Annotated in this window: 45 protein-coding genes (2 of these 45 running past the window's edge); 12 read left to right on the top strand and 33 right to left on the bottom strand. The window is 44.7% G+C overall.

The annotated features are described in order from the left end of the window. The 9 genes in view from gatA to hisD are tightly spaced (at most 48 nt apart) and all read right to left on the bottom strand, a layout consistent with a single transcriptional unit that may run on beyond the window. A protein-coding gene (gene gatA / locus LEP1GSC058_RS05155; protein WP_016548584.1) for an Asp-tRNA(Asn)/Glu-tRNA(Gln) amidotransferase subunit GatA crosses the window boundary here: on the bottom strand, positions 1-22 show its 5' end (the start). It extends 1442 nt beyond the left edge of the window; 22 of the gene's 1464 nt are visible here — the first part of the coding sequence; its start codon is at positions 20-22; its stop codon lies beyond the left edge, outside the window. After that, on the bottom strand, positions 19-309 hold the full coding sequence (gene gatC, locus LEP1GSC058_RS05150) for an Asp-tRNA(Asn)/Glu-tRNA(Gln) amidotransferase subunit GatC (protein WP_016548450.1): 291 nt from the start codon (positions 307-309) through the stop codon (positions 19-21). Before gatC ends, gatA begins: the two co-directional genes overlap by 4 nt. 25 nt (positions 310-334) lie before the next feature. Continuing rightward, positions 335-1750: an undecaprenyl-phosphate glucose phosphotransferase gene (locus tag LEP1GSC058_RS05145; RefSeq protein WP_016548517.1), complete on the bottom strand. Its 1416-nt coding sequence runs from the start codon at positions 1748-1750 to the stop codon at positions 335-337. Between the two features lie 3 nt (positions 1751-1753). Further along, a complete protein-coding gene (locus LEP1GSC058_RS05140; RefSeq protein ID WP_039948094.1) occupies positions 1754-4696 on the bottom strand; it encodes an LPS-assembly protein LptD in 2943 nt (980 codons plus the stop codon). Between the two features lie 34 nt (positions 4697-4730). After that, on the bottom strand, positions 4731-5567 hold the full coding sequence (locus tag LEP1GSC058_RS05135) for an undecaprenyl-diphosphate phosphatase (protein WP_016548731.1): 837 nt from the start codon (positions 5565-5567) through the stop codon (positions 4731-4733). 35 nt (positions 5568-5602) lie between these two features. Next, positions 5603-6298: a lipoprotein LipL31 gene (locus LEP1GSC058_RS05130; RefSeq protein ID WP_016548588.1), complete on the bottom strand. Its 696-nt coding sequence runs from the start codon at positions 6296-6298 to the stop codon at positions 5603-5605. A 48-nt stretch (positions 6299-6346) separates the two neighbouring features. After that, entirely contained in the window at positions 6347-9787 is a 3441-nt protein-coding gene (gene mfd, locus LEP1GSC058_RS05125; RefSeq protein WP_016548322.1) for a transcription-repair coupling factor, read from the bottom strand. A gap of 10 nt (positions 9788-9797) precedes the next feature. After that, entirely contained in the window at positions 9798-10649 is an 852-nt protein-coding gene (panC, locus tag LEP1GSC058_RS05120; protein ID WP_016548448.1) for a pantoate--beta-alanine ligase, read from the bottom strand. Positions 10650-10658: 9 nt separating this feature from the next. Further along, complete coding sequence (gene hisD / locus LEP1GSC058_RS05115; protein WP_039948093.1) at positions 10659-11939, bottom strand: histidinol dehydrogenase; 1281 nt, start codon at positions 11937-11939, stop codon at positions 10659-10661. A gap of 67 nt (positions 11940-12006) precedes the next feature. On the opposite strand from hisD, the gene LEP1GSC058_RS05110 reads away from it, so the two are divergent. Then, positions 12007-12771, top strand: a complete 765-nt coding sequence (locus tag LEP1GSC058_RS05110; RefSeq protein ID WP_016548640.1) for an exodeoxyribonuclease III — start codon at positions 12007-12009, stop codon at positions 12769-12771. A gap of 42 nt (positions 12772-12813) precedes the next feature. Here the strand turns inward: LEP1GSC058_RS05110 and LEP1GSC058_RS05105 are convergent, their stop codons facing one another. The 3 genes from LEP1GSC058_RS05105 to LEP1GSC058_RS05090 form a co-directional block, all read right to left on the bottom strand. After that, a complete protein-coding gene (locus tag LEP1GSC058_RS05105) occupies positions 12814-13194 on the bottom strand; it encodes a hypothetical protein (protein WP_016548734.1) in 381 nt (126 codons plus the stop codon). A 295-nt stretch (positions 13195-13489) separates the two neighbouring features. After that, positions 13490-13900, bottom strand: coding sequence for a hypothetical protein (locus LEP1GSC058_RS19890; protein WP_016548509.1), 411 nt, complete (start codon positions 13898-13900; stop codon positions 13490-13492). Positions 13901-14092: 192 nt separating this feature from the next. Beyond that, positions 14093-15016, bottom strand: coding sequence for a lipase family alpha/beta hydrolase (locus LEP1GSC058_RS05090; RefSeq protein WP_039948034.1), 924 nt, complete (start codon positions 15014-15016; stop codon positions 14093-14095). A gap of 431 nt (positions 15017-15447) precedes the next feature. Here LEP1GSC058_RS05090 and LEP1GSC058_RS05085 point away from each other — a divergent pair, with 431 nt between their 5' ends. Continuing rightward, positions 15448-16686 (top strand): glycerate kinase type-2 family protein, encoded by a 1239-nt coding sequence (locus LEP1GSC058_RS05085; RefSeq protein ID WP_156860651.1) that lies wholly within the window; start codon positions 15448-15450, stop codon positions 16684-16686. 20 nt (positions 16687-16706) lie between these two features. Here LEP1GSC058_RS05085 and LEP1GSC058_RS05080 read toward each other — a convergent pair whose 3' ends face one another. Further along, on the bottom strand, positions 16707-17711 hold the full coding sequence (locus LEP1GSC058_RS05080; protein WP_039948091.1) for a diguanylate cyclase: 1005 nt from the start codon (positions 17709-17711) through the stop codon (positions 16707-16709). A 172-nt stretch (positions 17712-17883) separates the two neighbouring features. On the opposite strand from LEP1GSC058_RS05080, the gene LEP1GSC058_RS05075 reads away from it, so the two are divergent. Continuing rightward, positions 17884-18363 carry a four-helix bundle copper-binding protein gene (locus LEP1GSC058_RS05075; RefSeq protein ID WP_039948090.1) on the top strand — a complete coding sequence of 160 codons (480 nt, stop codon included), beginning with the start codon at positions 17884-17886 and terminating at the stop codon, positions 18361-18363. Between the two features lie 65 nt (positions 18364-18428). Here LEP1GSC058_RS05075 and LEP1GSC058_RS05070 read toward each other — a convergent pair whose 3' ends face one another. The 4 genes from LEP1GSC058_RS05070 to LEP1GSC058_RS05055 all read right to left on the bottom strand — a co-directional run bounded on the left by LEP1GSC058_RS05070 (position 18429) and on the right by LEP1GSC058_RS05055 (position 23154). Further along, positions 18429-19856, bottom strand: coding sequence for a sensor histidine kinase (locus LEP1GSC058_RS05070; protein WP_039948089.1), 1428 nt, complete (start codon positions 19854-19856; stop codon positions 18429-18431). A gap of 8 nt (positions 19857-19864) precedes the next feature. Beyond that, the gene (locus LEP1GSC058_RS05065) at positions 19865-20308 is read right to left on the bottom strand and encodes a response regulator (RefSeq protein ID WP_016548611.1); all 444 of its coding nucleotides are present in this window, start codon (positions 20306-20308) and stop codon (positions 19865-19867) included. Next, complete coding sequence (locus tag LEP1GSC058_RS05060) at positions 20308-22557, bottom strand: PAS domain S-box protein (RefSeq protein WP_016548555.1); 2250 nt, start codon at positions 22555-22557, stop codon at positions 20308-20310. The genes LEP1GSC058_RS05065 and LEP1GSC058_RS05060 overlap by 1 nt, the downstream gene beginning before the upstream one ends. Before the next feature lie 135 nt (positions 22558-22692). After that, positions 22693-23154: a peptidylprolyl isomerase gene (locus tag LEP1GSC058_RS05055; RefSeq protein WP_016548422.1), complete on the bottom strand. Its 462-nt coding sequence runs from the start codon at positions 23152-23154 to the stop codon at positions 22693-22695. A 227-nt stretch (positions 23155-23381) separates the two neighbouring features. Here LEP1GSC058_RS05055 and LEP1GSC058_RS05050 point away from each other — a divergent pair, with 227 nt between their 5' ends. Genes LEP1GSC058_RS05050 through LEP1GSC058_RS20130 form a run of 4 tightly spaced genes read left to right on the top strand, consistent with a single transcriptional unit; the run spans position 23382 to position 31842 of the window. Beyond that, positions 23382-26111: an adenylate/guanylate cyclase domain-containing protein gene (locus LEP1GSC058_RS05050; RefSeq protein ID WP_016548647.1), complete on the top strand. Its 2730-nt coding sequence runs from the start codon at positions 23382-23384 to the stop codon at positions 26109-26111. After that, entirely contained in the window at positions 26095-28215 is a 2121-nt protein-coding gene (locus tag LEP1GSC058_RS05045; protein ID WP_016548671.1) for a FecR domain-containing protein, read from the top strand. Before LEP1GSC058_RS05050 ends, LEP1GSC058_RS05045 begins: the two co-directional genes overlap by 17 nt. Next, positions 28205-29389, top strand: coding sequence for an LIC11435 family protein (locus LEP1GSC058_RS05040; RefSeq protein WP_016548570.1), 1185 nt, complete (start codon positions 28205-28207; stop codon positions 29387-29389). Before LEP1GSC058_RS05045 ends, LEP1GSC058_RS05040 begins: the two co-directional genes overlap by 11 nt. Continuing rightward, entirely contained in the window at positions 29383-31842 is a 2460-nt protein-coding gene (locus LEP1GSC058_RS20130; RefSeq protein WP_016548426.1) for a hypothetical protein, read from the top strand. The genes LEP1GSC058_RS05040 and LEP1GSC058_RS20130 overlap by 7 nt, the downstream gene beginning before the upstream one ends. Here the strand turns inward: LEP1GSC058_RS20130 and LEP1GSC058_RS05030 are convergent. Then, the gene (locus tag LEP1GSC058_RS05030; RefSeq protein WP_016548641.1) at positions 31839-33716 is read right to left on the bottom strand and encodes an ABC-F family ATP-binding cassette domain-containing protein; all 1878 of its coding nucleotides are present in this window, start codon (positions 33714-33716) and stop codon (positions 31839-31841) included. The two genes, LEP1GSC058_RS20130 and LEP1GSC058_RS05030, sit on opposite strands and share 4 nt — an antisense overlap. A gap of 50 nt (positions 33717-33766) precedes the next feature. Beyond that, positions 33767-36037 (bottom strand): PAS domain S-box protein, encoded by a 2271-nt coding sequence (locus LEP1GSC058_RS05025; protein WP_232224623.1) that lies wholly within the window; start codon positions 36035-36037, stop codon positions 33767-33769. A 219-nt stretch (positions 36038-36256) separates the two neighbouring features. On the opposite strand from LEP1GSC058_RS05025, the gene LEP1GSC058_RS05020 reads away from it, so the two are divergent. Then, positions 36257-36679: a response regulator gene (locus LEP1GSC058_RS05020; RefSeq protein ID WP_039948033.1), complete on the top strand. Its 423-nt coding sequence runs from the start codon at positions 36257-36259 to the stop codon at positions 36677-36679. On the opposite strand, the gene LEP1GSC058_RS05015 is transcribed toward LEP1GSC058_RS05020, so the two are convergent. The 3 genes from LEP1GSC058_RS05015 to LEP1GSC058_RS05005 all read right to left on the bottom strand — a co-directional run bounded on the left by LEP1GSC058_RS05015 (position 36655) and on the right by LEP1GSC058_RS05005 (position 39874). Continuing rightward, positions 36655-37569, bottom strand: a complete 915-nt coding sequence (locus tag LEP1GSC058_RS05015) for an alpha/beta fold hydrolase (RefSeq protein WP_016548689.1) — start codon at positions 37567-37569, stop codon at positions 36655-36657. The genes LEP1GSC058_RS05020 and LEP1GSC058_RS05015 overlap by 25 nt on opposite strands. Positions 37570-37591: 22 nt before the next feature. Then, complete coding sequence (locus LEP1GSC058_RS05010) at positions 37592-38065, bottom strand: cyclic nucleotide-binding domain-containing protein (protein ID WP_016548516.1); 474 nt, start codon at positions 38063-38065, stop codon at positions 37592-37594. A gap of 186 nt (positions 38066-38251) precedes the next feature. Next, on the bottom strand, positions 38252-39874 hold the full coding sequence (locus LEP1GSC058_RS05005) for a sensor histidine kinase (protein ID WP_039948032.1): 1623 nt from the start codon (positions 39872-39874) through the stop codon (positions 38252-38254). A 198-nt stretch (positions 39875-40072) separates the two neighbouring features. Between LEP1GSC058_RS05005 and LEP1GSC058_RS04995 the strand changes: the two genes are divergently transcribed. From LEP1GSC058_RS04995 to LEP1GSC058_RS04985, 3 genes are read left to right on the top strand one after another with little or no spacing between them, the layout of a single operon-like run. Further along, positions 40073-41308, top strand: a complete 1236-nt coding sequence (locus LEP1GSC058_RS04995) for a DUF445 domain-containing protein (protein WP_016548475.1) — start codon at positions 40073-40075, stop codon at positions 41306-41308. Positions 41309-41312: 4 nt separating this feature from the next. Continuing rightward, positions 41313-41612: a hypothetical protein gene (locus LEP1GSC058_RS04990; RefSeq protein WP_016548544.1), complete on the top strand. Its 300-nt coding sequence runs from the start codon at positions 41313-41315 to the stop codon at positions 41610-41612. 9 nt (positions 41613-41621) lie between these two features. Continuing rightward, on the top strand, positions 41622-42605 hold the full coding sequence (locus LEP1GSC058_RS04985) for an alpha/beta fold hydrolase (protein WP_016548495.1): 984 nt from the start codon (positions 41622-41624) through the stop codon (positions 42603-42605). On the opposite strand, the gene pgsW is transcribed toward LEP1GSC058_RS04985, so the two are convergent. The 7 genes from pgsW to LEP1GSC058_RS04950 form a co-directional block, all read right to left on the bottom strand. Then, a complete protein-coding gene (gene pgsW, locus LEP1GSC058_RS04980) occupies positions 42602-43720 on the bottom strand; it encodes a poly-gamma-glutamate system protein (protein ID WP_016548674.1) in 1119 nt (372 codons plus the stop codon). The two genes, LEP1GSC058_RS04985 and pgsW, sit on opposite strands and share 4 nt — an antisense overlap. After that, the gene (gene pgsC / locus LEP1GSC058_RS04975; protein ID WP_016548558.1) at positions 43717-44196 is read right to left on the bottom strand and encodes a poly-gamma-glutamate biosynthesis protein PgsC; all 480 of its coding nucleotides are present in this window, start codon (positions 44194-44196) and stop codon (positions 43717-43719) included. Before pgsC ends, pgsW begins: the two co-directional genes overlap by 4 nt. Then, positions 44196-45398, bottom strand: a complete 1203-nt coding sequence (gene pgsB, locus LEP1GSC058_RS04970) for a poly-gamma-glutamate synthase PgsB (RefSeq protein ID WP_016548659.1) — start codon at positions 45396-45398, stop codon at positions 44196-44198. Before pgsB ends, pgsC begins: the two co-directional genes overlap by 1 nt. A 44-nt stretch (positions 45399-45442) precedes the next feature. Beyond that, a complete protein-coding gene (locus LEP1GSC058_RS04965) occupies positions 45443-47053 on the bottom strand; it encodes a SpoIIE family protein phosphatase (RefSeq protein WP_016548302.1) in 1611 nt (536 codons plus the stop codon). 38 nt (positions 47054-47091) lie between these two features. Beyond that, a complete protein-coding gene (locus LEP1GSC058_RS04960; RefSeq protein WP_016548328.1) occupies positions 47092-48615 on the bottom strand; it encodes a PAS domain-containing sensor histidine kinase in 1524 nt (507 codons plus the stop codon). 143 nt (positions 48616-48758) lie between these two features. Then, positions 48759-49124: an FKBP-type peptidyl-prolyl cis-trans isomerase gene (locus LEP1GSC058_RS04955; RefSeq protein WP_039948087.1), complete on the bottom strand. Its 366-nt coding sequence runs from the start codon at positions 49122-49124 to the stop codon at positions 48759-48761. Positions 49125-49171: 47 nt separating this feature from the next. Next, positions 49172-49534, bottom strand: coding sequence for an RNA recognition motif domain-containing protein (locus LEP1GSC058_RS04950; protein WP_010570024.1), 363 nt, complete (start codon positions 49532-49534; stop codon positions 49172-49174). 301 nt (positions 49535-49835) lie between these two features. Between LEP1GSC058_RS04950 and LEP1GSC058_RS04945 the strand changes: the two genes are divergently transcribed. Continuing rightward, positions 49836-52178 carry an inorganic phosphate transporter gene (locus LEP1GSC058_RS04945; protein WP_016548613.1) on the top strand — a complete coding sequence of 781 codons (2343 nt, stop codon included), beginning with the start codon at positions 49836-49838 and terminating at the stop codon, positions 52176-52178. Between the two features lie 120 nt (positions 52179-52298). On the opposite strand, the gene LEP1GSC058_RS04940 is transcribed toward LEP1GSC058_RS04945, so the two are convergent. From LEP1GSC058_RS04940 to LEP1GSC058_RS04925, 4 genes are all read right to left on the bottom strand, one after another. Continuing rightward, entirely contained in the window at positions 52299-54263 is a 1965-nt protein-coding gene (locus tag LEP1GSC058_RS04940) for a TRAP transporter large permease subunit (RefSeq protein WP_016548635.1), read from the bottom strand. Between the two features lie 103 nt (positions 54264-54366). Next, entirely contained in the window at positions 54367-55383 is a 1017-nt protein-coding gene (locus LEP1GSC058_RS04935) for a putative solute-binding protein (protein WP_016548304.1), read from the bottom strand. 47 nt (positions 55384-55430) lie between these two features. After that, positions 55431-56456 carry a hypothetical protein gene (locus LEP1GSC058_RS04930; RefSeq protein WP_232224620.1) on the bottom strand — a complete coding sequence of 342 codons (1026 nt, stop codon included), beginning with the start codon at positions 56454-56456 and terminating at the stop codon, positions 55431-55433. A gap of 149 nt (positions 56457-56605) precedes the next feature. Further along, positions 56606-57671: the 3' portion of a BTAD domain-containing putative transcriptional regulator gene (locus LEP1GSC058_RS04925; RefSeq protein WP_016548412.1), read on the bottom strand. Its footprint extends 536 nt past the window's final position; only the last 1066 of its 1602 coding nucleotides appear in the window; the start codon falls outside the window, past its right edge; it ends in the stop codon at positions 56606-56608.

The following is a 57671-nucleotide window of genomic DNA, read 5'->3' as shown; positions in this document are numbered from 1 at the left end:
TTAATTTCCAAAGAGAATTCATGTTTCAATCACCTGAGGAACGACAAAATATCCGTTTTGAAAGCTCGGTGCGAACGACTCGATTTCTTGTCGAGTCAATCCTTCCTCGACCTTATCCTTGCGAACCGAATTCCCGAAGTTCGGATACAATTCGTCCTCAGTGACGGAACTCACATCGAGTTCTTTTATCGTATCTACATAATTGAGTATTTTATTAAAATCTTGGAGAAACGGTGCGACTTCTTCAGAACGTATTTTCAGTCTAGCCAAGTCGGCGATTTTTTTTAAGGATTCTTCGTTCAAATTCACGAGTACGGGTTCTCCTTTATCCTAATTAGTAGGCGTTTTTGTCCATTACCCCTTTGAACGGAGTAAGTAGAATGATCTTTATGTCCAACCATACGGACCAATTTTCTATGTAGTAGATATCGGCTGCGATTCTTTCGTCTATCGAAGTATCGCCCCTTAGGCCTTTCACCTGTGCCAATCCGGTAATTCCTGCTTTTACGGCGTGCCTGCGCATATAATGCCGATGATCGCTTTTGAATTTCTCCACGAAATGAGGTCTTTCCGGGCGAGGCCCGACGACGGACATATCCCCTAAGAGCACGTTAAAAAACTGAGGGGTTTCGTCAAGGGAGGTCTTTCTCATAATTCGGCCGATTTTCGTGACTCTCGGATCGTTCTGAACGGTCCAAGTAGTTTCCGACTGCCCCCTTTCCTGAACGATCATACTTCGAAACTTAATCATTTTGAAGCTCTTATTGTCCAAACCCACTCTATCTTGGAAATAAAACACGGGACCCTTCGAAGTCAGTTTGATTAGGACTGCCAACAAAAGGTAAAACGGAGAAAATAAAACGATAAACGTCAAGGAGAAAAGGATATCGAAGCTTCGCTTAATAAATCTATTATAACCCAATCGAATCGGAATATTACGAATCGAGATAACCGGCAAACCGTCCATCTCGTCGACTCTACCTTTCGCTTTTATGAATTCTTGAAACCCGGGAATTACTTTTAAATCGATACCTTCAGTATCGCAGGCATCCAGAACGTCGTGCAAAAACTCTCCCTCGTCGTTATTCAAAGCGTAAACGACTAAGTCGGGCTTAACTTCAAGAAGGACTTTTTCTATTTTCTCCGCCTTCCCCAATACCTTCATTTCCTTACGAATCGGTTTAATATTCTTGGACGAGACGTACCCGATAATTTGATATCCGTATATCTGATGACGAAAAACCGAATCCGCAAATCTTGCCGCCGTCTCACGAACCCCGATAACCAGCACCCTTCTAAGATTATAACCTTTACGACGCAGATATCGTAGCAGTTGCCTCGTAATGAAGTGTAGAAAGCTAGTCGAAAAAATATTCGTTACGGCAAATGCCAAAACGAAATATCGGGAAAACCGCTCGCTTCCCAAATCCCCCCTGAAAAAGAAAAGAAGCGAAAGAACCAAAAGCAGATTCAGAAACACTCCGCCGAAGATCGTCAGGAACTCGTCCGCGAACGAAAGGCCCCTGCGAGGATGGTATAAATCGATGGAAAGATAGACCAAGACTTGCGACAGAGAAAGAAGTAGCGAAAGTATAACATAACTTTCCGTTTCGACGTACGCGCGATCCGACCCTGTAGGATCTAGAAAATAAAATCGAAGAACAAATGCGAAAAGGCAGCTCCCGAGCGAGAAAATAACATCCAAAAAGACGAATAATAATTTGAAGGTTTGGCTTCTTTCTTTCAACATACTTTACTCTGAATCGACCCCGTCCAAATAGCCGGCTCTTAAAGGTCGTTTTCTGAACCTGTAAATTCGCATTCTTGTCAACTGAGACGTATCTTCCGTGCCGATCGTCAGGTCCGTCAAGGAAATGGAAAAGAAGATGGATTGGTCGTAAAAAGTGACCTGGCTGGCGGCGTTAGTTCCTCCCGGAACCGAACGCAAATCGCTGCTTACCCCGAGTTTGAAATTCATCGTATGCAAATTATATTTCAAGACTCCCATTACTCGATTTATATTCAGAGCCGTATTTCTTTGAGCCTGTGTCCCATTGATTCCTGTTCCGTTCACTAGGTCTTGACCGATACTCGTTGAATTCATATTCATTGATGTAAACGGGGCCGTCGGATCCTGACTGACTATATATCGTTGGTAATAGTAGTTATCTGTTTGATTCGTATATCTCCAAGGTTCCGTTACCCGAGAATCCAATTCGGCTTCGAATCCCAATTCTCTGGTAATGTCTATATTAGCCTTTATGAAAAATCTATAACTGTCGATCATCTCCGCATAATATACGTGATACCAAGTGCCGCCTGCCTCAAATTCCCGGATATAGCGCAAAAACGGAAGACGAAATCCGCCTAATTTATAGGAAACGGTAAGGTTATTCGAAAGAGGTCGGTGTAACGGTGTATGATAAACGAAGTCGTTATTAAAGAAAAGCCCCGTATAAAAACTCCGTTTTCTCTCGAGCAAACTCCGTTTCCTGCGGCTGACCCCTTCCAGAAAATCGAAATATCCGGCGAATCTGAACACGGTATAATACCATCTTTCCTGGCTCGTAGGTTGCGGTTGGTATCCGGAGGAAAAATTACGAAGATCCCGTACGGTTTTAAGAGAAATTTCAAAATTCTCCAGAGCATAGCTTTCCAAGGAAAGTTCGAGTTCGTGCTGGCGATTCCTCATTAATACCGGGTCCTGTAAATCCGGCTTTTCCGCTTCCAATTTGCGATAGGTCGTGTTGAAAAAGAATACCGGAGCGCCTATACGTAAATTGGTGTTCGTACGAATGTACTGGTAACTATCTCGGGCTAAGCTTCTCTCTAAAGCCGTAAACGTCGTTTGCGAAGTCTGGTTATTGGACGGCAATGCCGCGGATTGCTTTTTAGCTCCGTAGTACACGTTCGGCGCCAAAGAAACGTAACTCCCGAAATTCATGGATGTTCGAAAGCCGGTTTCTCCCTGAATGAATGTTTGGGTCCTTAATAGATTCTCCTTATAGTCTCCGTTAGGATCCTGAAAATTTCCATCGGGAGTCGGAATCTTTAAATTTTGCCGGACCGGAGCGCCGTAAAAGCGAAGTAAGGTGCTTGTTAAATATGTATCCCAATAAACCGGCGTCTCGAAATAAGGAAGTCTTCCTATCTCGGAATTATTCTTGATCGTAACCGAAGGTAAAACGTCAACGGTGGGAAAATAACCGGATTTCGTTTGAGGAGCGAGATTATAGAAGAGCATATTCCTCTTCATATTTACGTTAACGGATAAATCCCCGCGATTTTCGGTATAATCGGCTTTCCATTCTAAGTTGTTGCGAACATATCCGAATCGAACGTCGCGATACGTATATAACGATTGTAAACTATTGCTCGGCTGATAACGGTTTCCGTATTCGTACTCGAATAAGCGATTTGTAAAATTCTCATATTGAATGGAGAAATTTCTAGTTACGTCCTTCTCCGTATTATTCATCTTCGAATTCAGAAAAACTCTACCCTTCAACCAAGGTTCGCTTTTCTTTCCTACGTCAGGATATCCTGCCCAATTCGTTCCCCGATCCACCTCGTTCGTAACGGCGGTCGTACTTATATTAAAGCGATCCTGGAACCCTGAAGTGATCTGATATTCTTTGTGATTCGCATAACCGAGGTCTATTAAATAGTTTAGCGCTCCGCTCTGCTTCCACATTTCCAGCTGAACCGCTTGACCGGTCTTTTCGTAAAAATCAGCGCGAAGTTTATAACCCATCGGCGCCAAAACCCAGGTCGGAATCGTGGACCACTGATAGGAATTCTGCATGAACAGACCCTGGGTATTATTCTTTCCCATTTGAGTCATCCAGCCGTTGCCAAGATTATTCGTGTAGAAAGCCGGAAGCCAAAAAACGGTCGTACCGCCTATCTTAAGTTTGACGTTTGTCGAAAAAGCGGTTCTATCTTCGTAGATAACGACTTTGTTAACCTCGAAAGAATAGTGAGGTTTTTCCGCATTACAGGCGGTGAAATACCCCATCTCGAGCATGTATCGTTTGTCGTCTAATTTCTTGAATTTTTCCCCGAAGAAGTATGCGGGCGCGAGAGTTCCTTTCGTTCGATAAACGACTCCCTTATCCAGTTTATAATCGTAGATAAACTTATCGCCTTCGACTTTCGCCCTGCCGTCATCGTATCGGATTCCGCCTTCCGCATATATCTCCTGCCGATCCGAGTCGACCGAAATAGTCTCCGCCTCGAGATGACCGCTACGAAGTTTGATCCGAACTCTTCCCCGCAGAACTAGAACTCCGTTCTTCGTTTTATCGACTCGTAATAATTCACCTTCGGCCGCATTCTCGATAACCATCGGAGGCTCTTTTTTAGGGCCTTGAGGAATCTGCAGGTTCTCCGGGGCGTTCATATCCTTCTCTTCCAGAGAAGCTTTGAGTCTCTGTCTTTTCGTATAGATAGAACCTTCTCGGGACAACCCTAGATTCTCCAATTGTTCATCGACTTCCCGTTCGGTCAGGGATTCGATCGATTTAGATAAAAGCTTATTGCGGGTCTTAATTACTGATTTTGAGGAATCATCTTCGCCGGATGCAGTGGAATCTGACGTTTGAGGAAGGCGCGACGTGTCCACTCCCTGGGCCCAGGAAACCATGGGTAGAAAAAGCAGCAGAACAAAGGTGCGGATCCAGAGACGCATTCCAATCAAGGCCACAATCTACGGTCCGGCCAGGCCTGCATCAATTTAATTTATAGAATATGAGAACTGCCAAACCCAGAATAACCCGGTAAATCCCGAAGGCATCGAAGGAATGGGATTGTAAATATTTTAAAAACCACCGAATAACCAATATACAAAGTAGAAACGAAGCTAAAAATCCGAAAGCAAGAATAGGCAATGTATCTCCGTTCAGAATATGGCGATATTTGTACAGCTTATATGCGCCCGCGCTCAATAGAACCGGGACGGCCAAAAAGAACGAGAATTCGGCGGAATGTCGAGCGTCTTTCTTCAAAAACCTAGCGGTAACAATCGTTGCCGCCGAGCGGGAAACTCCGGGTATCAAAGCAACACATTGAAAGATGCCGATCAGAATGGCGTCTTTTAGACGAATAGGTTCAGCGTCCCTAATTTGGGAACTTCGACGGAACCAAATCTCGGAAAGCAAAATCAAGACGCCTCCTGAAACCCAGGCCGATCCGAGGATAAGCAGAAGATCCGATCTCGCTTTAATTACGTCCAATTTGCCCTTGAACAGAAATCCGGCGATTAAGATGGGAACACAACCTATAAGGATTTGACTTACAAAGAGAATTCCTTCCGGATTCTTCTCTTTACCGAGCAGATAGTTAACGCTCAATTGCCCGTGTCGCAGAAAGCGATCATGATAGAGCACGATTACGGATAAGATGGCTCCGCTCTGAATAAAGATATCAAATAGGTCGTCAAATTCCCCGCCTTCCGAAAACGGAAAGAAGGAGGAAAAAAGGAATAGGTGTCCCGTAGAGGACACCGGCAGGAATTCCGTAACGGCTTCGATTACGCTACGGATTAATGCGTTGAGGAAAGATTCCAAATTTTACCGCGTGTCTAAATAACACCCCGGAAAATTTACTTAGCTTCGGAGGACTCTTTATTCTCCGTTTTCGCTGTTTCCGGGAATACGATATTTTTGCTTAGGTAGTTTTCCAAATCAAACTTTTCGTTATGTTTGATCGTAACACCTTCTTTCACTCTTTCCAAAACTTTAGGATATACTTCCATGGATCGGCGGCTCTTAATTTGCGCTCTCGCTAAAAGTAGACAGCGATCGATCGGAAGACTGTTCACTTCGGCGTTACGCTTACGCAACTCGGCGCATTCGGTTTGAGCTTCTTCTTCGGATATTTTTATCTTAGATTCGACCTGTTCCGCGATGTATAAATTGGAGATCAATTGCATCTCTTGGAATTTTAAAATTTCCTTAATATCCGCACGCTTAGTAAAACCGCTTTTATCCGCCACGAGCTTGATCATAAGCATCTGACGATAGCGTTCAAAAAACGTTTTCTTCTGGAACTCGTCGCGCAAAGGACGCATTTGTTCCGGAACTTCGGCAGCGTCTTTCGTAATAAAGTCGATAATATTCTTTTTTTCTATGTTCTGCGTGCGACTGAGAGTATCGATGGCAGTTTCATACGCGCTTTCAAAGCCGCCGACAGTGATCTTAGTCCCGTCTATGGACTCGATCACTTGGGTTCCGTCCCCGCATCCGGGAATCAAGGTTAAAATAAAGAGTAAGCTAAGGGAAGATAGTGTCCGTTTCATCGATGGAATTTCCTAAGCAAAAATTAGTGATCAGCATCTGCCCGTCTATTACTTTTTACCTGGCTGCATTTCCGTAAGGAGATAGACTAGATTAGAGAGCTTCTCCTTTTGATTAGCCTTACCGGGGCGAAAAAGTAAAACGTTCGGTTCTCTCGGGTTCATCGTTAAACCCATCTTCGCAGAAATTAAAGTTACAATCTTCTCGTAGCTACCGCGGAAATGCGCCCCGGATTTCATTCGAATTTCTTCACCAACTTCCGCAACGGTTTCGAAACCGATAGCGGATGCAAGAGTCCGAATCTTTTCCAAAAGGAGGAAAGTCTTAGCTTCTTCGGGAGGTTCTCCGAAACGATCCACCATTTCGCTAGTAATTTCTTCGATCTCATCAAGGTCCCGAGCTCCTTCGAACCTCTTATAAAATTCGATTTTCTGCCGGGTATCGGGAATATATGTTTCAGGAATGTAAAAATCGGTTTCTAAATTGATCGCAGTTCTAACTTCGATAGGAATTTCCTCTCCCTTAATCCTTGCGATCGCCTCTTCCAACATACGAACATACAGATCGAATCCGACTTCCATGATGTCGCCCGATTGTTCTTTACCGAGAAGATTTCCCGCGCCACGAATTTCCAAATCCCTCATCGCTACTTTAAAACCGGAACCGAGTTCCTGATATTCGTAAATCGTATTTAACCTCTTTTCTGCATCTTCGGTTACGACGCGATCTCTAGGGAGCAGCAGGTACGCGTAGGCTTTCCGATCGCTTCTTCCGACTCTTCCGCGAATCTGATATAGCTGAGAAAGGCCGAATAAATCCGCCCTCTTGACGATCAGAGTATTTACGTTCGGAATATCGATCCCTGATTCGATGATCGTCGTGGTAACAAGAATGTCATACTTCTTGGCGTAAAAATCCACCAAAGTTTCTTCGATTTCGTCTTCGGTCATTTGGCCGTGCAAAACCCCGATGGAAGCTTCCGGAACAATCTCGTTCAAATGTTTCGTTTCCCGTTCGATCGACTCTACGCGGTTATATAGATAGAAAACCTGGCCGCCCCTCGCCAACTCCTTGCGAATCGCTTCTCTTAGCAAATCCTCGTCCTCTTCCAGAACGTAAGTTTCCACGCTTTGTCGGTTTTTCGGCGGGGTCGCAATGATGGAAAGTTCTCGAATTCCCGTCAAAGCCATATGCAAAGTTCTCGGGATCGGAGTCGCGGTTAAAGTAAGGACGTCCACCAAGTTCTTCAATTTCTTAATGGATTCCTTATGATTTACTCCGAATCTTTGTTCTTCGTCGATAATTAAAAGTCCCAAATTTTTCGGATGAACTGAATTTGCGAGAATTGCATGCGTCCCGACGATCATATCGACTTTTCCCGTGGAAAATCTCTTTAGTACGTCGCGAGTTTCGGCTGCGGTCCGTAATCTGGAGATCAATTCGATCGTAATAGGATAATTTTCAAACCGCTTCTTAATCGTATTATAATGTTGTAAAGCAAGAATAGTGGTAGGTGCAAGCATCAAAATTTGCTTCCCTGCCATAGCAACCTTAAACGCCGCCCGGATAGCGACCTCGGTTTTTCCGTAGCCTACGTCCCCGCATACGAGTCTATCCATAGGCCGAGGAGATTCTAGATCCTTTTTAACCGCCTCGATCGCATCGATTTGATCCGGAGTTTCCTCGTATTCGAACTCGGCCTCGAATTCTTCCTGATATACCGTGTCGGGAGGAAACGCATAACCTTGCAACTTGATCCGATTCGAGTACATTCTAACCAAATCTTCTGCAAGACCTTCGACAGCTTTTTGAACGCGATCCTTGGTCTTCTTCCAAGTGCTTTTACCTAAACTATCGAGCCTCGGTTTTTCGGTGCCGCCTACGAACCGTTGCACCAGAGAAATCTGATCCAATGGCACAAAGAGAGTATCGCCTCCTTGGTATTCCAGCTTTAAGAAATCCCTTTCTTTCCCGCCCGCATTCACCCTTTCGATTTTTAGGAAGCGCCCGACACCGTGATTAACGTGAACGATAAAGTCTCCTTCCTTCAAATCTAGGAAGCTTTGAATCGCTTTACTGTTTTGTTTTTTAAACCTCGTTTTCCGCTTATATTCTCTTCCAAATACGTCGTTCTCGGATAACAGAAGAATTTTCTCTTCCTCCCAAACGAATCCATTTCTAAGTTCCGAAACTACTAGAAATATGTCGGTTTCACCGTTCTTCGCAAAAAGAATTTCCTGCGGTTCGGTCGACTCGGAATTTAAAAGTTTGATTCCTTCCGATTCGAATAAACCTTGCAGACGCTTTGTTTGTGCCTCGAAAGAAGAGGTAAGCACAATCTTCCAGCCGCCCTCTTCGCGAAGTTGAACGATTTTCTCGCGGACTTCCCGAATCTTTCCTTTAAAGGCCGGAGCCTCCTTTAGCGGACAAATCAGATCGTTAGGTTTGGACGGTGGAAGTTGGGAAAAGGAAATACCGGAAACTTTCTCCACTGCCTCTTGTTCTTGTCCGATAGCAAGCAATGCGGACGGAGGTGCGCAGAGTACTTCGTGACTTCGCTTTTCATAGAGCGATTCAAACTCCCTCTTCAGCTGGGCTAATCGTTCTTTTGAATCGTTAGCGGCCGGAAAAATCAAAATCGGGGATTTGGAAAAGTAGGAAAGAAATCCAACGTTTTCGCGCACGAGCGGGACTAGCTCTTCGAAATACGTCCCACCTGAATCGTCCGGGATTTCCGGTAGATGTAACGAAGAATCGGCTTCGGATATTAATCTGCGATATGCGACCTTTTGCTCCTCCGATAAAATATATTCATCGGCAGGCGGTATATAGGCTTCTTTCAATGAAACTAGAGAACGCTGGGTTTCAGGATCGAAAGTGCGAATGGATTCCAATTCGTCTCCGAAAAAATCGATTCGAATCGGTTCCCTAGAAAAGGAAGAAAAAACGTCCAGAATCCCGCCCTTCAGACTGAACTCCCCGAACGCTTCGCAAACGTCTTTTCGACTGTAACCCAATTGCGATAATTCTCGCAAAAGAGAATTCAATTCCAACTCCTGCCCGACTTCCAGGCGAATCGTTCTGCCTTTAAGAGCGGAAGGAGCCGGAAGAGTCTTTAGGAATCCGGCAACGGATGTAAAAATCAGAACTTTCTCCCCGGAAAGAATTTGCGCCAGAGCCTTGATCCGTTCCCGCTTCATTTCCTGAGGATAACGCATGTATTCGTAAGGAAGAACTTCCTGACCGGGAAAATAATAGGATCTCCCTTCTTTTATGAAACTTAACGATTCTCTATGAAGAAATTCGGCCTCAGTATTCGTAGCAACAATCACTACTATCGAATCCTTGCTAAGATCCGCAATGATACTCGATAAAAGGGAGTGCAAAGAGGAAGGAACCGAGCTTATTTTTGAAAGACCCTTCCAAGATTTCTGGATCAGTTGTGCAAGCGGTTGTTTCCAATCCGTTAGTGATGTTTCGATTTTAGGCATAAGTAAGATTTTACGAAACCTGAACCGTGATATTATCGATCAAACGTACCGGACCAAGGAAAGCCGCGATGGCAAGCAAGACTTCTCCTTTCAGCAACGGGATCTCCGCCAAAGTATTCGCGTCCAAAACTTCCAAATAATCCGTGCGAATACTAGCCGAAGAATCCAGAACGTCTTGCATCACGGTTCTAATTTCTGCCGGATCTTTTTCACCTTTTAAAATCAAACTCTCCGCCAGTCTCAGAGCTCTAGAAATAAGGAGAGCTTCCTCTTTATCGGAATCCGATAACCGGGCATTACGGGAGCTAAGCGCGAGTCCTTTAGGACTCCGAATCGTATCAACTCCTATAATTTCCATCGGGAATCCGAGCATCTTTGCGAATTCCTTCACAATCAGATATTGTTGATAATCCTTCTTACCGAAATAGGACCGGTCCGCTTCGACCGCGTGGAAAAAACGGGATAATACCAATAAGACGCCGTCGAAATGGCCAGGACGAGTCGCCGCATCCAGATTCTTCATCAATCCCGGCACCCGTAATTCTATATCGGGAACTCCTCCCGGGTAAACAGTATCCGAATCCGGTAAATATACCAAATCGACACTCGATCTTTTGCATAATTCCAAATCGAGATCGGTGCTAACCGGATATTTTGCAAAGTCTTCCGGATCGTTAAACTGTGCGGGATTCACGAAGATGGACACGATCGTTCTATCGTTCTCGGAGGCCGAGCGTTCGAATAATGCGGCGTGCCCTTCGTGCAGGAACCCCATCGTCGGAACAAAGCCCGCACTCAGACCGTCCGATTTCCAATCTCTAACCGTTTTCCTGACTTCATTCGGATTTTTTAATACGATCATGTTTAGCTCTTATTCCGACAGTCTGATTTTGACCGAATTTCCGTGTTCTTCGTCCAATCCCTCGAATTCGGATAGGACTTTCACATAGGGATAAAGTTCCTTTAACGAAGATCGGCTGATCTCTTGGTATGTGATCCTCTTCAGGAAAGTCATTACTCCGAGAGAGGAAAAAATTCGACTGCCGCCGGCCGTCGGCAAAATATGATTCGTTCCGCTGATATAATCCCCCATCGCCACCGGAGAATACGGCCCTAAAAATACCGAGCCTGCATGACGAACTCCTTCGAATAATTCCCGATAATTTCTAGTTTGAATTTCCAAGTGTTCGGGAGCATACTCGTTCGAAAAATCGACGCAAGATTTCAAATTCGGAAAGACTAATATCCAGCTTTCATTTTGGATCGATGCCGTTTTCATTTCTCTTCGTTTCGGTCTTTCTAATAGAGCTTTATCTATTTCCGCGGAAACTTTCTTAGCAAATTCCATCGAATCCGTACAAAGTATCGCAGCGGAATCTTCACCGTGTTCCGCCTGGGACAAAAGATCCGCGGCAACCCAATTCGGATTTGCGGCATCATCTGCAATGATTAGTACTTCGCTCGGTCCCGCCGGACTATCGATCCCGATTCTACCCTGCCCGCTAAGGATGATCTTTGCTGCCGTAACGAATTTATTACCGGGCCCGACGACGAATTCCGAACGAGGAATACTTTTTGTTCCGTAAGACACAGCGGCGATTCCTTGAGCGCCGCCGGCTGTGATGATCGCATCCGCCCCTGCAATCTTTGCCGCCGCATACAGGCCGTCGGGAATACCACCCTCTTGAGGCGGGGTCACGATTTGAATATGCGGAACTCCCGCAATTTTAGCAGGTAAAACTCCCATCAAAATAGTGGAAGGATAAAGAGCTTTTCCACCCGGCGCGTAAACGGATACCGACTCGATCGGAGTATAACGAATTCCTAATGTATTTCCCGAAACCGTCGTATCCAAGGCGATGGGCAATTGGGCTCTGTGAAAGGTCTCTATGTTCTGCTTCGCCTTTTCTAAAGCTGCTTGTAGGTCGGAGGGAATCGAGGCTCTCCATTCCGAGACGGGATGGTAGAAACTATCTATGTCTATTTTATCGAATTTACGAGTTAACTCACGCAAAGCCTCGTCGCCGTTATCGCGAATGGCTTCCAGAATCGGAGTGACCAAAGGTATAGTTTCACCCAGGTCTTGTTTCGCACGCTCTAATATAGACTTTAAGGAGAAGCTTCCGTCAACTTCTCGGATTCGGATGCCCATACCGACCAGTTTTTTTCTTTGCCTCGAGTTCGCATCCCGAAAATCCTGGGCTACCCGAGCAACAAACATGAAACTTATCTGCTTAAACTGTAACGGTATTCGCTCCGCCTGGACCAAAGGGTTAGGAGATCTATTAAGTTCGGAACGTCCCGACTTCGTTTGCTTTCAGGAAACGAAAGCGCAATCCGACCAGCTTTCTGCGGAAATATGGGAAAAACTAGGATACAAAGCCTATTTTCACTCTGCGGAAAAGAAAGGATATTCTGGTGTAAGCCTTTGGGCCAAAAAAGAACCTAAAAAGATCACCTACGGAATCGGAGTGGAAGAATTCGATCGAGAAGGCAGAAGCGTTTTAGCGGATTACGGCGATTTTGCAATATGGACCGTCTATTTCCCTTCCGGAACCACGGGGGATATTAGGCAAGCCGCAAAAATGCGTTTTCTGGATGAATTTCTAAAACTTTCCAAAAAACTTAAGAAGAAGCACCCGAATCTTATTCTTTGCGGCGACGTGAACATTGCACATACCGAGAAGGATATCCATGATCCGAAGGGAAACGCAAAGAATAGCGGGTTTCTTCCCGAAGAAAGAGCTTGGGTGACTGAATTCCTAAAAACCGGGTGGATCGATAGTTTTCGGGAATTATATCCCGAAAAACAGGAATACTCTTGGTGGACCTTCCGGGCCGGCGCTCGCGGTAATAATAAGGGATGGAGAATCGATTATTTCTTCGTTCCGGAAGAATTAAAGAAGAAGCTAAAACGACTAGAGATACGCAAAGATCCGATTCTTTCCGACCATGCCGCTTTGATTCTCGAGATTTCCCTCTAACAGGGAAAGGGATCTAACAAAAACGGTCCCCGATATAAGGGCTTATTTTTGTTTTGGCTTCAGATCGAATTTAGGAAGATTTTTTTTAAGAAATTCGGTTAGCTCCGATTCGAAGATCAATACCGTATCGGTAATCCTTTCCGGAGATTTAGAGCGGACAACGCGTTTCTGTAATAGCTTTCCGGAGAACAGAACCGGTTCTTTCCAAAACGGAACCCGTAACTCTATCGTTGCGGTTTGGCCATCCGGCTCGGGATGGAAACGATCAAGTGTAAGGCTAAGCGAAGTGCCTTCTATACCTTCCCAAGTTGCCGGAAAATTTCCGGACTCGGAATGTACTTCCACTGGCACTTTAACCGTTTGGAAGAACCTGTCTTTGAATTCTTGTACAATTTTGTCAAACACGGGAATTTCCACGAGCATTACGTCCCTTACCTTTTACTAACAAATAAGACTTGGTGCGGCGCAAACAAATTTCATTTTCTTTGGAAAAAAACCTAGTTTTCCTGCAATTTTAGCCGGAAAATTGCTTTTTTTCCTTCTTAGCCTCGTTTACCGAAGTCGAACAAGCCTTCGACTGCCAACTCTTGCCCTAACTCCCCAAACTAGTCATCCTTTCGATCATTCCAAAAGGAATTCACTAGAGTGAATACTTGATCGGGCGCCTCCGAAGGCAGAAAATGGCCTGCTCCTTCGATCGTCGAAAATTCAAAGGGAGCTAAGAATGCAGAATCCAACCCGGAAAAGGAAGATGGATGAATGCAACGATCCCCGTGGCCGGATAGCAGGATGGTCGGCACTTGAATTTTACGAAATAGTAATCTTCTACTTCGATTCCAGTCGGGAATGGATCCGGTGTGATTAGCCCTCTATAATAACCCAACGCGGTCTTTAAACGAGTCGGCTCGCTCAATGTTTGCAATATTTCTTGAAATCTATTTTCCGGAAAATTCCATCCCGGACTCCAATCCTTCCAAAGTTTTCGCAGCAATCCTCCGTTCGGTTTCGGAATTGCTCGCTCCGGAATTCCGAATCGAAGCTGAAAGAATAGAATATACCAACTTCGTAATAATTGAGTCGGATGAACTAGTAAATTTCGAAGAAAAATCGACAAAGGAGGAACGGACAATGCGGCTAAAACGGAGACTGAAACAGTTTGTCAAAGAAAAACCGAAACGCGAATTGAAAGAGGATATGGATAGAAGATGTCGAAGTTCCTACAGACTGGCGAAAGCCTCACGGTCACCGAATGACCCCTTAAACAAAAAGCCCCCGAGAAATTCTCGAGGGCGCATCTTTCGATCAGCCTGACCTACAGATTTTATTGATTACTTTTTGCGTTAGACGCCATTGTTAAGAAATAACCGTTGGTATCATACCAAGTTTCCCCGGTATAGAGAGCGTTCGTGGCTTCCAAATGATCCACTCCGCTTGTCAGGATTCCGTAGGAAGGACCACCCATCCAAGTTCCCCAGACCTGAGAAGAAGAAGGTACGACCCCATCGTTCGCGATGCTCATTCCGTAAAAAGGAGCGCCAATCGCACAGATAGGAAAAGTCAATCCCATGGCAGGATGTTGGATCAGGTCCGGAATGGTAATGATCGAACCGTAAGAGAAATATTTTACCCCGGAAGCGTTCGGAGTGACGCTATTGAATGCGGCTAAACCGTCCGTGGTCAATAATTGCAAACCTGCAATCGCGTTCTGATTAGATTCTCCGTAAACGACTCCCACTATCGCGTTCAAAACCGTAGCAACATAAGGGAGCGCCCAACTAGGAATTACGTTTGCGACTACGTTTGCAACCGGACTTCCATAATGAGGAGTATTTAAGGTCGTCAAGCTGGCAACTCTACCAGACATCCCTAAATTTGAGACCATATATCGAGAGTCCAATCCGCCTTGCGAATGCCCGATAATGTTTATTTTTCCTGAATAATTAATTGCCGCCATTGCAGTGAGAATCGCAGTTTTCAAAAGAGCGGCACGATTGGCAGAAGAATCCATCGCCGTGACTGTAGGAGTTACGACCGTTGCCCCTTGAGATTGAAGGTAGGCTGCGTTTCCTCCCCAATAATCGATAATTCCGGAATTTTGTCCCCATCCGAAAATACCATGAGCCAAAATAATCGGATAAGATCCGCTTAGAGGCTTGCTAGAAGATCCTCCTCCGGATGCCAACAACGCACCAGAACCAAAAAAGACTAGTAACGTTAAAACCCAAATCCTCGCTGCACGAACCATTTTAAACCTCTTCTTATTAACTATTCTCTAAAAAGATCTCCCCCCTCAGGCTCTGTATATCTGGTGAGCCGTCTTAGAGGTAGAAACCCTATCTCTCTTCAAAGCAAATTCGCGAATTACCCAAAAATAAAATTCAGAACGTTCGGTATAAAAAATATTCCGTATTTCAAAGTTCGAGTTATATAATCCGGTCGAGTTAGCCAGGAAGGAGATATATATAAATTGGACAATTTGTCAACATATTATCTATAATAAAGATTCGAAGTTAACTGAATTTTATTTTTATATACCGATCGTTTGTTTTAAATTATAGGATCCCGAGAATGGAAATGAATGTTTTAAAAGTTTTCCGGTATTGTAGGACTAGCTTGAGTGCGAACAAATTCCCATAGAAAACTGCCACAACGGTAAGTTTACTCTCGTTACGAAAAATGATGAATTTTGGACACCCAAGAGAACTCGCTGAGAGAATCGCGAAGGAAGCAATTGAATCGGCTATGCCGAGACAGAAGGTTCGCGAAGCGCTTTCCACAATAAATCGCCCGGATTCCTGTATCGTGATTTCCGTCGGTAAGGCGGCCCTAGAAATGGCGGAAGGTGCGAGAGATGTTTGGGGGATAGCGATTAAAACTTCGATAGTTCTTACGAATTATCTCCCGACGGACCTCCCTCAATCTCACGAAATTTTTATCGGGAATCATCCGATTCCGGGACCGGAAAGTTTTCAAGCCAGTCGACTCGTTTGGGATAGAACTTCTTCCCTGTCCGAGAAGGATACTGTTCTCTTCTTATTGTCGGGCGGAGGTTCGTCCTTATTCGAATTTCCTCGCTCTGAAATAAGCCAAAGTCTCTTAGCAGATTGGTATAAGAGATTTCTTTCCTCCGGAGCTTCCATCCGGGAAGTCAACTCGTTACGCCCTCTTCTATCGGGAGTAAAAGCAGGTCGATTTCGAAAGCATTGCGAACCATCTGGGATGATTCAATTAATCCTGTCCGATGTGTTGGAGCCGGATCCATTTTGGGTCTCTTCCGGCCCCGCATTACCGTACCCGGTTCACTGGCCCGAGATAGAACGGATACTCGGTCGATACGGCTGGATTTCAGATTCTGAATTATTTTTAAAAGGAATCCCACCGGTTGTAAAACCGGATCCGAGAGATCAGGTAATTGTGATCGGCAGCCTCGAACAGGCTCTCCAAGCAGCCGAATCTTTCGCAATTAGAATGGGCTTCCGTACGGAGAGAATAAAAGAACCGATCATCGGCCAGGCAAAAGACGCAGGTAAAACTTTAGCGAAACTAGGGAAACGAAAGAACAGCGAAGGACCTTTGATCGTAATAGGCGGTGGAGAAACTACCGTTACACTGAAAGGTAAAGGACGCGGTGGCAGAAATCAAGAACTTGCATTATCTTTCGCTAAGGAAATCAGAGGTGAATCTAATTTATTTTTGCTCTCCTTTGGAACCGATGGAATAGACGGGAATTCGAGAAACGCCGGCGGATTCGCTGACGGTTCAACTTGGGACGATATTCTGTCTTTAGGAATCGATCCTGAATTTGAATTGGAGACAAACGATTCAGCCACGGCGTTAGAAGCAATCGGAAATACCTTCATCACCGGCCCGACGGGAACGAACGTAAATGACGTTCAAATTCTTGTTATTATATAAATATGGGTCGAATCAAAGAACTACTCGGAATAGATCGTTGATCGATTTCGCCCCGACTCCTTAGATCTATACAAAGCTTGATCCGCTTTTTGAACGAGTTCTTCCTTAGTTCCATTCGTTTTCGTGGATCTTTGAGTCGCTACCCCGATGCTGATCGAAACAGCAGAAGATGCCGAAGAACTCTGGTGAGGTATATTCAAGGCAATGACTTTGGACCGGATATTTTCCGCAACGATAAGTGCATTGGCAGAATCAGTTTCCGGAAGGATGACCGCAAATTCTTCGCCTCCGTATCTTGCCGGAAAGTCTCCCGCGCGTCTGGCGTTTTCCTTTAATACTACGGCAACTTTTCGAATACATTCATCCCCGGCTTGATGACCGTACGTATCGTTGAACTTCTTAAAAAAATCTATGTCGATTAACAATAATGAAATCGGTTTACCCGAACGGCTGGCTCGTTTCCATTCCACATCCAAAATCTCATCGAAGAATCGTCTATTCCAAATGCCTGATAAGCCGTCCGTTCTTGACACTCGAAGTAAGGTTTGGTATGCTTCCGAGAGTTTGTCCGTTATTTCTTCCAGATCCTTTTCTCTTTGGCGACGCTGGACCATCTCGTGTCTCAGACGTAATGCTGAGCGAACACGGGCGCGTAATTCGGTTGCATCGAAAGGCTTAGTAACATAGTCGACTGCGCCGGCTTCAAAAGCCGATTCTAAAGTATGAGTATCATGGATGGCGGTGATAATAATAACCGGAAGATCCGCGAGTTCTTCCCTTCCGGAAAACTGTCGTAATAGATCTAAACCGTTTTGACCGCCCGGCAGTAGAATATCCAATAGTAATAAAGAAATTTTTTTTCTGTTTTTAGGATCGCCTTGGAGGCCTAACCATTCGAGTGCAGTTTCGGGAGTTTGAGTAGCTACTACGTCCCCGTATCCGGCCTTTCTTAAAATTCGTTCGACTAAAAGGCAATTTTCGGGGGCATCGTCTAAAATTAAAATTCGATCCGTCTCTCCTGCCATTGAGTTCACGATATTCTTTCCATCGCTTGCCGGAAAATTCTGCATGAATGTAGCTATTTGACGATCAATTCCTTTTTTCAACTCTAGTTTCGATCGAATTTTCGATCGCTCTGCGGAAAAGTTCTTGGCTATAACTTTTAGCGATTATCTTATTATTCGCAAGGTAAAAAGCATGAATTCCAAACTAACTAGGACCGAATTTTTTGGTGCTGCAGGCGCCACCCTCCTAACACTGGGAAGCCTCTCAGAGGTATTCTCGCAAGAGCACGATCATTCCTCAAAAAAAGGACAGGCAAAGAGGAAAATGGAAGGAAAATCGACTACATTTACTCCAGCAATCTTGAAAGCCGGAGAATGTGTCGTACGGGGGGAACTCTGCATAGCAATGTGCATCAATGCTCTATCCTCAGGAAACTCGGAAATGTCCGACTGCTTAAAAAGCGTAGAGGAAACTGTGGCGTTGTGTAACGCTTTCATAAAAATCGCAAGTTTAAATTCGGCCTCTTCGACGAAGATCGCTGCGATTTGCCTTAATGTTTGCGACTCGTGTGCCAAGCAATGCGATAAACATGCCGATCACCATGAAGAATGTAAAGCGTGTGCCGATGCTTGCAAAGCCTGCATAGTCGAGTTTAAGAAATTAGCGGCATAGCCGCGACGCAAATAAGATTCGTCTCTTTTCCATTTTTGGAAACGATACGAATCTCTAAATCAAGCTCAACTAGTCGGAAAAATAACGACAAAAAGGGTTCCATTCGAATCCGTTGTTACGGACAAGGTCCCCTTTAATTGTTTAGATAAAATTCGGACAAGTTGCAGCCCTAACGTTTCCTTTTTTTCAATCTCATCCAAATTCGGAATTCCTCTTCCGTTATCTCCGATTTCCATTCGAATCGTTTTTTCATTTTGGACGGCCGCGACGAAGAACTTACCGAATGTTCGATTCGGAAACGCGTATTTTAATGAATTCGTCGCAATCTCGTTCAGAATCATGCCGAGTGGAATCGCAGTGTCTACTTCCAAGCTTAATTCACCCACATCGATCTGCCTGTCGATTTCAGCCCCTACTCCGTATACGTTCCAAAGATTATCCAAAAGTTTGTCTATATAAGATCGTAATTTAACATCCGCAAGATTTTTAGAATTATAAAGTTCGTTATGAACCAAAGACATCGAGTAAATTCTACTTTCGGTATCTTTTAACTCTCGGATTACCTCTTTGTTCTTAGCGTAATTCGCCTGCAGATTCAGCAGACTGGCCATTATCTGAAGATTGTTTTTAACTCTATGATGTATTTCCTGAAGCAGGATCTCCTTATCTCGGAGCGATTCTCTCAGCGATTCCTCTGCCTGCTTCCATTTGGTAATATCGACGACGATCGCCAAAACTATCTCTCGTCCACGCAATTTGAATCTATAGGAAGTTACTTCGACTAGGATAATTTCTCCATTACGTCTTTTATGCACGGTGTTAACGGGCGGATTCTTCCCGGTTTTCAAGGCAACGTGTTCGGACATAGCTTTCTTCGCATCGGAAACAAGTCTAACATCAGAAATTGCTAATCTTTGAATTTCTTCCCAACTATATCCGTATAATCTTTCCACTTCCTGATTAGCGTCGATTACCTCCAAAGTTTCATAATCGTATACCCAAACGGCAAGAGGATTATTTTCAAAAAGTAAACGATATCTCTCCTCGCTTTCACGAATAATGGAAGCCTGTTCGTTCAATTTAGAAAGTAAATCGTTCCGCTCTATCGCGTACAAAATGGACCGATTCAACAAGTGCGAGTCAAACTTACCTTTGATTAGATAATCTTGTGCGCCTGCCTTTAACGCCTCGCTAGCCAATCTTTCGTCTTCCGAGCCTGAGCATATTACGATCGGTATTCTGGAAAACTCCAAACGTATCGCATCGAAGCCGTCTAAACCGAAACTATCCGGCAAGGAAAGATCCAGAACGATGCATTCGATCTCTCCTCTGCGGGATCGAAGGATCGCTAGCCCCTCGCTAGCCGTATCGGCATAGTGAGTACGGAGGGAATGCCCGCCTGCTTCCTCTAAATAAAGCCCGATCAATCTCGAATCGGCCGGGTTATCTTCGATAACGAGAACTTGCTTTGCTTTGATCAGCGTTGAAATCATTTTCGTATTCATTTCGGCGGCAACCGACTAGTACGAAACCAGTAGACTCGTAACGATCTCATGGCTTCTATAAAGCTATCGAATTCAACAGGTTTTTGTATATAAGAGTTTGCATGCAAATTATAAGTTTGTAAAATATCTCGGTCCGAGCCGGAAGTCGTCAGAACCACGACCGGAATCCTACGAAGTTCGGGATCCTCCTTTAATTCTTTCAATACGTCAAAACCGTTCTTCTTCGGAAGATTGAGGTCCAATAGAATCAAATCCGGTCTGGAATTTCCCGAATACGAGCCTTCGCCTTTAACGTAGTCCAAAGCTTCCTCACCGTCATTTACGACTATTAAATTCTTCGACTTAGGCACCTCGCCCAAAGCCTCCAAAGTCAATCGAACGTCGGCAGGATTGTCTTCCACGAGTAGAATGTCGAACGTAGCTTTTATGGTAGGGTTCATCAATTTCTCCGAATCGGTATAGTGAAGAAAAATTCGGATCCGACTCCGATGGTGGATTCGACCCAGATTTTTCCTCCGTGAGTTTCGACGATTTTTTTGCATATGGAAAGGCCTATTCCTGTTCCGGGGAATTCCGCTTTAGGATGCAGTTTTTGGAATATAATAAATATCTTCTCGAAGTATCGAGAGTCCATTCCGATTCCGTTATCCTTAACCGTAAATTTCCACTCGGATGGTGTCTTTGTAGCCGAAATCACGATTTTCGGCGCCCGCTCTTTACTGCGGAATTTTACGGAATTTGTTATTAAATTTTGGAATAATTGTCTAATTTGATCGGATATACCTAGAATAATCGGCATCTCCCCTTCGAACCAGATATGAACATTCGCTTCATTCAATACCGAATCTAAATCTTCCTTGATACCGTCCAGTAGCGTTCTAATGTTTACTTTTTCCCATCCGTCTTCTTTTACGCCTAATCGGGAATAACGAAGTAAGGACTCGATTAGTCCTTGTTGCCTTTTGGCGGCTTCGATCGTAATTTGGATAAATTCTTTAGCTTCGGACGGTAGTTCCGGAGAAAACTTTCTTTCTAAAAGTTGTAAATAATTGGCGATAGTTCTTAACGGCTCTTGCAAATCGTGAGACGCAACGTAGGCGAATTGCTCCAATTCACGATTCGTCATCTCCAAATCTGATACCGCTTTTTTGAGAAATTCCCTTACGAATACCTTCTCCTCGATATCCCGGTTTACCATGACCATACCGGCATCGTTTCCGTCTGGATCGAAAATTTTCTTGAAACTCGTTTCGATATGAATCGTTTTTCCCGATTTTAACGTATGAATTATCTCGGCATTTGCCAGCCCCTTACGTTCGTAATCTTCCATAGTTTGTCGACGGTTTTCATCCGAAATCCAATCCTCTTGAAAAAATTCGCTATAATGCTTTCCGATCAAATTACGGTCGGAAAGCTCGTACATCTGCTCCGCCGGAAGATTATAATATGTGATTCTGAATTCGGAATCCAAGGCAATCACCGCATCACTAATTTGCGATAATAACTGTAAATTGAATCTACTCGCTGCTTCCGTTTTCACTCGCTGAGTCACGTCCGAACCGGATACCAAAACACAATCCCGACCGGAAAAGCGAAAATGAGTTAGCGCGATGTCTAAGTAAAAACGCTCCCCGTTTTTCTTCCTATGACTTACTTCCGAAAAGAAATTAGGTCCGAGCGCTAAGTTTCGGATTTTTTCCGTAACCCAAGATTGGTCGTCGGCGGGATGGATATCCTGAACGGTCTTTTCCAGAAATTCCGACTCGGAGTAACCGCACACAAGCTGAGCAGTCGAGTTCGACTCCAGGATCCGGAGCGATTCCTGGTCGAAAATGTACATAATTTGAGGATTATTTTTAAATAAATTACGATAATATAATTCATTTTCCTTCAACTTTCTATCTAGATATTCCCGATCGGTAACATCGTAACCGATGCCTAAAATTTCGGTCGTCCTACCTAATTCGTCGAATCTAGGATACAACCAATTTTCAAAAACTTTATCTCTGACGCGAGATTGATAAAACGAATTGACTCCCCCGATCGCTTTCCAAATTGCACGATTTCTTTCGGTTCGGTCCGGTTGCGAATCGAAAAAATTTCTGCCGATCACTTCCTGCGCGGTTAAACCGAGTCGTTCGAATCCATTTCCTTCCGCAAAAAGAATGACTCCATCCAAATCGAAGGAAAAAACGATGATCGGAAGAACTTGAAGAGCCGTTGTAAAATCGCTGACTTTCCTCTGAAAAGACGCCTCCCTTGTTTTTGAATCGGTGACATCAACACTTACGCCGACGAGTCCTTCAACTTCGCCGTGAGTTCCGAAAACGGGTGAGAAACGGCTGGAAAACATTTTTCCTGCAAAGCTTGTTTCCGCTTCGATCGTTCTTCCTTCGAAGACAGAATTAAAAATCGCCTCGCGAGTCACGGCTTGAAACTCTCCTTTCGAGTCTCTAACCGCACCCGCCCAATCTAATTCGAAAAAGGATGCGCCAACTATCGACTCCGGCTCGATTCCAATTTCGAATATTCCGCGACCTGCCGCATATGTAAATGTCCCATTTCTATCCGTAGAAAATAGAACGAGAGTCACATTAGATAGAATGTATTCCAATCGATCTTTATATAATTGGCCCTCGTTTAACACGAAGTCGGCGCTGGATGGAATCGATTCGTTCGGAGTTCCCATAGTCAGGACCCTCTTCCGGTGCGAAAATGAGCTACACCAGGAAGAGGACCTAAAATATGGCGAAAATGAGGATTTTACAAGTCTTTTTCCCTATTTTCTGACTATAATTTGCCTAATCAGGCAAATTATAGTTAATTATGTCTCTAATATTTCCAGGGTCTCAATGACGACCGGTTGGACAGGACGATCACCTGGGCCTGTCTCCGTTTCGGAGATTGCGAGGACAATATCTTCCCCTTCTGTCACATGACCAAAGACCGCATGTCGGTTATCCAGATAGAGATTATCCCGAACGTTTATAAAAAACTGGGAACCTCCCGTATTTGGTCCAGCGTTTGCCATGGAAATGGTAAATTTTTTATTTTTCAAATCCGGGTGGAATTCATCCTTTATTTTATACCCCGGCCCGCCAGTCCCCGTTCCGCTCGGGCATCCGCCCTGAATCATGAAATTTGGGATAATCCTATGAAAAATGAGTCCATTATAGAAACCCTTCTTGGCTAGTTCGATGAAGTTTCCAGCCGTAACTGGAGCCTTCTCAATATCCAATAAAACAGAAAAAGTTCCTCGATTGGTCACGAATTTTGCGAATGGCATTTGCTTACTCCTGAAGGTCCAGAATTTCTTCCTTTCCCGTGTTAGCAACCGTTTCCGACTTTTGCTCAACTGGAACAAATTCCATTTCCTGTCAATTTGAACGCCCCCAATTCCGATAATTTAACAGAGGCTTTTCGGAATATTCTTTCCGTTGGGAATAGGAAATTTTTTTCTTTATTTTAGGGGATTAACGGATCTGGAAGACCCTTCTTTCGATCGGACAAACGATGAATTCTTCGGCTAAATACATTCCCTTCGGGACAAACGGTTCCGTGGCTTTCTGGGAACCCACTTCCTCGCATGCACATGTGAACGGGGGACAGATTTCAGAATGGTCCGAACGCGGGATCAGGACCGTTGTCTGTGTTTTCTCCGAAAGGGGTTCCTCGATAATTACGGATCTGGAAGAGTCGCTTCACGGAGAAGATTGGAAACTCTATGCTTTGGAAATTCCGCTAGGTCCGGAAACTAACGAATCCGTTTTCTTTTCCGCGTGGAAGCTTCTTCAATCAATCGGAAAATCTAATATTTTATTTCTTGTGCCGGAAGAATTGGACGAAAGATGGGAAGTCCTGCTCTCTAAAATGGTCTTGTCCTCCTACCCTCACTTAGCGCCTGGAGAATTGGGAGCTTGGTTTCCTTCCTTATCCGGTGATTCTGAACCGACATTATTAAACGACTTTAAAAGTTTCATTTCTAGAAGAAAGCCTCCTAGGGAAATTCCGGAAGGTAGCAGAGGAGAATTCTCCGTATTCTTGAGGGAGTTACCTCTCTCATTTCGGGAAATTAGCTTGGGCGGATCCCAATCTGAAAATGGAACGAGTAACGGAATAAGAAACGGGAAAAGCGGCAAGCAGGATGAAAAACCGCAAGTTAAGATTCATATTAAAGAATCGGAATCTCCAAAGCCCCCCGAATCCAACGGTCACGCGGTTCTCGAAGATTCCGGAGCATTAGCAAAACCGGAAGATTTCGATCTTCCCGTGCCTTCCATCGAATCCGTGCCGGAGTCAAGCGAACCTTCTGCAAGCGTCCAATCGGTTGCAGCACCCCTGAAAGAAACTAAAAAAGAAATTCCCGCTCCGGCAATCGCAACGATGTCGCCGGCAGACCAGACTAAAGCCAAATTTCCGCTTCAGTTGAAGCTAATGGGGGTCATCTCCCTATTAATGACCGTTACTGTTTCCACGGTAATCCTTTATGCATCGAGCGAATTCAAAAAAAATTACGAAGTTCGGGTTTTAGAAACGAACTTCTCCTTGGTTAACATATTAGGCATTAAAGTTAAATCCGACCTAAAGGATATTCGAGACAAAGGGAAATCGCTTACCGACAAATTAATCGATCCAAAAGGACCGGGCGCTTACGCGGATTTATTTTTTCGAAATGAACCGGACTTCCTATTAGTCGGAATTTACAAAGTCCAAGGTCAGTCCTTAAAAAAGGATGTGGTGCTTTATAACGATTCGTATCTGGAGGGGATATCTTCGAATCGCGAAGAATTGGATTCCGCTATCAAAGGCAAAGAATCGACTTTCTTAAAGACTCTCAATTCGGACGGTCGAATCGACAATTTGACTCCGGACTTCAAGGAACCTGCGTTTTCCATTTCGGTAGCCGATTCCTCCAAAAGCAGAATTTTGATTTATATCCTTCGGTCTGAAAGACTTTTAAGTGCATTCCAAAAGCAAGATATCAACGTCCCATTTTTAATCAACGGAGACGGAGATCTCATCGCTCATTACGATCCGCAACTTCTCGCATCTCAAACGAACTGGGCCGATCTACCCATCTTCGAAAGCATGCTCGCAGCCGTCCGCGAAGACAGTCAACAAACACGATATCAAGATTCCACCGGAACGAGATATTACGGATCGTTTCAAAAAGTGGGTTTCGGCGGAGCCGGAGTTATAGTCACCGTTCCCGAAGAGAAAGTCTTCGAGATGGTTTACAGAATTCAGACAAAAAACCTTCTGATCATGGCAATCGCACTGTGCATGGCTTTGATAATCGTATTTTTCCTAGCAAGGAATATTACAATTCCATTATTAGCTCTCCTGAACGCAACCATCGAAATTGCGAAGGGAAATTTCCGGATCGGAATTAAATCCACTACGAAGGACGAAGTCGGTCTTTTGACCGATTACTTCGTAACGATGGGTAAAGGTCTCGAAGAACGGGAAAAAGTGAAGGACGCTCTAGGTCGGTTCGTTAACAAGGAAATCGCCGAAATGGTCCTGAATCAAGAGCTGACTTTAGGCGGGGAAAGAAAGATGTGCGCGATCTTTTTTTCCGACATCCGATCTTTCACCGCAATCTCCGAAAAATTACAACCGGAAGAGGTCGTCGAATTTCTAAACGAATATATGACCGAGATGGTTCATTGCGTGAATCAGACCCACGGTATTGTGGATAAATTCATAGGCGATGCGATCATGGCGACTTGGGGGGCTTTAAAATCTTCCGGAAATCAGGATGCCGAAAACGCAGTGAACGGTGCATTATTAATGCGTAAAGCTCTCCAGAAATTCAACGAGGGCCGAGGCGGCGATAAAAGACCGCTGATTCGGATCGGTTGCGGGCTAAACTATGGACCGGTGATTGCGGGACAAATCGGATCGGAAGAGCGACTTGAATACACAGTCATAGGGGATGCTGTAAACTTGGCCTCCAGAGTCGAAGCCTTAAATAAACCGTTCGGAACGGATGTGCTTATCACACAGGATTTATACGATCACGTTCGGGACATCTTTGTTGTCGAAAAAATGCAATCGATCAAAGTGAAAGGGAAAGCGGAACCTCAGGTGATCTATGCCGTCTTAGGTAGAAAAGACGACCCCGCAACCCCGGCCTCGGTGGCAGATCTACGAAAACTCATCGGGATCGAGTTCGATGCAAAGAAGCCAAAGCCTGACGGCGATCCTGAAGAGGAAGTGAAGTATGAGATACTTGACTGACGCGAAATTCGTAGTCACCGGTCTCGTACTACTGATTCTCCTCTTCTCCTCCTTGCTCTATTTATACGCTAACGCAGGACCGAAAACGGGAAACAATAAGATCGTAGGCGAACTCAAATCCAAGCAGCTTAAGATACTTAGAAAGTTAGATTCGGAAGTCGTTTGGGAAGAGCTGGATCCTAGCGATCCGATTCGCTTTAGGGATACGATCCGCACCGAGGAAGGCTCTGTAGCCGTTCTTCTATTCAAAGACGGAAATAACTCTACCGAAATTCAGATGGGTGAACGAAGTATGATTCTTATCGAAGACACGGATAAGATCAGTTTCGTTTCCGGTTCTCTATCGGCGACGAACAGCGGAGATGCGAGCAAGTTGCAGATTAGCTCCGGAGATACAAAGATATCTTTGGCAAACTCGAACGTAAAACTATCTAAAGACGAAGGAAAGGCGTTAAATTTGGAAGTGAAGGAAGGACAGGCTAAGGTTATCTCCTCATCCGGCGAAAGCGTGCTAAGCGGCAATCAAGCCGCGGAACTTAAAGGAAATACGTTAGAAGTTCGAACGTTAAAATTAGAACAAATCGCTCCCGCGGACGGGTCGACAGTGCCTGTAAAGGGCGAAACTTCGTCCTTGCGTTTTGCCTGGAAACCGGAACCCGGAGTAAAAAACTACTACATAGAGATCGCGAAGGATCCTTCTTTCCGGATCGGGCTTAAACGAATTCCTGCAACCGGCTCGGAAATTTCGATTAATGTTTCCGTCGGAAATTACTTTTGGAAAGTCGTCGGAAGAAATCCGAAAACCGGTAAGGATGAATCCAGCCTAGCGAGAAATTTAAGGGTCCTTTCTTGGAACAGTCCTAAGTTGCTCTCCCCTGCCGCAAAAGAGACGTTTACTTTTACCGCTAATTTTCCCGTGATTCGTTTTCAATGGTCGGTCATGGATCCTACCGCTAAATACACGTTGGAGATTGCGGAAGATTCAAGCTTTAAGCAAATCGCATCGAGATCCGAATCCAAATCGGGCTTTGCAAAATGGGAATCGAAATCCGAAGGCAATTTTTTCGCGCGAGTCAGAATGTATTCGGATAGAGAAGGATTTACCGAAGAAGTCTCTGCGGCTATACCGTTTTCGATCAGAAAATTAGCCGAAGCGGAACCTCCCCGTTTACATCGACCTCTACCCGACGAGGAAATCGGACTAAGGATTTTCAAAACCGGAAATTCGTTTTTCAGCTGGTCGGCCAATAAGGAATTTCAATCTTACACTTTAGAAATTTCTAATGAGTCCGAATTTAAAAACATTCTCTTGTCTCGTACTGTATCCGCCAATTTTCTTAAACCCGAATTCGATTGGAAAGAAGGCGTCTATTTCTGGAAAGTAAGAGGCAATTTGAGAGACGGTGGAAAAAGGGATTCCTTACCTCAAAAATTCGTTCTAAAACATATCGATTTCGTAAAACTATCCTATCCGAAAGACGGCACGGAATCCGGACATCCTTCCGATGGAAAAATAGTTCTCCGTTGGGACCGACCCGATCCAAACGGGCTCTATCGAGTCGAATTAGCGAAAGACGCGTCTTTCGAAACCAAGCTCTCGGATTCGAAAGTGAAGTCAGGCGCTCTTGCGGTTACTTTACCGTCGCCGGGTTCCTTCTACTGGAGAGTTAGTTTAGTGGCTCCTAACGGAGAAACTCTCGTTTCGAGTTCGGTGGCAAATTTCCGGACCTCGGATTCGGCTCCGTTCGTAACCCCGGTATATCCGAGAGACCGGGATAAAATCGACTTAGACGAAAAAGAAAGTCTTTCTTTCTATTGGGAAACGCAAGGAAATCCGGAAATTTACGTTTTAGAATTACTCGAATCCCAAGGAAAAAATTGGAAACCGATCCTAAAACGGGAAATTCGAGGAGAAACATTCGAATTTCGGGAGTTGTATAAACTAAGGGAAGGAAAATATCAGTGGAGATTAAGCGCTAAATATAAGGATGAAACGGGCAAAGTTAGGGCTACGATTCCTTTATCGCGGGAATTCAACGTTCTTCTATCCGCAACCTTAAAGGCGCCGGAAATTCTGACTCCGAAGGAAATTTATGTCGAATAGTCGCTTTACCCATCCTCAAGTAATCCGCCTATTCATTCTAGCGGGCTGCATTCTTTGTTCGTTTTCAACCTTTGCCAAAGATAAAGAAGACGGAGTGAAATTGGAATGGAAAGCAATTCCGGATTCGGGCGGATACTTGGTCGAGATCAAAGACTCGAACGGAAGAATCACTCGCGAAAAGACCTCTGCAACACAAATCACCGTAGATTTGAAACCGGGAACTTACGAACATCGGATCGGAGTTTTGAACCGATACGGTCGAGTCTCCATTTTTTCATCTTGGATTCCGTTTGACGTCATCCTTTCTCGACCGCCCGTCTTAACTTCCTCGACGAAAAATTCGTATTTGAGTCAAGACCTTCCGGAAACTTTCGAACTGAAAGGTAAATATCTAACCGATGCCACGAAAGTATCTTTGCGAGATTCTAGTGGTGAAGAAATCCAGGTTAAATCCGTAGAATATAGGGATCCCGATACGATCTTAGTTTCCTTCGATAAGAAGAAAATTCCGGAAGGAATTCTTTCTCTGCGATTGGAAAACCCTCGAAACAAAATTACCGAAACCGAAGCTTTCTTACTCGTCGCCGATACTCCGGAGCGACTCGCAGCGTTACAGAAACGATTCACTCCGAAAGAACCGTTCCGTTTCGATTACGGTGCGATCGCAAGATCGGCAGTGCTTCCTGGATGGGGGCAGATATATCAGGAAAAGTCCAAAATTAGATCGTATACCTTTCCGCTTCTAATAGCCGCCGCCGGAGCCTATACGTATTATAAAGGCGAGTCGTACCTTCATTCCGTAAAAGATTACGATGCCGCGCGTAGAACGAACGCGTTGCTGGGTTATAGCGTGGCTCAGACGGGGAATGTCGCCGTATATCCGTTGGCGGTGATTAATTATTTACAAATCCCGAACAAATATAGCGTAGCTTCCTCTTCCTATCATCAAGTCGAACTTTCCATCGGAATATTAGCATTCCTTTATGCTCTTAATCTTGCGGACGCCGCTTTCTTCCCTGGATCGAGACAAGTAAAAATTGAAGGAACGGAAAAGACGGCAACCTGGTCGCCCGTTATCAGAAACGAAAGAGACGGAGGAGGCCTCTATTTCGCCGCTTCCAATCAGCAATATCTACGCCAAAGAGTCGAGGTCGGGGTGCAATTTTCATGGTAGAAAATTATCTACTACATTTACGGCATAAGATCCGTAGATGTTATAGCTTTTCCCGATCGGTCGCCTTTCGATCCGTCATAATCGCATTATTTTCCATGTTCTTTACGGGCTGTTATAAAAAACCGGTCCAAGGTTCCGTAATGGATTTTCTCACGTTTAGTTCCGCATCGGCCGTGTCGACAACTCCCGTACCCGTAAACGTCCAGGTTACCGGCTTAGGAGGAAATACTTTAGTCGTAGGTAATAGTTTAAATGAATCGTTGACTTTCAGTTCCGACGGGATATTGACATTTCCTACGCAGGTTTCTGCAATAAGTTCGTATAACGTGCAGATCCTTTCGGGACCGCCAGCAGCCAGCAATTTGACGTGCAGGATCAATAATCCGAATGGACCGATCACTTATCCATCCACGTTAATCGTAATACAATGCGCCCAGGCATTCAATAATCTGAACGTTACCGTCGTAGGAATTGCCTCGAGTAATACCTCCACCCTATTGATTCAGAATTCTACCGATACGCTCGCCTTTACCGGAAATGGGACCCAAACTTTCACTAATCAAGTAGGAGCCGGTAACGCGTATAATGTTCAAATTTTATCCGCTCCTGCCGGTCATAATTGTGCCGTCACTACCGTACCGAACCCTGGAACGATGCCTAATAGCGCATTTACAATTAACGTAAATTGTCTTAGCGCGATTGCGTTTTCTCCTAATTCCATGCTGGTTCCCCAATCCAACTCGGCTTTCATTAAATTTTCCGCTCACGGTATTAATTCCTGCGTGATCAACGGAGCAGCAGTTATAGCCGGGAGAACAAATATCGGGTCGGGAAACGTCAGTATCACCACCTTAGCGGCGCCTAACGACGATACGATCCAGCTAACTCCAGGTCCTCCGGCTTACTGGGGAATTAGTGCGGGGCAAGTCTTCGTGAACTTGACCGGTTGCAAGGACGGGGCGGGAAATTCCGTAGTGAACCCGACAGGGGTTTGGTACAGCTTTAACGTCACTTCAAACGTTATGTACGTTTCTTTTACAGGCGGAAACGATTTAAATAACTGTAATTCAATTTCGACCGAATGTAAAACGATTCAGAAGGGCGTATCCGCCTGCAACGCAACCGGTGCGGTTTGCTATGTCCTTGTGCAAGGTGGATCGACCTACCCGATCAACGTAACCCTCACCGACCAGATCGTATTGAATGCGAAAACTTCCGTTTTAGGCAGCTATGATTCGACGTTCACCGTTCAGGATTTAAAGAACAATCCATCAATCATTTCTGATAATCAGCCTTGCGCGGGAGCCTATCCCGGAAGTATTTGCACCCCTGTTCTTATAACTACTACCGCACTGACTTCGGCTTCCGACTTCATTCAATTTAGCGGTTTTGTTGTGAAAGCATTACCGAACGCGGACGCTTCCGCGGCAATACTCATCGGAGGAACTGCAGGTCCCGGGCAGATACGAATCGCGGAGAATATTCTGGATGGCGGTCAATCGGGCGCGAGTGCGGCCCTCGGCGGAAAAGTCGGAATTTATATTACGGCTAACGCGAACGTGGCAGTTGCTTATAATTATATCTACGGAGGCTCCGGAAGAAACGTATCCGCCGGCGCGGTAATCGATAGCTCCTCCGTAGTTTTAGCTTATAATCGAATTAACGGAATGCAATCCGCACCGACCGGTTATAGCTCGGGAGTGATCGTCCAAAACTTCAGCGCCGCGAATATGGCTGCAATCGCTAATAATGAAATTAACGGAATTCAATATTTGAATCAAGCGGCGATTCTTCCAGTTATCTCATTCGGAATTCAGGCGACTAGTTCCGCGGATCCGACGAATCTATTCATCTTCAATAATAGCATCTATCTCGGTAATGCGACGTCGGGCGCGTTGGGTAATGCCACAGGAATCGTAGCCCAAAGTCTTGCAGGACTTCCGTACAGTATTTACAATAATCAGATATTCGGAAAATCGGGATCTATTCCAGGTAACGGAGTGGGATTAGCGATCGGAAATTTGCCGGCCGCCGGATCGATAGTACGAGGCAATAATCTATATACGAACATCCAGGCGATCATCGGAGGCACACAATATTCGGTTTGCGGTAATTTTACGCTTTCGTCGACTATCTGTTCGGCGCCGACACTTCCACCCGTCGGTAATTTTGCCAATTCGTATAATGCTAACCCGAATTTTATAGCTGCCACATCGGAAGATTTCGTTTTCTTCCCGAAAACTCCCGGAGCATTAGGAACGCCTTCCTCAACGACTATGCCTTGTACTTCCATGTACGGGGGAGTAACGCCTGCAATTCCGGCGGCTTACCTACCTTTATTCAACTTAGATCTGACTTCCACCGTCAGATCAACAACAGCTTATCCGTTGCAGCCGTTGGGATCAAACGCTATATCCGTCGGAGCCTTTGAACTAAATTCGAACTGTCTCTAGACTTCCTTGGAAGCTAGGTCTTCCCACTCTCCGACTTTCCGAAGGAGCTCTTCCTGGATTTTCGTTAATCTCTCTCCGGAGATCTTCGCTTTCTCGGGAGACGCGGTTCCGGATTGTAAGGTTTCGACAAGAATCCGTTCTTCCGACTCCAACTCCGCGATCTCCTTTTCCAGCGTTTCCAACTTACGCTTGTCTTGATAACCGAGTCCTTTCTTTTTTACGGACGGCGAATCTTTAGAAACGGCGGAGATCTTTTGTTCTTCTCCGTCCGGATTTCTTTCTCGGTAAGACTTGTATTCGAGATATTCGGAATAATTTCCCGGGAACCTCTCGATATCTCCCTTTCCATCCATTATAAATATATAATCAACTACCCTGTCCATAAAATAGCGATCGTGCGATACCACTAAGACGACGCCCGGAAAATCCTGCAGAAAATCCTCCAAGACGGAAAGAGTGGGAATATCCAGGTCGTTCGTAGGTTCGTCAAGGACAAGGAAATTCGGGTTCTTCATCAGTAGAACGACGAGATACAATCTTCTTTTTTCCCCGCCGGAAAGTCTTTCGATCTTCGTCATCTGCAGTTGCGGCGGAAACAGGAACCTTTCCAAGAATTGGGACGCCGACCATAAGGATCCGTCTGCCATTTTTACTGTGGGAGCTACTTCTTCCTTTAGATAATCCAAGACTCTTTTTTCACCGGGTAAATCGCGAGTCAGCTGATCAAAATAGCCGAACGTAGTATTCACTCCCAAAGATACGTCCCCTGAATCAGGCTTTTCCCGACCGGTGACGATATTCAGAAGAGTAGTTTTCCCCGCACCGTTCGGTCCAACGACTCCGATGCGCTCCCGGCTTTTAAAGATATAGGAAAAACCTCCGATAAGAGAAGAAGAATAGGATTTCTTAATATTTTTAAGTTCTAATATTTTTCCTCCCAGCCTTCTTCCGGACACTGAAATATCCAGGACGATATCTTTCCCGCTGTTCTTACGATCCAACACTTCCAATACTCTGTCGGTTCTCGCTTTTTGTTTTGTGCCCCTCGCCTTCGGTTGTCGTTTCAGCCATTCCAATTCCGTTCGTAAAAAAGATTTACGTTTGACTTCCTCTTTTTCCTCCACGATCTGCATCTCCACTTTTTTTTCCAGATACAGATCGTAGTTGCCCGGAAAAACTCGAAACGTCCCTCTCTCGATTTCTAGAATTCTTCCGGCCACTTCCTCCAGGAAATAACGATCGTGAGTTACCAATAAAACCGCTTTTTTGGTCTCTTTCAAATAGTCCTGTAACCACAGAATGGCATCTATGTCTAAATGATTGGTCGGCTCGTCCAAGACCAGAAGATTGGATTCCTCCGTTAACGCCTGGGCTAGCGCGACTTTTTTTACCATTCCGCCGGATAGTTCGCCCATTCTTCTCGAAAAATCAGGAATATTCAATTCTCTTAATAGATTCTTTAAATCCGATTCAAGCCCCCATGCTTGCTTCGAATCCATCTCCGCCATCGCTTCCTGGTATTCTTTTTCAGCTTCGATCCCGCCTTTTTCGAGCAGGCTACAAGCGTCTTCATATCGACGAATGGTTCCCATTAATGGACCGATTCCGGAAAGCACATGCTCTAAAATCGTATAGTTGGAATTGTAGGAAGGAAATTGCGGCAGGTAAGAAATTTTCAGAGTCCGGTTTCTAACGACTTTTCCCTGATCCGGATCCTCCGTGCCTAAAAGAATGCGAAGGAGTGTCGACTTCCCCGAACCGTTAATTCCGAGAAGACCGGTCTTCTCCCCCTCGTCGATGCCGAAACTGACGTCACGAAACAGATTTTTTTCACCGATGGTTTTGGAGATGCGATCGACAGAAAGTAAGTTCACTAACTCTACAAGCTTTCTATAGATACTGAGCGAGCAACCTTTTTCCCGACTTACGTAAGATTGGAGAACCCTATTCGATAATGCACGCCGGTCTCGGACGGGACCAAATTCCAATCCGCCTTCAGTTTCCCGAGCAACATTCCTACCAATTGGAGACCGAGACTTTCCGATTCTTTGATATTGAACCCGGTGGGCAAACCGATTCCGTCATCTCGGACTTCGATAATTAAAGTCCTTTCATTTCGGGTAATTCCTATATTGATATTTCCGGTTCTTTCTCCTGGGAAAGCGTATTTCAGACTATTTGAAACAAGTTCGTTCAGCACCAGAGCTAATGGAATTGCAAAATCTAAATTCAATTTCAACTCGTCCGATTCCACGGTATAATTGACTTTACGACTCGCCCCGAACGATTGAACGAGCGCGACTAAAAGATTATTTAGGTACTCTTGAAAATCAGCATCCGCAATGGATTCGTTTTGGTATAGCTCTTTGTGTATGAGCGCCATTGACTGAATACGTCGTTCGCACTCCTTGATGATCGAAACTAGTTTTGGATCGTCGGTAAATTCTGTCTGAAGACTTAATAGACTAGAAACGACTTGCAGATTATTTTTAACCCTATGATGGATTTCCTTCAGCATCACCTCTTTATCGGTAAGTGAGATCCGCAAAGTTTCTTCGTATTGGTATCGCTCGGTTACGTCCCTGATAACCTGCGCGGCTCCTATCAAATTATGACTGAAATCCCTGATAGAACTATAGTTTATTTCAAGTACGGTATTTTCGTTAACGAGACCCGAAATTCTTCTTTCGACCCGAAAAACCTCTCCTCGCAAAGCTCGGCTCCAATTTTCTATGATCGTGTTTCGTTCCTCAGGATCGGTCAAAAAAATTTCAGGAATACGATCTCCTTCGCTGATTCTCTTTCCGTATAACTTCCAGACCAAAAGCTCGAACGAACTATTACAGGCCATCACCCGCATATCCATGTCGACGGCGCAAATGGAGTCTTTGACTCCTTCGATAATCGCCCGAAGTCTATCGTTCGCTAACATGATTTTTTTGCGTAAATCGTGCAGTTCTTGCTGAGACTTTTTTCTTTCGGAAATATCCCGAAAGATGACCTGCATGAACTTACCGCCCCTTTGTTGGAATGCGCTCCCGGTCACTTCGACTTGAACCTCGCCTCCGTCTTTTGTGAGAAATTTCTCCTCTATCGGAGGCAACGGCATTTCAAATTTAAGAGCGCGTAGCATTCTATCCGAAACTACCTTCTGCGAATCCGGATGAACAAAATCAAAAACCGATCTGCCTTCGATTTCCTCCAAGGAAGAATATCCTAATATTCTTAAGCCGGCTTCATTCAGATAAAGTAATTTTCCTTCGGAATGAAGTCCGATTCCGTCGGGACACACTTCCACCAATTTCCGATATTTTTCTTCGCTCGCTAATAACGCCGTTTCCCAGACTGTTCGTAAAGTTACGTCTTTTAGGAAAATGACTGCTTCTTTTATCGAACCTTCCTTCTTTAGCGGCGCGAACGAAACTTCCAACTCGGAGTTCATTTCAGTAGGGAACAGTCGACTAAAATGCCATTTTCCTTTCTCTCCCGCAAAGGCTTTCTCGAGCTGCGAATTGAATATTTCCCGGTGTTCGGGAGAAAGCAGGGACGAAATATTAATTCCCTTATAGAGGGATATTCCGAATTGATTTTTAACCTCCTGCCTACCGGAGGAGTTCACATATTGAATGATGCCGGCTTGATTTAATTGGATGACCCATTCGTCGGTACTATCCAGTAGAATTTGGATGTAATCCAATTGGTCCCGAAGTATGATTTCGTTCTTCTTTCGTAAGGTGATATCCTGAATGGATCCGTAAATTTGAATCACCCGATGCGTATCGGGATTTAGGACGGGTTTTCCGTGATCGCGAATCCAAAGTACCTCGCCGTTCTCGTTCAAAATTCTGTATTCTTGAACTGAAGGTTTTCCGGTCAGGAGTGTTTTGACTTTCTCCGAAACCAATCCCTTATCTTCGGGATGAACGTTCAATAATCGATCGATAGGAAGTCTATTTTTTTTATTAAACGGCTTCTTCCCGAAGAATCGCCAGAAACTTTCATTCGCCCAACCGACTTGAAATTGATAATCCTCCGATACGTCTAAGCGATAAATAAAATCGTACGTGACCTCCGGCAAAAATGAGCGTACCTCTTCGTAGGATTCTTTTCCAAACAAACGTTTTGTAGACCAATTTCGAAGCCAAGCAAACGTCATTATAATCCTAAGAGCGCGTCGAAGCTTTCGCCCTTCCATTCTGGACAGATTACTAAATCAGCCACTATTTCCTCGATTGATTTTTGTAACGCTTAGCCAATATGCGCAATTTGCGGTATAATATTCCATAGTTTAGACATTACTTAATTTCGGTAAAGAAGTCGGTAACTGCGTCCCATAATAGAAAGAATGTGTTCTATTCCAAACTGAAAATGAGATCTACGGGGAGGCAAAAGCAGGTATTGCACTAAACAAAGTATGAGCCCAACTCAAGAAACGGATACTTCAACGACTACTCGAACGCTTCGGATTCTCATTGCAGAAGACGATCATATCAACCAGGTCATTGCGAAAAGGATGTTTCAGAAATCCGGGTACGAAGTCGAAATCGTAAGTAACGGGCTGGAAGTATTAACCGCAATTCGCCAAAAGAAATACGATATCATTTATCTCGACCTTATTATGCCTGATTTGGGCGGATTCGAAACCGCCCGCAGATTACGCATGGAATTCAAGGAATCACCCGAACCCCCTTGGATCGTCGCCCTAACGGCCATGTCCTTAGCCGATGAATTCGAGGAGTATTTGGAATCGGGAATGGATTCCTTCATTTCGAAGCCGTATAAATTGGAAGATATTCGCGATTCGATAAATGACTATCTCTTAAGAAAATCCAAATAGATATTAGCGACTTCAACCGGCTTTTCCATCATCGGGACATGCCCCACGTTTTTTAAAATCACCTTCTCGGAATGTGCAATCCCCTTTTCCAAAACGCCCGCTCCTGATACGCTGAGAACGCGATCAGTATCCCCCCAAAGGATCAATGTCTTCGATTTTATCGATTTCATATTTTCCTGAAGCGGAAATCCCTTGCGAATATCTTTAAATACGATTTTATTAAACTCGGCGTTTTTAATCGCTCTTTCGGCGAAATACCCTTTTAGAATCGAAGGCACCTTGGGAGGAGTCACGAATAGGAACTTCATTAATTCTTCGAACTCGTCGGCATTGCTGACAATTAGATTATTTTTTCCCTTCTCCATATTTTTAGAGAGCTCGCTTTTTTCCGGACTATCGATCCCGCTAGGAGCGAATAGGCCGAGAGAAAGGATTTTCTCCGGGTATTTGGCGGCAAATACTCCTGATATACATCCTCCCATGGAATTTCCAACGATATGAAATTTATCCCATCCGATAGCTTTCGTAAATTGATCCAATCGTTCGGCTTGTTGAACGATCGAATACCCTTGATCCGGCAGTCTTTCGTTCTCTCCGAAGCCGGGCAAATCCACTGCGATAACGTCGTATTGCTTCGTCAACCCTGCGGCAAACCGAGTCCAACTATCCTTATCCGCACCGAAGCCGTGAACCAATAAAATCTTTTCTTTGCCCTTACCGCCTTCCAAGTAAACCCAATTCCAAGGAGTTTGTTTTAACTCCTTCTTCTCGAGGTTGGATTTCCAACGCTCATATCCGAATCCTAATTGGACAAGCGTTCCCGAGCAGGAAACAAAGGCTAAGCTAAATAGCAAGAATAGAAGAACGATACGAGTCAAAGCGGTTTTCATTGAAGTTTCTCTAGGATAAATTTTAAGAATAACGTTTTTTAAGTTCTCTCGCGTATGCGAGATCGTGGGTGAGTAATCTCATCCTTTTTACAAGGTAAGTCGTAATGCTCTTATAGAATTTTAGCGCTAATTCCTTATCTTCGTCCAAAGTTTTTTGCAAATGTTCAAAAGGAATTTCCAACAATTCGCAGCGTTCCATCGCTTCTACCGTTCCAGCGCGTTTCCCCTGATCTAAAAATGGAAATTCCCCGAAATGATCTCCCGTTGCAATCGTTGTCACATTTACATCGGTTCCTTTTTCGGTTGAAGTCAGAATTTTAAGAGTTCCGTACATAACGACGTAAAAGGCCTTTGCTTCGTTTCCCTCTTGGTAAACCGATTCACCTTGCTCTAAGACCTTGTATTTTGTTTTTTCCGCAAGCTTTGAAAGATCATCTTTGGAGAAACTGGAAAAAAGATAAATGCCTTGCAGAATTTCTTCAATTGAATGTTGCATAGAATTTCCTTATGAAAAACCGAGTCTAGCTCCCGGAAAAAAACCTTCAAGCTACTTTCCTCGTCGACTACCGAGAATTCAGTCATCCGAATTTTATCGCAACGGAGCGTTGATGTTTCGAACCGGATGGAAACGTCGGAAAATACGTCTAAAAGTCTTTTTTCGGGAGCATTAGCGGTAGGAGTTTCATTCAGGGATTCGGAGCGTGAACTCAATCCCGTTGTCGGTTTTAAAGTCCGACTTTGCGCGCAATTGTCTAGTCAAGATATCGATTAATTGCAGACCGATCGAACCCGATTTTTCCGGGAAGCTCCGATCGTAGCAAACTCCGTTATCATCGTACTTTAACACTAATCCGCGTTCATCCGATTCGAGTCGAATCCTGATTTTTCCGGTGCGATCTCCGGGAAATCCATATTTAACGGAATTTGTTAAAAGCTCATTTAGGATCAAACCTAACGGTATCGCCTTTTCAACCGTTACCTTCGAAGGTAGAATCTCCAGATCGAATGCGATTCTCTGCGACGCCTCGTACATCCGAATTAAAGTAAAGGATAAGGAGCTGAAGTAATTATTTAAATCGACGTCCGTAAAATTATCGGATCGGTATAGTTCGGAGTGCACCAGCGCCATAGACTTGACTCGGCTTTCACTTTCCAACAATGCGCTCCTTAATGTCGGATCCTCGTAATTTTCATACTGTAGACCGAGTAGACTTGCAATGACTTGCAGATTGTTTTTCACACGGTGGTGAATTTCTTGGAGCAAGACCTGTTTTTCTCCCAGTGATTTTTCCAACTCCTTCGTGATCCGATTTCGTTCCGTAACGTCTCGAACGATTCCCATGGCTTTGTCCGAATCCAATAAGACGGCATTGATTTCGCAATCAATAAGACTTCCCTGTTTGGATTTGAACTTTCTTTGTAATGTGACCGGCTTGCCTACGATCAAATTAGGCATCTCCTTCAACGTTTCCTGCCAACTCTCCGAATCCAACACCGTCTCTAACGTGAAGGAAAGAAGCTCTTCCTTCGAATAATTCAGCAGCTCTTCAAAACGACGGTTTACTTCCAGTAATTTAGCGTCTCTGTCGGTGATTACGATCGCGTCGGACGCATTCTCGACGATGGATCGATATTTCTTCTCGTTCTCCTCCAGTTTTGTCACCGCCTCTACTCGGTCGGTGACATCATGAAGAATCGAAAAGACCAATACTTTGTCGTTCAATCGGATCGGGCCGGTATACACCTCCATTTCACGGATCTCGCCATTTTTCAATCGATGCTTGAATAAGGAATAGTGGCGGGATTCCAATGCGGCGCTATGCACCGCCTCGTAAACCAACTCCTCGGATAGAATATTAATATCGGTAATCTTCAGATTCAAGAGCTCTTCTCTGGAATACCCGTAGAAAAGACTCGCGGCTTCGTTCGCATAAACGATGGCGCCCGTATCAGGATCCAAGATCCATTTGATGGCTTGGTTCGTTTCGAACACTTGACGAAACGGAAAATCGTTGGAAAACAAATCCTTTAGGAAATTTTCCGCAGCTGCTCCCGAATCGTCCGGAGTAAGCTCCAGCCAATATTGATCCTGTATTCTTTTCCAATTTGCGAGCACATCCGATCCAGTGGAAGAAACTGAAACAAACTCGGGTTTCCAACTTAAAGTGGCCATTCCGGATTGGCCCTGAACGGCTTGAGTGTCGTTTAATAAATCTCCGATCTTTTTTCCTTTCCATCTGTCTTCAGGCAGATTCATCGCAAGAATTGCGCCTTCGGGAGTGTGTAGAATAATCCATTGATTCATGAGAGAAAGAACACGGACAAATCTTGGGGAATTATAGAAAGACAACTTATTCCTAAGAGAAAGGATTTTCGCAGGTAGCCTTTTTTAGAAACGATTTTACTTCGGGGAATTTCCGAAAAAGGACTTGCAGCCGTTTCCCTCGAACGGGACTTTGCAAAAGTGTCCACGATTATAGCGGACGCTACAGGAATTGAAAACATGGACTTAACCTTCTTCAGTCAAAATAAAGAGCTAATCGGTATTATCATGATGCCATTCACCTACGGATTCGTGGGTTGGTTTACCAACGTAGTCGCACTGAAGATGACCTTTTATCCGTTAGAATTCGTCGGAATCCCGCCATATCTAGGGTGGCAAGGAATCGTTCCGAAGAAATCCCAAAAGCTGGCATTAAAATCCGTGAATATTATGACGGAAAGATTGATCAAAGTAGAGGATTTTTTTTCCAAAGTCGATCCCGAACAACTGGAAAAGGAATTTCAACCCGTTCTGGACGGATTGGTTCCTTCTGCGACAAAGGAAATCATACATCATATCAATCCCGATATGCGTAAGCATTTGGAGAACGGACACGAAGAGGAAATCATAAGGGCCGTTCAGGAAAAATGCGCACATACGGTTCGGAATATTATGGTCCAGGTTAAGGAAAACGTCTCCTCCGTTTTTAATTTCCGTTCCCTGGTTCTTCGAAAGCTCACCGGTCCGAATGTAAAAAGGATCGTGGATATCTTTGAAGAAGTAGGTTCGAAAGAATTTACGTTCATCGAAAGATGCGGTTGGTATCTGGGTGGAGCCTTAGGAATCCTTCAGGCCGTTCTTTGGGAATTCTTCCCCGTTTGGTGGACTCTCCCGATCCAAGGGGTTATTGTAGGATATATTACGAACTGGGTTGCATTGACCATGATTTTTCGGCCTTTGTACGAGAAACGATTCGGTCCGATTAAATACCGAGGTCTATTCCTAGCTCGGCAGGAAGAAGTATCTCGAAAGTATTCGAACGTGTTCGCAACGCAGGTATTGACTGCGAGAAACGTTCTGGAGGAAATTCTCTACAAGCGGGCTGCAAGAACTTTAGTAGAAACTATCCAAGAGGAAACGGTAACCGCAGCAAACAATTTGCATTTAAACGGAAATTTGGATTCGGAGAACGGTAAAGGAGAAGACTCCGATTTTGAAACCACGAAGAAAGAAGTGATCCGTAACGTGAGTGATACTCTCGCGAATAGTTCCAGCAAATTGGAAAGTTATATGGGACGGGCTATGAGTATCGAGAATAATATGTTCAAGAGAATGAAAGATCTCCCTCCTGAAGAGTTCGAACCTATTCTCCGCTCGGCATTCCAGGAAGACGAATACGTATTGATTCTGATCGGTTCCGTGTTAGGCGCAATCGTAGGTCTTTTCCAGGGGCTTTATATGCTTTTCGTAGCTTAATCATATGAAAGAAATTCGAGTCAAAGAACACGACCCTGAAACTTTTCTCAGAAAACTGAGGAAAGCAGTCTCTGCGGGAGAGTTACGCGCTCTAACTAGCTTCGATCTGGAAGGCGACGATTTTTGTATCCGCTTTTCGGGATTGGGGGAATCTCGGATTTGGTACAAGTTAGAAAGAACGCACGACGGTTTTTCCGCGATTAAACGTAAAGAAAAGATCGCTTTACTTCATCAGGCCTTTCGAGGAGAGATGGAAAAGAATCTAGGAAATATTCTACGTCGACTTGGTGCGGATATTTCATAATTATTACAAATGTCACAGTCACATAGGGAACCCAAGTTCGCCCTACTTCCTTCCGGAATCCGTTTAGCTTATGATAAGTTTCCGGGAAAACATAAGATTCCTCTCTTCTGTATTCACGGTCTTACCGGTAATTTACGAAATTTTGAACCGATCGCGCACACCCTTTCCAAGAAAGGAATTACTGTCATCACTTACGATTTGCGCGGAAGAGGTCATTCGGATAAACCCGAAGGAGAATATTCGGCAAGGATACACGCCCGGGACTTGAAAGATCTTGCCCAGGTATTGGGATACAAACGCATTGCAGTATTGTCCCACTCGTTGGGTTGCTGGGTCGCATTACGACTGGCGGAGCTCTCGCCTCAGCTCTTGGAAAAGGTCATATTAGTCGACGGAGGCGGCGCATTATCGCCGCGACGAAAGTTTTCTAATCTTTTAATGATCCGTTCCTCTTTGGCCCGCCTCGGCAGGGTGGTTCCTAGCAAAGAAATATATCTTGCCGAAGCGAAAAAATCGCCTATTCTCTCGGCTTGGAACGAGGATATTCGAAATTTCCTGCAATACGAACTCGAACCGATCGGAACGCTTTCCAAATATCTTGGTCCAAGAGAGGAATCGGGACCGTTCGGTCCCGTGCAATGTTCTCTTCCTCCTAGAGTGGCGGAATCCGAACTGCAAAGTATGGGCGGTTCCATACACCCGATCGGGATTTTTCGTAGATTTTTGAAAAACCCGATTTCAAGCCTCAGAATATTAAAAGAAAATAATATACTCCCCTATTCGGCGTTGACTTGTCCGGTATTGGTTGTTCGGGCCGGAAAGCCGAATTTCAAACCCGGAGACGAATTGCTTCCGGACAGCGCAGTTGAAAAAATGAGGAGAGAAATGCGGGATTTTAGGTTACTGGAAGTTCCGGATAAAAATCATTACGAAGTAGTTCTGCTCGAGGATAAATTAAGGGACAAAGAAATTTACGATTTCTTAATCCGTTAAAACGGCAATCCTGAATCGATGTCGGCGATGATTCTTCCCTTTGTCTGAAACAGAAAATACGTTAGGGCAAGTATCGCCGCGAGAACGATCCCCGCAAACCACCGATTGTATTCCTCTTTGGAGAAAATCTCTCCTTCTCCTACTACAGGCCTGGTTTTGGGACGCAACGGAAATCCGTATTTTTTGGCAAGTTCTTCGATCTCGGTCAAATGAATGACAGGCACATCCTCTATTAGGAATCGAGTCATTACCGAATCGATTTTAGCAGCGCCCGGAGGGAGCGTTTTGTTGAGCCCCGGCTTAAAACTCAGCTTACCTGCTTTCGTTCCAACCGAGATCGTTCCGCCGCCTACGTTGATATAAGCCTGAAACGACTCTCCCTTTGCCCCGTTCTTAAATCGACGCATTCTCTCGTCAAGACTAGTGGTAAAAGAATCTCCGCTTAGGAGGGGGAGAGAATTACGCCTAACCGATTCGTCCAATAGACGTTTACCTTCAGGCGAAATTCCCAGGGCTCGATCTTCCAGCCCTCCGTAGCTCAACGCTATAGAGCGATATGGAAAGACTTTTTCCTTGAACAATTCCTGTTCCATATCCGGCCAAAGAAATTCCGGATCGTTTGCTCCCCATTGCGAGGAGGACAAGCTGGAAATCGAAACAAGCTTTAAATTCAAGGACTTTGCAGCGGCATAGACGCAAACATTCAGCGCGGGAAAGGAGCCGGATAGACCGACCGCAACCGTTCCTCCGTCTTCTACGCCAGCCTTTTTTAAGAGATCCACCAGCAATCCCGCAAAATTCGGATTCACCGAAGTTTGTTTAGCGGTAATGATTCCAGTATTACTCGTAACGGGCGTCAAAAAAGATCCGATCAAACCCGAACGAGCCGGATCGAATTCAGGATCTAGAATTCTCCCCTTTTCGATTCTCATATTGCGAATCAGAGTAAACGCTTCATCCGCCGTTCTAGACGCCTCCATTTTCTGTGCGTAGTACGGTTGTCTTTGCTGGATCTTAAATGTTTCCACTAAAAATAATCCGAAGACCGAGATTCCTGCGATTAATAGATAAGTTTTCAATGAAGCGGAAGTGGGTCGCCAATAGATTTTCTTCACGGTTGAAATTCTCCACCCAGAATTAAAATCAGTATCAATCGTACGATTACCGCACCGGTCAGAAGTACGGAGATAGTTTCCCAGACTCCTTGCCGATCCATCCAAAGTGCGATTAGTCCCGGGATAATATGCCCTACCACCTTTGCTTCATCGGTAAAATGCAAGGGAGTAATCGAAACTCCGGCAAAATGATTACGGCGAAGAAACTCCTGGAACAATGCGCCTAAAACAAACCCCGTAAGAAGCAAAAACGCGGTTTTACGTTTTCCATAAAGAATCGTAACTCCGGAAACGAGTTTACCGATCCCGAACGTTAATGCGCCTAATCCGATCGTTATGAGAATATCCAAAGGATGATGCAATTGTAGAGCGATATAACCCGGGACTACTAATCCGCCTGCAGCAATTCCGAAGAACTCGGCGAACGCGAGGCTGACAAACAAGCCGATCCCGATTGCTAATGTTAATAAATCCATTATCTCAATCCTATCGGTTCGCTGCGGTTTTTAAAAGTCCGAACCAAAGAAAGTCCCAACCCTCCGATATTTCCGATACCTACGAATAATGTCGTTTTGCTACCCAGCGCTAAGGCCATTTCAAAAATTTCGATATCGGACATGTCTTCCGCAAAATGCAATTTTGAAGCGGGAACTCCTGTATCAAGAGCGCCCTTTGCAAAAATATGAGTCCCTGTTCCGACAATGAGATAAGCTTCGGGTGAATTTTCCCGCCATGAGCCGACTTCGTTTCCGAGCTGCAAAGATCGATCCGGACGATCGGGCCTGCAATTCACGATTGCAATCTTACTTTGAACTTCCGGAAAAGCGGAACTTGCCATCCTCCAGACTCGCCTGGTAGAAGCGGGATCATTTGCGGCAAAACCGTTTACAAAATAGATCGACCTGCCGAAAAAATCCATCCTGTAAGCGGCCGTTGCGCCTAGATCGGGAATCGCTTTCTGCATACCATTAAGCGCTATTTGTCGGTCTACTCCTATGGAATCGCATACTCGGAGAGCTAAATTCACGTTTTCCCGATGCTCGTAATAGGAGAATCCGCGCAAGTCCTCCTCCGTAACCGATTCGATTTCATTTGGAACGGAGGTGATTAATTCTGTATCCCGATCCAAGCATATATTTTCTATTATGGGCAAAAATTCCCCTTCCGACGTGAATAGTTTCTGATTGGGCGGAATGGTTGCGCCTAACGCGAGAGCAACGTCTTCCTTTTCGGGTCCCATGATTTCCAAATGGTCCTCTCCGATATTCGTGATAACCGTATGTGTTGCCCGAACGAGCTTATTCTCCGAGACCCATTGATTCTGCGGAAGTAACGCCATACATTCCAAAACGACGGCCTCGGCGGATTGTTCAGCCGCAAGTTTCAGTATCTTAAGCTGTTCTAGTATATTAGCTCTGCCGACGCGATATACCGACTTCTCGCTGCCGTCCGGAAATACGACTTTCGGGAGTGTTCCTGTCGTTTTTGCTACGGTTCTGATGCCCGCCTCCCTCAATCCGGCGGCGATCAATCGAGTCACCGAACTTTTTCCTCTCGTTCCGTTAACATGAATGCGAATCGGAATTTTTTTTAGAATTTGTCTATGGCTGCGGTATTCCCAACAACCGTAAAAGAATAAAACTGATAGAAGGAAGGATAGCACGAAGATTTCAATCACGGCGAGGGATAACCTTCCACAGGCGTCGAGTCAAACAAGTCATTTTATGAAAGAGTAATGGAAATCAAAGTTATATCGTCCTGAGGATCCTTATTTCCAAGATGAGCTTTCATGTCTTTTATGAGTCGATCGTGCAATGATTTTCCTTCCAAACCGGAAGTCTTGTAAATAAGTTCGATCCGTTCTTCTCCGAATGGATTCTGATGGGAATCAAACTCTTCGAAAATTCCGTCGGTAATCATCAGGATAGAATCGCCCGGCTGATACGTACGATCTTCCTCCGTAAAAACCATATCGGTATTGAGACCGACGAGAGATCCTGTACGTTCCAGCAACTCGATTTTATCCTTGGATTTCCAAAACAACGCAGGGTGCCCCGCCGAGGCGAATTTAAATTCATTTTTCTGGGTATCGATATCCAAGATAAAGCAGGAAAAATACATTTGTAGACTTTTGAAATTTCTACAGTAATCGAAGTTGATCCCGGCAAGTAATTCCTTTGGAGAATTCGCTGTATATTTGATCGGTTCATACACGCCTTTAATGGTCATAGTCACAAGCGCCGCCTGTACTCCATGCCCTGTAGCGTCCGCTAGAAGAATTCTTAGTACGCCTGGCCGGACTTCGAATACGTCATACCAATCGCCTCCCACGTCCATGACCGGTAAATAGGTCACAAACGTAGAAGCTCCTACAATCGATGCGTCAATCGGAGGAAGAAGGCTATTTTGAACCCGCTTCGCAAGATTTAATTCCTCCTTCATCGCCGTATAAAATCGAGAGAGTTCTTTTGATCTAGCCCGAACCTGAGCCTCGAGGTTATGAAGAAGATGATTGCGCTCCCTATCGACCTGTCTTAATTCTTCTACCGTGCTTCGGAGTTTGCGTCCGGTTCGAATTCTTTCGGTAATATTTCGCACGATTATGGTAAAACCTTCTCCCGAGGAAGTTTTCATCCGAGAAATCGCCGCTTCCAAGAGAGGCTCGCTGCCGTCCTTCCGCCTGCCTCTGAAAGGACCGAAAACTCCTTTTTCGGGAATCTCGGCTAATCTCTTCAATACAGGCCCACCCCATTTTTTATGTCTTTCCGGCAGCAGAAATTTGATGTGTCGGTTCATCACTTCCCAACTGCTGTAGGAGAATAATTCCTCCGCTGCAGGATTCATAAGGACGATTTCCATTGCAGCGTTAAGCGAAAGGATCGGTTCCAACGAAGTACGAACGAGCTCGGAAAGCCTTTCCTCCGATTCTCTCAATTTGACTTCGCCTGATTTTCTAGATGTGACGTCCCTAAAATAAACTGCAAGGTCTTCGATGGACGGGAAGATCCGAACCTCGTACCAAGTCCCATCGGTGGCATCCAATAATTCCAAATCCTTCGGTAATCCGGATCTCTTACAGTCGATAATCGTAGGAAATAATAATGTGTCGGAAAACTGGGGTAAAATTTCGGCGATTCGCTTACCGACTAGATTTTCTCGGATTACATCCAAGAGTCGTTCAGCTTCGAAATTCGCGTAGATTATCCTGAGTTCCTGATCCAAGGAGAGAAACGCATCGGTAATCCGCTCAAGAATACGAATTACGTCCTTTCTGGACGCGGAACGAAACGCCGCTTTAGCAGTCGTCGGATCTTTACTGGGTTCGGAAGACATAGGCGCGACACTTACGTTCTTTCCTTAATTAGGGTTGGTCAAGAAATCTTTTCGGCCACCGGTAGGATTACATGAAAGCACGCGAATTCCCCTTCTTCCGTTTCGAACTCGATTTCTCCTCCTAAGTCTTTGACTATGTCGTAACTAATTGAAAGACCGAGTCCGGTTCCGACCGATGTCGGTTTAGTCGTAAAGAAAGGATCGAATATTCTCGTTAAATTTTCCTTCTTGATTCCCGTTCCGGCATCTTCCACAGTAATCTTCAGGAAACGGGCCCCGTCTTTCAAAATAAGAACTTGCGAAAAGCGAAGTTTTTTACGCGGATCCGCGGACGGGTATTTTTCATTGAGAGAATCTCTAGCATTGGTAATTAAATTCAAGAAGACTTGCTTTAACCTTTGAGGCTCGGCGAATACGTAAGGTATTTCATTCCGAACATCAATGAGACTGGAAAGGTTTTCAACCGCGATTCCGTCTTTTAGTATAAAAGGTAAAAGAAGCTGAACCGAGAAATACAGCGAATCCCCCGCCTTGACGTGAAGTTTTTCGCCCTCTTCTTTATGCACAAATCCTAATAGACTTTTTACGATTCCCGAAATTCTTTCGCTCTCTCGGATGATGACATCCAGATTTTTTCGCAACGGTTCGTTCATTCGTAACTGATCTCTTACGATTTCGGCGTAGTTTAATATACCCGTTAACGGGTTATTAATTTCGTGAGCAACGCCTGCCGCGAGCGTTCCGAGTGCTTCCAATTTTTGTCTATGTCTTTCCGATTCCATTCTTTTAAGACGATCGGAGTCCGACTCCTTTTGTTCGGTCGTATCCGTGATGAGGAGAACGATTGCTTGAACTTCACCAAGCTTAGTAACCGGTGAAATTCTAACGAAGTAATGTCGTCTTTTCCCCGTAAGATCACTCCAAAGTTCCCATGAATTCGGCTTACGGGATTTGACGGCGTGGCTCATTAAAGTTTTGAACCGTCGACTTTCTACAGGAATCAATAGATCATACACGCTTTTCCCGATAAAGGTCTCCACTGCGGATCCCGTAATGGTTTTACTGAGAAATAGGATGTTTCCGGTTAAATCCAGAACCGCAATCGAATCCATACCTTCGACAAGAATCGATTTCCATCGACAATCGGCATCCGGATGATCGTAGGCCCTGAGTAGTCCCTCATCGTCAAGTTCCTGAAGTTGAACAAGAATTTTCCCATTTCCGTCGATATCTCTCAAATCGTTGGCACGAGCGTAAACGCTGACATATCCGTCGAGGGTCTTTAGTCTAGTCCGAATTTTTGAAGAATTACTTTTTTGTTTCTTAGGAAGGCTTAAAAACAACTCCATTAAGCTTTCGCGATCGTCCGGATGAGCGAATTCCGCCCAATGAAAACGATTTTCAACTTCCTTTTTTTTGTAACCCGATAGAAGTTCGAACTGATGATTTACGAGTCGGATCAATCCTGTTTTATCGATTAATAAGGACGCGATCGGTAAATCGTCAAATAGATCGGAGGGTTGTTTATAAGGAGATTCTAATAAATCAAAATTTTCTTTCACTCTACCCGATCCCTGTTCGAGGAAACTTTCCCCTATTACATTCGAAGATCGTTATGAAAGAAATATTACAAAATCGATAAAAATTAAGGAAGCGCTGCCGGCGGATTCATGTGACCATCATCCGCCGGTTTGACACAAAGATGTCAGTAGACCTTCAGAAGTTCTACTTCAAAGATTAAAGTTGAATTGGGCGGAATATCCGCACCGGCGCCTTTACTTCCGTATCCGAGCTCGGGGGGAATGGTAAGTTTTCTTACTCCGCCTTCCTTCATTCCTTGAACTCCCTTGTCCCAACCTCTTATCACTTGTCCGGATCCGAGGTCGAAGCTAAAGGGTTTTCCCCGGTCTTTGGAGCTGTCGAACTTCTTTCCAGTCGTAAGCCAGCCGGTATAATGAACGGTTACGTTGGATCCGTTGAAAGCTTCCTTACCGGTACCTTTCTTAATATCCTTGATAACCAAACCGGGAGCTTGGGCAAAGAGTAAGCCTGCTCCGGCAAGGCAGACCATGAACGTGATGAGTAAGATCGTTTTTTGTGAGTTGATTCCTTTTTTTATCATTTTCCTCTACCTCCTGTCCGTCGAATACCGGATCCGGAAAATCCACCTTTAGTTTGGCTGCCTAGAACTTTAGTTCCACCGGCCCCACCTTTTACCGAATTCTTTTTATCGAACTCTTTCTTCCATTCTTCGGAATCCACAACGGCCAGGGCTTTTCCGGCAATTTCCTTTTTATTCAAAGCTTCCAAAGCCTTCTTAGCGGCTTCGTCCTCTAATTCCAAAGAGCCGTAACCTAAAGAACGTCCTGTCAGTTTGTCCTTTTTAATCAGGACATGCTGAACTTCCCCGTACTGGGAAAAAAGTTTCTTTAAGTCTTCTTCAGACCATTCCTGGGGAAGGTTTCCCACGGAAATTTTCATACCGCCTCCTTATTCATTTTTTACGACGAATTAATCCGCTCCCGACTCCCGATGTCGTCGTTGAAACGGCTTTAGTAAATCCATTCTCCAGAATCGGAAGGAATCCGAAACTCGAATTCGATATCCCTTCCTTGAAAAAAGAGACATCCGATCATTTACCGATCGTTCCCCCGAGTGATTTCCAAAGCCGCTTAAAATAAGATCAGGAAATTTAGGTTGAGGTTGCCCGATTCCCTGAAAAAGTTCAAAAAACAGCGATTCAGGGCAACTTTCCCCTGACTGATTTACAGGTACATATTATATGGATATTTTTCTAATCATCGTAGGAGTAATGGCCGTCCTTGGGGTCATGGACCTTCTTGTCGGTGTCTCGAACGACGCGGTAAATTTTACCAATTCAGCAGTCGGCGCGAGGGCGGCGTCCAGGCGATCGATTCTAATCATCTCCGCAGTCGGAATTCTATTCGGAGCTTTAAGTTCCAGCGGAATGATGGAAGTGGCGAGAAAAGGAATTTTCCATCCGGAATACTTTAGCCTCGGCGAGCTCATGTTTCTGTTCTTAGCGGTAATGGTTGCCGACATTATTCTGTTGGACCTATACAATACTCTCGGCCTACCCACTTCCACCACGGTCTCTCTGGTATTTGAATTACTGGGCGCCTCGCTCGCGATGGCGATTCTAAAAACGGAAACGATTAACGACGCATTCCGTATCATCAATGCCGAAAGCGCATTAAAGATTATCTTTGGTATTGTGTTTTCAGTAATCTTCGCCTTTTTTGCCGGATTATTTTTGATGTTTATTTTCCGGCTTATATTCAGCTTCAGACTGGAAAAAACGATTCGGTTATTCGGAGGAATATTCGCAGGTTTAGCGACCACAATCGTCATCTTCTTCGTTCTACTAACCGCAATGAAGGGCTCGACGCTCATTAATAAAGACCTGCTACAATGGATAAGCGATAACTTTCGACAAATTATCATAACGTCCTTAATCGGATTTTCTATCTTCTTTCAGATCCTCGTATTTTCCGGCGTAAATGTTCTCAAATTCGTAGTACTATTGGGAACTGCATCCTTAGCCATGGCGTTTGCAAGTAACGACTTGGTGAATTTCATCGGTGTTCCGATTGCCAGCCTTCAGACTCACGAGTTGATCAAGCTTTCGAATTGGAACGCGAATACCCTAGCGGTAGGATTGGCGGGAGAAGTTCCGACGCCTAACTTGCTTCTTTTAGGCGCGGCGCTGATCATGATCTTTTCCCTTTTTCGCTCAAAGAAGGCGGAAACGGTCACTCAAACCGAGGTTAGCCTCGGCTCTCAAGGAGAAACGATCGAAAGTTTCCAAAGCAGTCTTGTCGCGAGAGTTTTTGTTCAAATCGCGTTAGGAATTTATCGGCCGATCAAGATTATTCTCCCTAAAGGAATCAGAACCTGGATCGGTGAAAGATTCTCCAATGTGGCTTCCAAAGAAATCGTTAAAATCCATGAGAACGACGCATTCGACTTGGTTCGAGCTTCCGTAAATATTCTGATCGCTTCCGGATTAATTTTGATCGGAACGATTCAAAAGCTCCCGCTATCTACGACATTCGTAACCTTCATGGTGGCGATGGGAACATCCTTGGCGGACGGCGCTTGGCAAAAAGAAAACGCAGTCAACCGGGTCAGCGGAGTCCTAACTGTGGTCGGCGGATGGTTTATGACCGCAATCTTTGCTTCGATGATGGGCGCTGTGCTAGCGACTACTTTCTTTTACTTCGGCTTTCCTGCAGTAGTCGCCGTACTCGCTGGAACTCTTTTCCTAGTTTTACTTTTCAACAGAATTCACGGAAAGCGAAAGGCCGATTACGATGAAAATATCGAGAAACTAGTCAATATAAACCGTCATCCGGAAAAAGCACTGGCAAAGACAGTATCATCAATTCTAGGCAGTTTGATCGTAGCCAAAAAAGCGATGAATAATGTATATTCAGGTTTCATAAACGGAAAGAAGAAAGATTTTAAGCAAACCGGAAAATTACTTAAAAACATCAAGAAGATGTATGAGAATTCCATATCCAGCTTTCTAACCTTAGCCGATAAACATTTCGACGAAAGCGAATTCCAATCCATTCATCCGGTAACGAATGCGCTCGGATACATCGATCGAATCGCCGAAAATATTACGAATATCTTAAGAAGTAGCTCTAACAATATAGATTCGTTCCGCTCCGGATTAAGTAAGGACGAACGTGAGGACTTAAAAGACCTACGGAAGCTTGCCGAAGAAGGATTCGAACTACTCGTAGACTCCGATAAAATCCCGAGCCTTTTGGATAAGGCCAGATCCAAAAAGAAGGTCAAAGAGCTCTCCGATATCAAAATTCGTATCTATAAGAATCAAATGAGGCGGATCAGAAAAGGTGATAGCCGACTTAAATCAAGCGCTTCCTATTTCGTGGTCGTAGAGGAACTAGTCGATATCAACGAAAATCTAATGGGTCTTGCGGAAGAATTGCATAGCGTCCTCCCTTGGGCCGAAGAGAAGAGAAAACAATTACAAAAAAATAATAATATCTCCAACGGACGCAATGCCTTGCTTTCCTTCGAAGAGAAAAAAGACAAAGGTAAGAAAAAGAAGAAAAAGAAACTAAAGGCCTAAATCGCCGCCTAAATCGATCGGCTACAAAACAAAACCCTGCCAAAAGCAAAGGCAGGGTTTTTGGTCTTTACTCGGAAAAAAAACCGAGCGATCCGATCTTTCCTTATTCCGATGCGATTATTAACCGAATAGAATCGGCCCGAATGCGGTCACGATAAGCGTAAGTAAGAGCACAACAATCGGAATGATAATATGCTCGTGTCTCGCGATAAATCCTTTTCCAGTCAACGATTCGTCTTTTACAAGAAGATCTCTAACGACGTGCTTGGTAAGTAAATGATTTAAGGCGACCGGAGGCGTCAAATATCCCAATTCAAACGAGACTAAAGCAGTCATCCAGAAATTCAAAGGATGAATCCCGTTTGCCTTTGCGATCGGATACAGTGTGACCGACACGAGAATTACCGCTCCATACGGGTCCATCAGCATTCCGATAATCACGAGAGCGATAGTTAAGACTAGCATCGCAGATAGAGGCGAGCCTAATTGAGTTGGAAATAAATCGATTACTTCCGAACGCTCGAACACTCCCCCCATACAAGCGGAAAGCCCCATCAGCAGAAGAAGCGCTCCTAAATGCGATCCAGCATCGTAAGAAGTACGGGAAAGCTTTACTGCCTCTCTTGCCGGCTCGGTAATCGGATGAGTCGATTTGGATAATTTATAATCGATCGAAAGAAGCGCCAGCATCGCTAAAGGAAGAATATAGGGAGCGGTATGCTCGTCAAAATGCGTTCCCAAACCGAGGACGATCACCAGTACGATCGATACTGCGACTAACATATAGATACTGAAAGGTTTGAATGCTTTCCAAGTTTGAGCCAAGGCGTCGGTTGCCGGACGAATTTTCCAGGACTCCTTACGAGTAAACCAGCTGACTATCAGGAAAAGGCTGGAAGAAACCGCAAAGACTCTCCAACCCCAATAAAACAATTCGTCCGTTGTGACGTCCAGATTTAAAGACGCAACGATCACTACAAGCAAGCATGGCGGCAACACTACGCCTAAACTTCCGGACATTGCAGTCGCAGCCAGTGCTCTTTCTTGGGTCGCACCGGCCCTTCTCAATTCGGTAAAGATCGTAGCCCCTAAAGCCAAAACGACGATTCCCGAGGCGCCGCTATATGCGGTCGGTAATGCCGCAACAACTACGATGATGACCGCCATTAATTCGGAAGGCAGATGCCACGGATTTAACAGATCGAAGAATCGACGGCCAAGAGAGGTGTCTCTTAATAAAATTCCGGTCCAAACATACAAGCCGATTTGGATATAAAGAGTCGCGTGAGCCGTTAGCTTTTGAAGGTAAATCGCTAGACCAGGAGGATGGTGTTCCAGAAGGAAGAAATACAAACCGCAGACAAAAGCCATCCAACAATACAAAGGAATACAAAGCAGCATGTTCGTTAGATTCGAATTCTGTCTTCCCTCTCCCGACTTAAAAACCGGATGCAACAAATTATGAACATTTAAATAAGAAAGGAAAGCAAGACCGACGATCCACAAAACCTGGATCTGAGCCTCGACTCCCTTCTGTAAAGGAAGCATGAATGCGGCGGAAACCAAAACGATCAAGTTTGCGACGATCTGACTAACCTCGGTTGCGATTTCTTCCCGAGAATTCTCCGGGTTCCGCAATGCGATATGGTATCGCCTAGTCGTAGAGACGGTTCCTGCGACCAAAAGCAGAACCACCATGGTCATCGGAATATAATCGGTTGCAAAAATCGTAATCCAAGAAAGCCTACGTTCCACTCCGCAATAAAGTGCCTGAGTCCAAGTTAGATTTGCCGCAAGCTTGACTAACTCCAGTTGGGTTTCCGTAGGTCCGGTTTGAACCGGAGCTTGGCCGGAGGAACCGAGATCCAATTCTTCCAATAATGCCGAATCGGATTCGCTGACTTCGGCCCGTTTATCTCCGGCGGTCCCCAAGCCGGCCATACAAACGTTGCGGATCATCGCGTATTCCGGCCAAATACTTCCTCCTAATCCTAGCAATCTCGCCTGAACAAGCTGTGCTCCACTTTGAATTAAAGGCACAAAAAGGAAAAACAATACAGACCAGGAAACGATCTTTCTCCACATAAACTCTATCCTCTGGATTTTGCGGCTGACGGTTGAATCACGGAAAGAAACCTTTCCGTGATTCATTCTTTATTTATTTCTATTTTCTAAACTGGAAATTAGATTATTCTAAATTATCGGAACATTCCGCAGCGCCGGGCTCGGATTTGCAGCGAACACCCTTCATTAATTTGAGAATCGCGGGGTGATACACTTTCTTATCGCGAAGTTTAATGCGAACTTCCCGAAATTTTTCAAAATAGCTATTTGCAAGTTCCTTGGGAACTTCCAGCCAAAATTTTGCCGGAATCTCCTGCTCTGCCCGCTTGGTAAGCGCAAGCATGGAGTCGAATTGGCTAGCCGCCCAGTTCCTGGAAATATTTCCGAAATTCTCCGGAAAATCTTTTTGTCGAGCCACGATTTGGAACGTAAGCTGTCCGATCGGAAAGCGGACGATTCCTCCATTGGGGGAAATTCCCTTCATCAATTCCAAAGGTTTAATTCCGATTGCCGGAGAATAGCAAGCATCCGCTCTTCCATTATTGAAGATACCTGCAAACGTCGCGATTTCAGCCGGGACCATGGAAGCACCGACGATATCGACCATTGTAGTCGCGGCCTGATCGTAGGTCAAAGTGGCGATTTTCTTTCCGGCAAGATCCTTAATGTCCTTCAGATTCTTGTCCCGAAGAAGAAGATACACGGCTCCGCCCGGAAACATTGCCATCGTTTCATAATCGCCATCCACGTTCAGTTTCCGCGCTTTAGGATTGGCTAGAACTTCGATCGTTCTATGCAGAAGGTCGTAACTAGGCAAAGCTCCGATCGCTTCAATGGAACCTGATTGGGGAACATATCCTCTGACTCGGAGAGAGGTTAAAAATGCCATATGACATTTTCCGGCCTTGAAGTCGCTATTAGCCACCACCTCGTCGGTATAAGCCTTAAGATCCAAACGGATTCCCCAGGTGAGTGCCTGCGCTTGGTATCTTTGCGCGGATTTGAATACATCCCCATGTGCGCCTGACGGATCAAACACGCACATTGTGCGATCTACTGCTTCCGCAGCGTCTATCGTCCGGATCCAGGTCGGGTTTCCGAATGTGAGTAATAGAGCGACCGAAATTAGATATTTTTTCATTTTCATTTTCTCCTGCCTTTCGAGGTTCCGCTTCGAATCACGAAAGTTTATAAGTCCTTTAGTAAATCATCATCTTCTTTATTATTCTTTTTTCTTCCGCCCGGGAAACTTCCAAAATGAATCGGACCGCGATGTCCTGTTTCCTTGATCCAAATCTTATCCGATTCGTGACGAGAAAGGCTTTCCGCAAATGTTTCTAAGAGTCTATATTCTTTTTTCGCCGGAGATTGATGCATTGCCTTCGCATGATCTTGGATCAGTTTTTTCATAAGCTCGACGTTGCCCCGTCCTGCAACTCCCTGAAGCTGGAACGCCCTAGCTAACCGAACGCCCGCTTGATCTCCGAGCTTTACTGCTTCATCCAGATGCTTGAACGCATCTTTCCCTTCCGGAGTGGCGCCTGGAACGGAAAGCCAGACCACCGCTTCGAACGCTAATGGAGTTCCCCACCATTTTTTCGGATCCAGACATTTGGAAGCCTGAGAGACGACGGAAGGAATTTCCGTGGTAATCCCCGCGTATCCTTGAGCCGCACGGTCATGCAAAATTGCGAGAAGACCGGAAGCTAAACCGACCATAAAGTAAAACTCTTCTTCATCGTCCATGGAAGGACATTTACCCTTCCACTCTCCGAAATATTGCAGAAACCGATTGTAAGATTCTCCGTATCGCTTTGCTGCAATCCCATGATGGCGAATCTGGATGGCTTGAAAATCGGAAGCTTCCTCCCCTCGTCCCTTACGAACGGCCGCAAGATATAATAACTCGGCTTCTTGTGCTTTTCGTTCTGCACAAATTCCGGCTCCCATTTGAGCTACCATTACGGGTAATTCCACGGAAGAACCGACTCTCTCGAACGACGCGACCAATGGACCTAATGCGGTTCCACCCACGCAAACCGAATCGAGGTCGTCGGAGGCTAATAAATAAGGCACTAGATTGTCCTGAGCATACGAATTCAGCGTACGACCAGTTACCCTGTATACGATGGAACAATTCAAAAGATTTATTGTAACAATCGTTACAAAAAAGATTGTAAGTTTATTCATAGGAGGCTGGGAGAACTTTTCCACTTAAAGTTTGGCGAACTCTGGAAAAACTATTGAAAGGACAAAGTTACGTCCAACTATTTTTTTTCTAATGATCGTTTTATTCTAAATTTAAATGTTGTAGGTGTAAATCGAACGAGTGAAACGAATTAACCTGTAATTTTGCCGGATTTTTAAGCAACCGTAGAGCTGGTCCGAATTCTTTCGATCAAAGATATCGTATCCGGTTCCGGTTCCACTCCTAATTCTTTCTTCAAAATCTTTTTGAGATCTTCAAATTTACGTAGGGCTTCATTTTTCCGATCCAGTTGCTGCAATGCTTCAAAATGATATCTCCATGCCCGCTCATCCAGATCATCCAACCGAATCCAGCTTTCGGAATCCAAGAACAAGGCGTCAAAGTCGCCCTTCTTTTGGGAGAATTCGCAAAGAATTCTATATGTTTCGATCAGATTCTTACGCAAATATTCCCTTTTAAGATCGGATTCGGGAAAATACAGATCGAATTCGAAAAAATCCCCGCGGTAATATTCTTGGGCTTTCTTAAAATTCGAAACGGCGTCTTCTTCTTTTTTGTTTCTAAGTAATCTGTGAGCTTGTTCGAGTTCCCGCTCGAATTCCGAGAAATCGGCTATAACGAGATCCGGATGGAAATAAAGCCGATCCTCAGCAAAAACAAGGGCATCCGGATTCCCCAAAATCTTACGTAAACGGAATAGTAAAGCATGAAGACTGTTTAAGGCGTTCTTTTCGGACATTCCCGGCCAAAGGTTCTCTAAAAGTTCTTCCTTATGAATACCTTTCCCGTATCGCACGACTAGAAGTTTAATTAATTTAAGTAGCTTCTTTTTGCTCGAGTATTCGGATGGGGAGATTTTTTTACCGTCAAGCTCAAGTTCCAATGGACCCATCGCTTTCACTTTTAGAATCAATTGGTTGGGAGCCTTTTTGCGGCTCAACGGAGAGGATCGGACTTCCCCAACCTGTTTCGAGCCGGAAATCGAGTCGTTTTTAGGGTTTAGAATCTTTTCAGACTGTGCGATACTTCCATGCAGCCATTTAGCGATCGATTCTTTAAATTCCAGCCTTACTTCTCTCTCCGATTTGTTCACCGTAAGAAAGCTATCGACCGAGAACATTAGCACTAAAAAACTAAAATGCGAAGTGTATGGAATCGGTAAGACGTCCGTAGCTACGAGAATATCCAAAATCACAGACGAACAAAATAGAATCAGACCG

Source organism: Leptospira fainei serovar Hurstbridge str. BUT 6 (assembly GCF_000306235.2).
GTDB lineage: Bacteria > Spirochaetota > Leptospiria > Leptospirales > Leptospiraceae > Leptospira_B > Leptospira_B fainei.
The sequence above is the reverse complement of the archived record's forward strand: the minus strand, read 5'-3'. Positions and strand labels throughout refer to the sequence as shown.

What these genes read in the sequence shown, in the direction of transcription:
- pgsC (WP_016548558.1), bottom strand. Translation starts at nt 44,196, where the DNA reads ATGGATTTATTAACATTAGCAATCGGGATCGGCTTGTTTGTCAGCCTC.
- LEP1GSC058_RS04950 (WP_010570024.1), bottom strand. Translation starts at nt 49,534, where the DNA reads ATGAAAATTTCCGTGGGAAACCTTCCCCAGGAATGGTCTGAAGAAGAC.
- LEP1GSC058_RS05010 (WP_016548516.1), bottom strand. Translation starts at nt 38,065, where the DNA reads ATGCAACATTCAATTGAAGAAATTCTGCAAGGCATTTATCTTTTTTCC.
- LEP1GSC058_RS05070 (WP_039948089.1), bottom strand. Translation starts at nt 19,856, where the DNA reads ATGATTTCAACGCTGATCAAAGCAAAGCAAGTTCTCGTTATCGAAGAT.
- LEP1GSC058_RS04935 (WP_016548304.1), bottom strand. Translation starts at nt 55,383, where the DNA reads ATGAAAAAATATCTAATTTCGGTCGCTCTATTACTCACATTCGGAAAC.
- LEP1GSC058_RS05145 (WP_016548517.1), bottom strand. Translation starts at nt 1,750, where the DNA reads ATGTTGAAAGAAAGAAGCCAAACCTTCAAATTATTATTCGTCTTTTTG.
- LEP1GSC058_RS05015 (WP_016548689.1), bottom strand. Translation starts at nt 37,569, where the DNA reads ATGAAAACCGCTTTGACTCGTATCGTTCTTCTATTCTTGCTATTTAGC.
- LEP1GSC058_RS04940 (WP_016548635.1), bottom strand. Translation starts at nt 54,263, where the DNA reads ATGTGGAGAAAGATCGTTTCCTGGTCTGTATTGTTTTTCCTTTTTGTG.
- LEP1GSC058_RS04955 (WP_039948087.1), bottom strand. Translation starts at nt 49,124, where the DNA reads ATGGTCTGCCTTGCCGGAGCAGGCTTACTCTTTGCCCAAGCTCCCGGT.
- LEP1GSC058_RS05090 (WP_039948034.1), bottom strand. Translation starts at nt 15,016, where the DNA reads ATGGTTCGTGCAGCGAGGATTTGGGTTTTAACGTTACTAGTCTTTTTT.
- LEP1GSC058_RS05020 (WP_039948033.1), top strand. Translation starts at nt 36,257, where the DNA reads ATGAGCCCAACTCAAGAAACGGATACTTCAACGACTACTCGAACGCTT.
- mfd (WP_016548322.1), bottom strand. Translation starts at nt 9,787, where the DNA reads ATGCCTAAAATCGAAACATCACTAACGGATTGGAAACAACCGCTTGCA.
- LEP1GSC058_RS05050 (WP_016548647.1), top strand. Translation starts at nt 23,382, where the DNA reads ATGAATTCTTCGGCTAAATACATTCCCTTCGGGACAAACGGTTCCGTG.
- LEP1GSC058_RS05130 (WP_016548588.1), bottom strand. Translation starts at nt 6,298, where the DNA reads ATGAAACGGACACTATCTTCCCTTAGCTTACTCTTTATTTTAACCTTG.
- LEP1GSC058_RS05025 (WP_232224623.1), bottom strand. Translation starts at nt 36,037, where the DNA reads ATGGAAGGGCGAAAGCTTCGACGCGCTCTTAGGATTATAATGACGTTT.
- LEP1GSC058_RS04985 (WP_016548495.1), top strand. Translation starts at nt 41,622, where the DNA reads ATGTCACAGTCACATAGGGAACCCAAGTTCGCCCTACTTCCTTCCGGA.
- LEP1GSC058_RS05040 (WP_016548570.1), top strand. Translation starts at nt 28,205, where the DNA reads ATGTCGAATAGTCGCTTTACCCATCCTCAAGTAATCCGCCTATTCATT.
- LEP1GSC058_RS05085 (WP_156860651.1), top strand. Translation starts at nt 15,448, where the DNA reads ATGATGAATTTTGGACACCCAAGAGAACTCGCTGAGAGAATCGCGAAG.
- LEP1GSC058_RS04965 (WP_016548302.1), bottom strand. Translation starts at nt 47,053, where the DNA reads ATGTCTTCCGAACCCAGTAAAGATCCGACGACTGCTAAAGCGGCGTTT.
- hisD (WP_039948093.1), bottom strand. Translation starts at nt 11,939, where the DNA reads ATGGGCATCCGAATCCGAGAAGTTGACGGAAGCTTCTCCTTAAAGTCT.
- LEP1GSC058_RS05055 (WP_016548422.1), bottom strand. Translation starts at nt 23,154, where the DNA reads ATGCCATTCGCAAAATTCGTGACCAATCGAGGAACTTTTTCTGTTTTA.
- LEP1GSC058_RS05075 (WP_039948090.1), top strand. Translation starts at nt 17,884, where the DNA reads ATGAATTCCAAACTAACTAGGACCGAATTTTTTGGTGCTGCAGGCGCC.
- panC (WP_016548448.1), bottom strand. Translation starts at nt 10,649, where the DNA reads ATGATCGTATTAAAAAATCCGAATGAAGTCAGGAAAACGGTTAGAGAT.
- LEP1GSC058_RS05060 (WP_016548555.1), bottom strand. Translation starts at nt 22,557, where the DNA reads ATGGGAACTCCGAACGAATCGATTCCATCCAGCGCCGACTTCGTGTTA.
- LEP1GSC058_RS04945 (WP_016548613.1), top strand. Translation starts at nt 49,836, where the DNA reads ATGGATATTTTTCTAATCATCGTAGGAGTAATGGCCGTCCTTGGGGTC.
- LEP1GSC058_RS20130 (WP_016548426.1), top strand. Translation starts at nt 29,383, where the DNA reads ATGGTAGAAAATTATCTACTACATTTACGGCATAAGATCCGTAGATGT.
- LEP1GSC058_RS05005 (WP_039948032.1), bottom strand. Translation starts at nt 39,874, where the DNA reads ATGAATCAATGGATTATTCTACACACTCCCGAAGGCGCAATTCTTGCG.
- LEP1GSC058_RS04990 (WP_016548544.1), top strand. Translation starts at nt 41,313, where the DNA reads ATGAAAGAAATTCGAGTCAAAGAACACGACCCTGAAACTTTTCTCAGA.
- LEP1GSC058_RS05110 (WP_016548640.1), top strand. Translation starts at nt 12,007, where the DNA reads ATGAAACTTATCTGCTTAAACTGTAACGGTATTCGCTCCGCCTGGACC.
- LEP1GSC058_RS05080 (WP_039948091.1), bottom strand. Translation starts at nt 17,711, where the DNA reads ATGGCAGGAGAGACGGATCGAATTTTAATTTTAGACGATGCCCCCGAA.
- LEP1GSC058_RS05045 (WP_016548671.1), top strand. Translation starts at nt 26,095, where the DNA reads ATGAGATACTTGACTGACGCGAAATTCGTAGTCACCGGTCTCGTACTA.
- LEP1GSC058_RS04995 (WP_016548475.1), top strand. Translation starts at nt 40,073, where the DNA reads ATGGACTTAACCTTCTTCAGTCAAAATAAAGAGCTAATCGGTATTATC.
- LEP1GSC058_RS05065 (WP_016548611.1), bottom strand. Translation starts at nt 20,308, where the DNA reads ATGAACCCTACCATAAAAGCTACGTTCGACATTCTACTCGTGGAAGAC.
- LEP1GSC058_RS05105 (WP_016548734.1), bottom strand. Translation starts at nt 13,194, where the DNA reads ATGCTCGTGGAAATTCCCGTGTTTGACAAAATTGTACAAGAATTCAAA.